At 68.5% G+C, this 48,692-nt stretch carries 39 protein-coding genes (1 of these 39 running past the window's edge); 26 read left to right on the forward strand and 13 right to left on the reverse strand.

The annotated features are described in order from the left end of the window. On the reverse strand, positions 1–648 hold the 5' end (the start) of the coding sequence (locus QHF83_RS08210; RefSeq protein ID WP_282417201.1) for an ATP-binding protein. It extends 1,089 nt beyond the left edge of the window; 648 of the gene's 1,737 nt are visible here — the first part of the coding sequence; its start codon is at positions 646–648; its stop codon lies beyond the left edge, outside the window. A gap of 553 nt (positions 649–1,201) precedes the next feature. On the opposite strand from QHF83_RS08210, the gene QHF83_RS08215 reads away from it, so the two are divergent. The 3 genes from QHF83_RS08215 (at position 1,202) to QHF83_RS08225 (ending at position 5,094) form a co-directional block, all read left to right on the forward strand. Beyond that, positions 1,202–3,556 carry a methyl-accepting chemotaxis protein gene (locus tag QHF83_RS08215; RefSeq protein ID WP_282417202.1) on the forward strand — a complete coding sequence of 785 codons (2,355 nt, stop codon included), beginning with the start codon at positions 1,202–1,204 and terminating at the stop codon, positions 3,554–3,556. Positions 3,557–3,602: 46 nt separating this feature from the next. Next, positions 3,603–4,571 (forward strand): FHA domain-containing protein, encoded by a 969-nt coding sequence (locus QHF83_RS08220; protein ID WP_282417203.1) that lies wholly within the window; start codon positions 3,603–3,605, stop codon positions 4,569–4,571. Between the two features lie 61 nt (positions 4,572–4,632). Then, positions 4,633–5,094: a hypothetical protein gene (locus QHF83_RS08225; protein WP_282417204.1), complete on the forward strand. Its 462-nt coding sequence runs from the start codon at positions 4,633–4,635 to the stop codon at positions 5,092–5,094. On the opposite strand, the gene rnr is transcribed toward QHF83_RS08225, so the two are convergent. Beyond that, a complete protein-coding gene (rnr, locus tag QHF83_RS08230; protein ID WP_282417205.1) occupies positions 5,091–7,436 on the reverse strand; it encodes a ribonuclease R in 2,346 nt (781 codons plus the stop codon). The genes QHF83_RS08225 and rnr overlap by 4 nt on opposite strands. A 129-nt stretch (positions 7,437–7,565) precedes the next feature. Here rnr and QHF83_RS08235 point away from each other — a divergent pair, with 129 nt between their 5' ends. Then, entirely contained in the window at positions 7,566–8,735 is a 1,170-nt protein-coding gene (locus tag QHF83_RS08235) for a vitamin K epoxide reductase family protein (protein ID WP_282417206.1), read from the forward strand. Between the two features lie 59 nt (positions 8,736–8,794). After that, positions 8,795–10,027, forward strand: a complete 1,233-nt coding sequence (add, locus tag QHF83_RS08240; protein WP_282417207.1) for an adenosine deaminase — start codon at positions 8,795–8,797, stop codon at positions 10,025–10,027. Positions 10,028–10,578: 551 nt separating this feature from the next. Here add and QHF83_RS08245 read toward each other — a convergent pair. Further along, positions 10,579–11,454 carry a hypothetical protein gene (locus QHF83_RS08245; RefSeq protein ID WP_282417208.1) on the reverse strand — a complete coding sequence of 292 codons (876 nt, stop codon included), beginning with the start codon at positions 11,452–11,454 and terminating at the stop codon, positions 10,579–10,581. 565 nt (positions 11,455–12,019) lie between these two features. Here QHF83_RS08245 and QHF83_RS08250 point away from each other — a divergent pair. The 3 genes from QHF83_RS08250 (at position 12,020) to QHF83_RS08260 (ending at position 14,684) form a co-directional block, all read left to right on the forward strand. Further along, positions 12,020–13,687, forward strand: coding sequence for an ATP-binding protein (locus QHF83_RS08250; protein ID WP_282417209.1), 1,668 nt, complete (start codon positions 12,020–12,022; stop codon positions 13,685–13,687). A 69-nt stretch (positions 13,688–13,756) separates the two neighbouring features. Further along, positions 13,757–13,912 (forward strand): hypothetical protein, encoded by a 156-nt coding sequence (locus QHF83_RS08255; RefSeq protein ID WP_282417210.1) that lies wholly within the window; start codon positions 13,757–13,759, stop codon positions 13,910–13,912. 130 nt (positions 13,913–14,042) lie between these two features. Beyond that, positions 14,043–14,684: a hypothetical protein gene (locus QHF83_RS08260; protein ID WP_282417211.1), complete on the forward strand. Its 642-nt coding sequence runs from the start codon at positions 14,043–14,045 to the stop codon at positions 14,682–14,684. A 20-nt stretch (positions 14,685–14,704) separates the two neighbouring features. Here QHF83_RS08260 and QHF83_RS08265 read toward each other — a convergent pair whose 3' ends face one another. Then, entirely contained in the window at positions 14,705–16,081 is a 1,377-nt protein-coding gene (locus tag QHF83_RS08265) for a flavin monoamine oxidase family protein (RefSeq protein ID WP_282417212.1), read from the reverse strand. A gap of 44 nt (positions 16,082–16,125) precedes the next feature. Next, positions 16,126–16,551, reverse strand: a complete 426-nt coding sequence (locus tag QHF83_RS08270; RefSeq protein ID WP_282417213.1) for a (deoxy)nucleoside triphosphate pyrophosphohydrolase — start codon at positions 16,549–16,551, stop codon at positions 16,126–16,128. 50 nt (positions 16,552–16,601) lie between these two features. Here QHF83_RS08270 and purM point away from each other — a divergent pair, with 50 nt between their 5' ends. Genes purM through QHF83_RS08285 form a run of 3 tightly spaced genes read left to right on the forward strand, consistent with a single transcriptional unit; the run spans position 16,602 to position 19,545 of the window. Continuing rightward, entirely contained in the window at positions 16,602–17,654 is a 1,053-nt protein-coding gene (purM, locus tag QHF83_RS08275; protein WP_282417214.1) for a phosphoribosylformylglycinamidine cyclo-ligase, read from the forward strand. Between the two features lie 41 nt (positions 17,655–17,695). Further along, positions 17,696–18,595 carry an SPFH domain-containing protein gene (locus QHF83_RS08280; RefSeq protein WP_282417215.1) on the forward strand — a complete coding sequence of 300 codons (900 nt, stop codon included), beginning with the start codon at positions 17,696–17,698 and terminating at the stop codon, positions 18,593–18,595. 5 nt (positions 18,596–18,600) lie between these two features. Further along, positions 18,601–19,545 carry a hypothetical protein gene (locus tag QHF83_RS08285; protein ID WP_282417216.1) on the forward strand — a complete coding sequence of 315 codons (945 nt, stop codon included), beginning with the start codon at positions 18,601–18,603 and terminating at the stop codon, positions 19,543–19,545. Here QHF83_RS08285 and QHF83_RS08290 read toward each other — a convergent pair. The 3 genes from QHF83_RS08290 to QHF83_RS08300 form a co-directional block, all read right to left on the reverse strand. Beyond that, complete coding sequence (locus QHF83_RS08290) at positions 19,542–20,198, reverse strand: CAP domain-containing protein (protein ID WP_282417217.1); 657 nt, start codon at positions 20,196–20,198, stop codon at positions 19,542–19,544. The genes QHF83_RS08285 and QHF83_RS08290 overlap by 4 nt on opposite strands. A 117-nt stretch (positions 20,199–20,315) precedes the next feature. After that, on the reverse strand, positions 20,316–21,548 hold the full coding sequence (locus QHF83_RS08295) for a PAS domain S-box protein (protein ID WP_282417218.1): 1,233 nt from the start codon (positions 21,546–21,548) through the stop codon (positions 20,316–20,318). After that, the gene (locus QHF83_RS08300) at positions 21,545–22,759 is read right to left on the reverse strand and encodes a PAS domain-containing protein (protein ID WP_282417219.1); all 1,215 of its coding nucleotides are present in this window, start codon (positions 22,757–22,759) and stop codon (positions 21,545–21,547) included. The genes QHF83_RS08295 and QHF83_RS08300 overlap by 4 nt, the downstream gene beginning before the upstream one ends. A gap of 293 nt (positions 22,760–23,052) precedes the next feature. Here QHF83_RS08300 and QHF83_RS08305 point away from each other — a divergent pair, with 293 nt between their 5' ends. From QHF83_RS08305 to QHF83_RS08335, 7 genes are all read left to right on the forward strand, one after another. Beyond that, positions 23,053–24,501 (forward strand): CoA-acylating methylmalonate-semialdehyde dehydrogenase, encoded by a 1,449-nt coding sequence (locus QHF83_RS08305; RefSeq protein ID WP_282417220.1) that lies wholly within the window; start codon positions 23,053–23,055, stop codon positions 24,499–24,501. Further along, positions 24,501–25,376 carry a nitrilase-related carbon-nitrogen hydrolase gene (locus QHF83_RS08310; RefSeq protein WP_272418352.1) on the forward strand — a complete coding sequence of 292 codons (876 nt, stop codon included), beginning with the start codon at positions 24,501–24,503 and terminating at the stop codon, positions 25,374–25,376. Before QHF83_RS08305 ends, QHF83_RS08310 begins: the two co-directional genes overlap by 1 nt. Before the next feature lie 24 nt (positions 25,377–25,400). Beyond that, positions 25,401–26,807: a dihydropyrimidinase gene (hydA, locus tag QHF83_RS08315; protein WP_282417221.1), complete on the forward strand. Its 1,407-nt coding sequence runs from the start codon at positions 25,401–25,403 to the stop codon at positions 26,805–26,807. Further along, complete coding sequence (locus QHF83_RS08320) at positions 26,804–28,183, forward strand: FAD-dependent oxidoreductase (RefSeq protein ID WP_282417222.1); 1,380 nt, start codon at positions 26,804–26,806, stop codon at positions 28,181–28,183. Before hydA ends, QHF83_RS08320 begins: the two co-directional genes overlap by 4 nt. Before the next feature lie 3 nt (positions 28,184–28,186). Next, on the forward strand, positions 28,187–29,578 hold the full coding sequence (preA, locus tag QHF83_RS08325; protein ID WP_282417223.1) for an NAD-dependent dihydropyrimidine dehydrogenase subunit PreA: 1,392 nt from the start codon (positions 28,187–28,189) through the stop codon (positions 29,576–29,578). 27 nt (positions 29,579–29,605) lie between these two features. Further along, positions 29,606–31,126, forward strand: coding sequence for an NCS1 family nucleobase:cation symporter-1 (locus QHF83_RS08330; protein WP_348980432.1), 1,521 nt, complete (start codon positions 29,606–29,608; stop codon positions 31,124–31,126). Between the two features lie 91 nt (positions 31,127–31,217). Further along, complete coding sequence (locus tag QHF83_RS08335; protein WP_282417225.1) at positions 31,218–33,020, forward strand: hypothetical protein; 1,803 nt, start codon at positions 31,218–31,220, stop codon at positions 33,018–33,020. On the opposite strand, the gene QHF83_RS08340 is transcribed toward QHF83_RS08335, so the two are convergent. The 4 genes from QHF83_RS08340 to murA form a co-directional block, all read right to left on the reverse strand. Beyond that, positions 33,021–34,451: an Ig-like domain-containing protein gene (locus QHF83_RS08340; RefSeq protein ID WP_282417226.1), complete on the reverse strand. Its 1,431-nt coding sequence runs from the start codon at positions 34,449–34,451 to the stop codon at positions 33,021–33,023. It lies immediately after the preceding gene. 19 nt (positions 34,452–34,470) lie between these two features. After that, positions 34,471–36,753, reverse strand: coding sequence for a VCBS repeat-containing protein (locus QHF83_RS08345; protein WP_282417227.1), 2,283 nt, complete (start codon positions 36,751–36,753; stop codon positions 34,471–34,473). A gap of 61 nt (positions 36,754–36,814) precedes the next feature. Then, a complete protein-coding gene (hisG, locus tag QHF83_RS08350) occupies positions 36,815–37,456 on the reverse strand; it encodes an ATP phosphoribosyltransferase (RefSeq protein ID WP_282417228.1) in 642 nt (213 codons plus the stop codon). Continuing rightward, on the reverse strand, positions 37,453–38,724 hold the full coding sequence (gene murA / locus QHF83_RS08355) for a UDP-N-acetylglucosamine 1-carboxyvinyltransferase (RefSeq protein WP_348980433.1): 1,272 nt from the start codon (positions 38,722–38,724) through the stop codon (positions 37,453–37,455). Before murA ends, hisG begins: the two co-directional genes overlap by 4 nt. A 135-nt stretch (positions 38,725–38,859) precedes the next feature. Between murA and QHF83_RS08360 the strand changes: the two genes are divergently transcribed. From QHF83_RS08360 to QHF83_RS08370, 3 genes are all read left to right on the forward strand, one after another. Continuing rightward, the gene (locus QHF83_RS08360; protein ID WP_282417230.1) at positions 38,860–40,191 is read left to right on the forward strand and encodes a DUF6688 family protein; all 1,332 of its coding nucleotides are present in this window, start codon (positions 38,860–38,862) and stop codon (positions 40,189–40,191) included. An 82-nt stretch (positions 40,192–40,273) separates the two neighbouring features. Beyond that, positions 40,274–41,482, forward strand: coding sequence for a hypothetical protein (locus QHF83_RS08365; protein WP_282417231.1), 1,209 nt, complete (start codon positions 40,274–40,276; stop codon positions 41,480–41,482). A 113-nt stretch (positions 41,483–41,595) separates the two neighbouring features. After that, entirely contained in the window at positions 41,596–41,973 is a 378-nt protein-coding gene (locus QHF83_RS08370; protein WP_282417232.1) for a hypothetical protein, read from the forward strand. A gap of 51 nt (positions 41,974–42,024) precedes the next feature. Here QHF83_RS08370 and QHF83_RS08375 read toward each other — a convergent pair whose 3' ends face one another. Next, positions 42,025–43,893 (reverse strand): radical SAM protein, encoded by a 1,869-nt coding sequence (locus tag QHF83_RS08375; protein WP_282417233.1) that lies wholly within the window; start codon positions 43,891–43,893, stop codon positions 42,025–42,027. A 940-nt stretch (positions 43,894–44,833) separates the two neighbouring features. Here QHF83_RS08375 and QHF83_RS08380 point away from each other — a divergent pair. The 5 genes from QHF83_RS08380 to QHF83_RS08400 form a co-directional block, all read left to right on the forward strand. Then, the gene (locus QHF83_RS08380; protein ID WP_282417234.1) at positions 44,834–45,484 is read left to right on the forward strand and encodes a DUF2589 domain-containing protein; all 651 of its coding nucleotides are present in this window, start codon (positions 44,834–44,836) and stop codon (positions 45,482–45,484) included. A 369-nt stretch (positions 45,485–45,853) separates the two neighbouring features. Further along, on the forward strand, positions 45,854–46,354 hold the full coding sequence (locus tag QHF83_RS08385) for a DUF2589 domain-containing protein (protein ID WP_282417235.1): 501 nt from the start codon (positions 45,854–45,856) through the stop codon (positions 46,352–46,354). Between the two features lie 44 nt (positions 46,355–46,398). Further along, positions 46,399–46,647: a hypothetical protein gene (locus QHF83_RS08390; RefSeq protein ID WP_282417236.1), complete on the forward strand. Its 249-nt coding sequence runs from the start codon at positions 46,399–46,401 to the stop codon at positions 46,645–46,647. A gap of 3 nt (positions 46,648–46,650) precedes the next feature. Continuing rightward, positions 46,651–47,634, forward strand: a complete 984-nt coding sequence (locus QHF83_RS08395; protein WP_282417237.1) for a hypothetical protein — start codon at positions 46,651–46,653, stop codon at positions 47,632–47,634. Positions 47,635–47,720: 86 nt separating this feature from the next. Further along, positions 47,721–48,692, forward strand: a 972-nt coding sequence (locus QHF83_RS08400) for a HEAT repeat domain-containing protein (protein WP_282417238.1), incomplete at its 3' end; no start/stop codon positions are given.

Below are 48,692 nucleotides of genomic sequence, written 5' to 3' on the forward strand. Positions count from 1 at the left end.
GACGGCATCGCCCGCCATCTTCGCGCGATCCGGCCCTTCGACGCGCAGCTCGACGCCGTGCGAGGCGCCGATGCGCTCGAGGATCTTGCCGACGCGGCGCGCGCCGACGAGCCCGACCTCGACGCCGCCGCCCGAGCGCGCGCAGTGCACTTCGAGCGAGGCCTCACCGCCCTTCGGATCGGGCCGGAGCCGCGGCGCGCCGCCCGCCGGCGATCGCAGGAGCTTCGCGAGCTCGGGGGCCTTCGTGCCCGTCAGCGAGACGTCCGAGGCGGCCAGGATCAGGCCCTTGTCCGTGACGAGCACGAGGTCGTCGAGCCCGAGCGCGCGCGCTTGATCCGGAACGAAATGCCGCATCGAGATGCGCGCATCCGACTCGAGCGCGGACGCGTCCCCGCGCGCGCGTTCGAGCAAGAGGTGCGCTTTGTCCACGAACGTATCGTGCGCGCAGAGCGGCCCGAGCAAGCCTTCGAGCGCGCGCGCCTCCCGCGCGAGCTCGCGACGAACGCCCAGCGCGGCGGCCTCGATCCGGTCCTCGAAATCGCTCTCGATGATCTGACGCGAGGCGTCGCGCAGCGACAGACCCACGAGCGCCGCGGCGAAGATGGCGACGAGGCCGAAGGCGAGGAGCAGCCGGGCAGCGAGGGTCACGGGCGACGAGGCGTTGAAAGGGCCCGCATCATAGGCGCACGGGCGCCCTCGCGCCGCAACGTCCCTCGCGGGAGCGCCTTCGCGCGGCCGAAAAATTCTCCACCCACGCCGTAGGGTGCCCCGGCTCGCCGACGTTCACGGAGTTCGAGGTTCCGAACACCAGCGCATGGAGGGCTCTTCCATGAGGAGATTCATCGGCTTGCTGCTTCTTTCCGGGATGCTTGTGGGTTGCGGCACGTTCATCGGCTCGAACGACAGTGCCCCGACACGCAGACCTCCGCATCGTCGCGGATACGACAAGCCCTTCGGGACGTCGCCGGACTACAGCACGCCGGCGAAAAACCGTGAGGGGGAGGGGGATTCTCGGCGGACGGGCGGCGAGGGGGCCGGGGGACGGGGCGGGTCCTAGGCCTCGATCGCGAGGAAATGATCCCTCTCCTTGCACCCGAGGCCCCGGCGCTCTTAACCTCGGCGAGCGTTCGCGTGTCGGCTCGCGCCTGCCCCTCGGCCGGAGCGTCGTCCGACCCGCGCCACCCGCACGCCGCGTCAGACCATGAACTCAAGGCAGCTCGGCCCCCCCGCCGTCGTCCTCGTCGCCGCCGTCCTCTTCGGCATCGGAACCAAGTCCTTCCTCAAGGACTTCACGTCCGAGCTCTTCTACCTGATAGGCCTCTGCGCCGCGGTCGCGATGTTCGTCGCCAGCGCGTCCCAGGGCGCGAACGTCAAGCTCGGCGGGCTCGTCGACGCGCTGAAAGCCGCAGCCCGCGGCAAGAAGCCGGCGCTGCCCGAAGGCGTGACCGGAGAGCTCGCGGACGTCTACGAGGAGATCCAGCGTCTCTCGAAGAAGACCGCGGAGCTCAACGAAGAGGTCGCGAAGCTCGAGCAGAACGCAGGCACGAGCAGCGTGAACGTCGACGAGGTGATCGAAGCCCTCGGTCGCGCCGCGTCCGGCGAGCGCGTGCGCGCTCCGGCCGGCGCGAAGCCCGACATGGCGCGCATCTACGCGGAGCTCTCGGGCGTCGCCGAGGTGGTCCGCGACGCGACGAAGGATGCGGACAAGAAGGTCCAGTTCGCCGAGGAGCGCGCGAACGCCGCGGAGCAACGCGCCGGCAGCGCCGAGCAGCGGCTCCAGTCGCTCGAGGCGCGGATCTCGGGCGCCGAGTCGCGCGCGATCGCCGCGGAGCAAGGGCTCGCCGCCGCCGAGCAGCGCGTGCAGACCGCCGAGCAGCGCGAGGTCCAGCGCCGCAGCGAGCTCACCGAGACGCTGGCGAACGTCGAGGCCGACGTCATCGACGCGGTCCAGCGCGTCGCCGAGGGCGAGCGTGTTCGTCCCCCGCCCGGCGCGAAGCCGGAGGTGGCCCGCATCTTCATGGAGCTCGCGTCGATCGGCGACCGCCTCACCCAGGCCGAGCAGCGCGAGCAGAAGCGCCGCGCCGAGCTCGCCGAGGCGATGCAGATCCTCGAGGGCGAGATCGTCAACGCCGTGCAGCGCGCCGGCGAGGGCGAGCGTGTCCGCGCGCCCGTGGGCGCGAAGCCCGAGGTCGCGCGGATCTACATGGAGCTCGCGTCGATCGGCGAGCGCCTCGCGGGCTCGGAGCAGCGCGAGCAGAAGCGGCGCGCGGAGCTCGGCGAGGCCCTCGGCGTCATCGACGAGTACCTGCCGCGGCTCGGCGACGGCCTCGGCACCGTCCTCTCCTCGGCCGAGCAGGCGACGGCGCACGCGCGCGACATCAACGCCTCGCTGTCGACCTTCTCGCAGTCGATCGAGATGCTCGCGACGAGCGCGGAGGAATCCTCGTCGAGCATCCTCGAGATGACGGCGACGAGCGACGAGGTCGCCGAGAACGTCGGTGAGCTCGCGGCGAGCGTGCGCGAGACGGTCTCCTCGATCGAGGAGATGGCCTACTCGATCCGCGAGGTCGCGAAGAACGTCGACGGCCTGTCGCTGACGGCGGAAGAGACGAGCTCCTCGATGAACCAGATGGACGTGTCCATCGACCAGGTTCAGTCGAACGCGAACGAGACGGCGCGTCTGTCCGAGGAGGTCGCCATGGACGCCGAGAAGGGCGCCGAGGCGATCCTGAAGACGATCAGCGAGATCTACCGCATCAAGGAGTCGAGCCAGGAGGCCGTGAGCGTCATCTCGAACCTCGGCTTCCGCATCGAGGCGATCGGCCAGATCCTCGCCGTCATCGACGACGTCGCCGAGCAGACGAACCTGCTCGCGCTGAACGCCGCCATCCTCTCGGCGCAGGCCGGCGAGCACGGCAAGGGTTTCGCCGTCGTCGCCGACGAGATCAAAGAGCTCGCCGATCGCGCGGGCGGCAGCACCAAGGAGATCGCGGACCTCATCAAGACGATCCAGGCCGAGTCGAAGAACGCGATCGCCGCCGTCGAGCGCGGCGCGCACAACGTCGACCGCGGCGTGGAGGTCTCGAACGAGGCCGAGCGCGCGCTGAAGAAGATCCTCGACAGCTCGCAGAAGAGCACGAACATGGTGCGCGCGATCGCGCGCGCCACGGTCGAGCAGGCCAAGGGCTCGAAGCAGGTCACCGACGCGATCGGCCGCATCGCCGAGACCGTGCAGCAGATCGCCGCGGCCACGGCCGAGCAGGCGCGCGGCTCGGAGCTCATCATGAAGAGCGCCGAGAAGATGCGCACGATCACACAGCACGTGGAGCGCTCGAGCCAGGAGCAGGCCCGCGGCGGTCGTCAGATGACGAGCTCGATCGAGCAGATCTCCGCGATGGTCAACAACCTGAACGCCTCGCAGCGCAACCAGAACCGCGGCTTCGAGCAGCTCCTCGACGCCTCCAAGAAGATCGAGGAGGCGGCGCGCATTCAGGAGCAGACGATGCGCCAGCTCGGCAACGCCGTGGAGCGCGTGCGCCGGAGCATCGGCGCCTAGCGGCACGCGCGGCAGACCCTCCTGCCGCGCGTTCGCCCGAGGTTTCATGGCAGTCACGATCACGGTGCGGACGGGGGAAACGAGCGAGGAACTCTCGCTCACCTTCGACATGCCGCGCGTGTTCATCGGCCGCGGCGAGGGCGCAGACCTCCGCCTCCCCGACCCCAGCGTCAGCCTCCGTCACGCCTCGATCCGGCAACGCGGCCACGAGTACGTCATCGTCGACGAAGGCAGCACGAACGGCACGGCCCTCGGCTCCGTGCTCCTGCCGCCGCAATCGCCCCGCGTCCTCCGATCCGGAGAGCTCTTTCGCCTCGGCCGCGTGTGGCTCGAAGTGAAGATCGATCCGCTCGCGACCGCGCGCGCGACGCCCGCGACGACGAAGGCCTTGGCGCTCGATCTCGTCACGCGTGGGCTCGCCGCGCAGGGCGAGGACGCGGGCCCGAGGCTCGTCGTCGTCTCGGGGCCCGACGAAGGCAAGTCGCTCGCGCTCACGGACGCGGGCAGGCGCTACGTGCTCGGCCGCGCGCGCGAGGTCGACCTCCCGCTCGACGATCCGGAGACCGCGTTCCGGCACGTCGAGGTGGGCCTCAAGGGCGAACACCTGCTCGTGCGGGACCTCGGCTCGAAGGCGGCGCTGCTCGAAGGCTCACCGCTCGGCGCGACGGACGTCGCTTGGCGTAGCGGACAAACCCTCGCGATGGGCCGCAACGTCGTCGTGTTCGTGTATCTCGCGGCCGAGGCGCTCGCGGAGCTGTCGCGGTGCGCGGACGAGCCGATGCGCCCCGAGGACGCGCCGCCGCCGCCCGTCGCGGAGGACGAGACGCCTTCCGCGGCTGCCGCGCCCGAGCCCACGCCTTCCCCGGAGGACGCCTCGCGCCCGCTTCGGCCACAGGGAGCTGCCACGCCGGCGCCCGAGTCTGGCTGGAGCCTCACCGACGGTGTGGTGCTCGTCTTTGCCGCCTTCGTCCTCGTGCTGAGCGTCGTCGGGTTCTTCTGGTTGATCAGGCGTTAGGCGCTTGACGCCGCGTCTCCGTCCGGGCCCGATGAAATCGAGCGGCCGGACGGAGGTTTGGATGCGAGCGGTGTGGATGAGCCCGAGCGAGCGCGTATGCAGCCCCGAGGAGCTGCGGGCCGAGGGGATCCTCGCAGAGGCCTTCGATCCAGGGTCGATGCAGCCGCTCGTCGATCGCATCTGCGCCGAGCGTGGTTTCACCAAGCAGGATGACATCCGGCTCAGCGTGGCGAACCCGCGCGACGAGGCGACCATTGCGCGCGAGATCGACGAGCATCTCCACCTCATCGCCGAGGTGCGGCTCTTCCTCGAAGGCGAAGGCGTCTACGACGTCCGCGCGGCGGACGAGCGCTGGGTGCGGATCTGGGTCGGTCCGGGCGATGCGCTCGTGATCCCGGAGAAGCGTTATCACCGCTTCCTGCCGAGCGCGCAGATGTCGCTCCGCTACCTGCAGCCGTACGCGGAGCGCGGGGGCCTCTCGCCGCTTTATCGCGCGTCGAGCGAGGATACCCGCGCCGGCTAGTGCCGCGTCTTCTTCGTCTTCACGACTTTTTTCGTCTTCGTCTTCGCCTTCTTCGGCCCGTTCGTGCCGCCGCGCGTGAGTCGACCTTTCGCCTCGGCCTTCGTCACCTTGCCACGGGCGCGTTTTTCCGGGCCGTTCGTCGACGCCGTGCGGCGGATCTTGCGGGGCCTCGCCTCGGACACGCCCTCCTCGTCCACCGCGTTCACGCGCCTGCCATAGATCGAGCGGCGCAGCACGGCGACATCCTCGATCTGCACGAGCATCGTATCGCCGAGCTTGATCTGCTCGCCGCTGCGCGTGCCCGTCACGTAGAGACCCGTCTCGTCGACCTCGTAGCCGTCGGGGCCGAGGGCGTCGAGGCGCACGAGCACGTCCACGAACGGGTTGTCGATCGCGACGAACAGGCCCGTGCCCACGACGGCCGTCACCGTGCCTTCGTAGATCTCGCCGATGTGCGAGCGCATGAAGAGCGCGCGGTAGAGGTCGACGACCTCACGCTCGATGTCCATCCCGCGCCGCTCGCAGTCGGACGCGGTCGACGCGGCGAGGCGCAGTTTTTCCTCGGCCTCGGGGCTCGTGTCGATGCGCTCTCTCTGGAGCAGCGCGCGCATCATGCGGTGCACGACGAGGTCCGGGTAGCGGCGGATCGGCGAGGTGAAGTGCAGGTACGCCGTCGACGCGAGGCCGAAGTGCCCGCCGTTGTTCACGTCGTAGACGGCCTGCTTCATCGCGCGGAGCAGGAGCGAATGCAGCACCTGCTTCTGCGGGTGGCTCGCGATGCGCTTCAGGAACGTCGAGAGCTTCTTCGGATCCGAGGCGTCCTCGAGCTCGAAGCCCACGTCGAGCGTCTCGCACATCGTGATGAAGCGCTCGAGGCGCTCGGGGTTCGGCGGCGCGTGCACGCGGAAGATCCCGGGCACGTTTCGCGTCACGAGCTCGCGCGCGACCGTCTCGTTCGCGAGCAGCATCAGCTCCTCGATGAGCTCGTACGCCTTCTTCACGCCCGGATCGTGGGCGCGCTTCTCCACGTCGAGCGGCGCGCCCGTCTCCACATCGAGCACGACCTTCGCCTCGGGCAGATCGAAATCGAGCGCGCCGCGGCGCATGCGTCGCGCGCGGAGCAGCCGCGAGAGCTCCCACAGCACCGCGAGGTCCTCGCGCATCGCCTCCGCGTCGGGGTTCGCCACCGCGTGCTTGGCCAGCCCGAGCGCGCGCGCCACGGACGGGTACGTCAGGGCCGCGCGCGAGCGCATGAAGCCCTCGAAGATACGCGCGTGCGTCACGGTCCCGGTCGGGTCGAGGTCGACCTCCACGCACAAGCACAGGCGCGTGACGTTCGGCAGGAGCGAGCACAGGTTCGAGGACAGCGCGCGCGGCAGCATCGGGATCGCTCGATCCGGCAGATAGATCGAGTTGCCGCGCGTCATCGCGCTCTCGTCGAGCGCGGTCCCGGGCCGCACGTAGTGCGACACGTCGGCGATCGCGATCCACGTCCGGTACGAGCCGTCCTCGTTCCGCACGGCCCAGACCGCGTCGTCGTGATCTCGCGCGTCTTCCGGGTCGATCGTCGGCAGCGGCAGGTGCGTCAGATCCTCGCGGCCGGCGAGCGCCTCGTGCGGCACCTCGTCGCCGTACGCTTCCGCTTCCGCGATCGCCTCCGCGGGGTGCGCCTCCTCGATCGCCTCGCGCACGAGCACCTTGGCGACCTCGACGTTCGGATCGCCGGGCACGCCGAGCACGGCTTCGAGCACGCCCTCGGGGTTCTCGTCGGGCAGCTCCGGGAAACGCGTGATCGTGGCGACGGCGGCGAGCCCGTCTTCGAGCTTCGTGCGCGGCTCGGATTTCAGGACGATCGGGCCACGCAGACGCGAGTCGTCCGGCTCGATCCACACGCTGCGCCCGCGCTTGCGCAAGACGCCCGCGACGCGCGTCGTCTTGCGTTTCACGACGCGCACCACCTCGCCCTCGATGCCCCGGCGTGACGTCGTCACCACGCGGATCGCCACCGTGTCGCCGTGCAGCGCGCCGGCCATCGCCTCGGACGGCACGTACACGTCGTCGGGCAGATCGAGCACCGCGACGAACCCGAAGCCGCGCGGGTTCACGTTCAGCGACCCCTCGTACTCCTTGGTGCGCCGCTCCTCGCGGGCGCGTGCGAGGCGGAAGCGCTGGCCTGGCAAGGCGACCACGCTTCCGTCCCAGCAGAGGTCGTCGAGCACGCGCCGCAGCGGCTCGTAGGCGCCTTCCGTGAGGCCGAGCCGACTGGCGATCTCGTGGATGTGCAGGGGGCGACTGTGCTCGGCGAGCACATCGGCGATGGTTACGCGGCCGATCGACGTCATGGATCGTGGAGCCCGGAGGCCGGACATCCCCTCCTATTCGCGTTTTTGGGCACGCGCTGGGCGGTTTCCTAGCATGTCCCGAACCAAAGCCGGCTGCGAAAGGACGGCGCTTGTGCGAAACATGAGCCGATGCGCACCTTGCCCGTCCTCTTGCTCCGTTTGCCCCTGCTCGTCGCGATCGCTGCGTCGTCCGCGCTCGTCGTCGAGTACACGAACGCGGGCGATCCCGCGTTCTGCGGCGTGACGTCGGGCTGCTTCGCGGTGCGCATGTCCCCCTGGTCGCGCCTGTTCGGCCTCGCCCCGCTGCCGAGCCTCGGACTTGCCGCCTACGCGCTCCTCTTCGGGCTGACGCTCGTCGCTCGTCGCAAATCGCAGCACGTCCTCGTCGCGTCCCTCGCCGTGCCGGGCGGCCTCTTCGCGGCCTTCCTCCTGTGGCTGCAGAAGACCGAGATCGGCGCGTTCTGCGCGTGGTGCGTCGCCGTCGACCTCTCCGCGATCGTCGCGGCTTCGGCCTCGGTGTGGGTCGCTCTCCGCGCGTGGAAGGACGAAGGCCGTGTCCTCCTACCGCAACGAAGGTCCGTCACGACGGCCTGGGTCGCGGCCGCGATGTTCGCGGTGCTCGTGCCCTTCGTCTGGGGCCGTTATCCCGTCGAGCCGCCGCTGCCCGCGGCCATCCAGACCGAGAGCACGCCCGGCAAGGTCACGATCGTCGGCTTCACCGACTTCGAGTGTCCCTTCTGCCGGCGCATGCACCCCGTGCTGCACGGCGTCGCCGAGAAGTACGGCGACCGCGTGAAGCTCGTGCGCAAGATGATGCCGCTCTCGGGCCACCCGGGCGCCGAGCCCGCGGCGCTCGCCTACCTCTGCACGCCCCTGCCGAAGCGCGAGACCGTCGCCGACGAGCTCTACGCGGCCGAGCCGGAAGCACTCACGCGCGAAAATATCCCGAAGCTCCTCGCGCAGAAGACGGGCCTCGACGCGGAGGGCCTCGCGAGCTGCATGAACGCGCCGGAGACGAGGGCCGAGCTGGAACGCGACAAAAAACTCTTCGAGGACCTCGGCGGCCGCGGTTTGCCGTTCACGTTCGTCGGCAAGCGCGTGGTGCTCGGGTTCAACCCGGACCGCGTCGAGATGGCCATGACGCAGGAGCTCGGGGGCCCGCGCTTGTCGCTGCCGCTCTGGGGCATGTTCGTCGTGCTCGGCGTGGCGTTCCTGCTCGCGGTGCTCGTCACGCTGATGACGCCGGTGGGCGACCTGGACGGAGACGCGCCGCGCAAGGACCGCTCGCCCTCCGCGTGACCCTTGCTGGCAGGGCGGATCGGCCTCCCCTCGAAGCGCCGTCCGTGTAACACTTCACCATGGATACAGATACAGCGTCGGGCAGCGTAAGTACGCTGCCGCTCGAGTTCTTCCAGCAGCTTCCGAAGACGGACCTTCACGTCCATCTCGACGGCTCGCTGCGACTCGAGACGATCATCGACCTCGCGAAGAAACACGGCGTCGAGATGCCGTCGTACGACCCGGCCGAGCTCCGGCGCGCGATGCGGCTCGGCCAGAACACGGGTTCGCTCGTCGAGTACCTCAAGGCATTCGACGTCACGCTGCGCGTCCTGCAGACCGAAGACGCGCTCTTCCGTTGCGCTTACGAGCTCGCCGAGGACGCGGCGCGCGAGAACGTCCGCTACATGGAGGTTCGTTACGCGCCGATGCTGCACACGCGGCTCGGGCTCAAGCTCACGAGCGTCGTCGAGGCGGTGCTCGCGGGCCTGCGCGCCGCGCACGACAACCTCGGCATCGAGAGCGCGGTCATCGTGTGCGGCATCCGCAACATCTCGCCGCACTCCTCGCTGGAGATGGCCGAGCTCGCGGTGGCGTACAAGAACCGCGGCGTCGTCGGCTTCGACCTCGCCGGCGCCGAGTACGACAACCCCGCCAAGCACCACAAGGCCGCCTTCCAGCTCGTCCGCGACAACAACATCAACTGCACGATCCACGCGGGCGAGGCGTACGGGCCCGAGTCGATCGCGCAGGCGATCCACGTCTGCGGCGCGCATCGCATCGGCCACGGCTGCCGCCTGCGCGAGAATGGCGACCTCCTGCATTACGTGAACGATCACCGCATCCCGCTCGAAGCCTGCCCGTCGTCGAACGTGCAGACCGGCGCGGTGCGAGACCTCGCGTCGCATCCGCTGAAGCTCTATTACAACCTGGGCCTCCGCGTGACGGTCAACACGGACAACCGGCTCGTCACGGACACGACGGTGTCGAACGAGCTCTGGCTCTGCCACACGAAGATGGGCATGTCGCTGAAGGACATCAAGACGATCCTCGTCTCGGGGTTCAAGAGCGCGTTCATGCCGTTCCACATCAAGCAGTCGTATCTCCGGCGCGTGACCGAGGAGCTCGAGCGGTTCCAGCCGGATGGGCGCATCCTGCCGGCGCGCAAGCCCGAGTCCTCCCGGAGCGAGCAGGAGACGTGGCTGCCGCGCGGCGTGTTGCCGCCGGTGAGCTTCGACGTGCCGAACCCCGCGAGCGACGTTTCTCCGGTGCACGCCGCGGTCGAGCGCGCCATCGAGGACGGCGCGAACTGACGCCCCCCACGCCGCGCGGACCGTGCACACGGCCCGCGCGGCGTCTTTCGTCTGCTCTCCCCTCCAAACCATCCCCGCGTAGGGCGCTGTCGGAATCACGAACGCCCGAACATTCGCCGTTCGCGGCGGACGGGCGTTGTTCGGCCATGGGACGAGCGGGTGAGCGATGGCGCGGGGAGGGTCTGCCGCCGGGACGACCGTGGGCCGCTGCACGCGGGCCCTCTGGGGAAGGAACAACGGTGGGTCGCTGACGCGGCCCCGGGTTGTTTCCGGGAAACAGGGCGCGGACGTCGCCTCGCCGAGGGTTGTTTCGGGCGGAGACGGTCGGTGGGCAGGGAGCACGGGACCGGTCGGGCGGCCGAACAGGGGGCGGCGTCCCGTGACGGCATTGGCTTCGGGCGGCGACCGAGGACGAGCGGGCGGCTTGGAAAGCGGACACGCGGGACCGGTGAGGGTCGACGTGGACCCCGAGGTCGTTTGGGTGGCCGTACGGGGGCTGGCTTTTTCCGCGGCGCTCGTTTGGGCGATTCGAGCCGCAGGCAATCGGCGCGCTACGTCTTGGCCCTTGCCTTGAGCGCGGCGGCCTTTTCGAGCAGGGCTTTGGCCTGGGCTTCGAGCTCCTCGGCCGCCTGCACCTGGGCCAAGCGCTCCTCGGCGGCGCGGGCTTCGGTCGCGGCTTCCTCTTCGAGCTTCTGGAGGAGGGCCTTTCGTGCGGCGAGCTCGGCGGTGAGCTCCTCGATCGAGGTCTTCACCTCGTCGATGGTCTCCTCCTCTTCGCGCGGGGCTTCGGTGGAGAAAAAGCCGTCGCCGAAGTTCTGGGGGAGGGTGGGGTTCTGGTACGGCAGCTTCGCGAGCCCGCCGTAGGCCTCTTTGCGGGCGGCATTGACCTTGTCGATGAATTGCTTGCGCGTGCCGATGTCGCGGAAATCGCGATTGCGCGACAGCGCTTTTTTGCGCAGCTCCTCGGCGCCCTTGCCGGCGGCGACGAGGTCCTCTGCTTCGGGCGCCATGGCGACGAGCGCGGGCACGCCGCATTTCGCGAGCGTATCGCGCCAATCGCTCATGGACGCGAGTTGACCGCCGAGGACGGGCCGCCGGAATTTCGCGAGCGCTTTGTTTTTGAAGAGGGCGGCGCGGAGCTGCTTGCGGGTATGGCCGTCCGTCTCGTTGTCGACGGCGCGCGAGACGCGGCCGGCAAAAGAATCGAGCCCGTCGTCGGCCTTGTCGACGCCGGCCTGCGTCCTCGATAACGCGTCGAGGATATCGATTTCCTCGAGGAGCACGGACTTCCATTCCTCGCGGAGCGCCTGGAACGTCGGCACATAAGCCGCGGCGAGCGGCTCCTCGACCATACGGGAGAGGGAATAGGCGAGCTCTCCACGGAGCGTGAAGATTCCAATGCGGTACGGGAGGGCGCGGGCGGCCATGGCGGGGACGGTAGCGCGGGTTACGGGGATGATGTCAAGAGAATTTGTACGGGGGGACCCGGTGGACGCGGGTCTGCAACGTCATGCCGTAGGCTCATGGCTCGGATGGCCGCCCGCCGATGGGGGTGAGGGCTGGTCCATTCCGAGAGAAAGGAGCGGTCCATGCGACGATCGACTCGATGGGCTCGCCTTTGGCATTCCCTCGTCACGGCGCTCGCGGTCTCGCGTTCGTCGATCCGAATCGCCTCCCCGATCATGTTGCGTCGTTGAGGGGTGAGATTCGGACCTCCGGCGGGCGCGTGCTGTCCGACCGAGGGCTCGACGCCTGCCTCTCCTGCCCGAGCCGAACACGGTCCTCCTGGCCTCGTAAACGAAAAGGCGCTGTGTTCGGCTTCGGGCGGTTTCTTCACGAAATGACCCGCAGGAGAGGGCGATGGGGGCGCGCGCATCTGGGCACGCACCGCTCGCCTCCATCGCCCTCTCCTGCGGCTCGGATCGGTGACTTCCCGGAGGGAAACGGTAGGACCTGTCGACGGATCCCCAGACACGCTCTACCATCGCGCTCGTGTCCGGCCCCCCGCACCCTCCTCGCCCCGCCCCCCTCATCAAGAGACGGAAGATCGAGCGCCGCGTCGTCCTCGCGGTGCTCGTGACCGCCGTCATCCCGCTCGTCGCCGCGCTGCTCATGGCGCGGGCCATGGTCGCGCGCGTCAGCGCGACCGCGTTTCAGCCGGAGTTCGGCGCGCACCTCGACCGCGCGCTCGGCGTGTATGCCGACCTCGCCAAGACGATCAAGCAAGGCATGCGGTACGAGGCCGACGCCATTGCGATGCGGCCCGAGCTCTCGCGCGTGGTGAAGGACGGGGAGGGGGATCGGGTCTCGGCCGAGCTCGCGCGGGAATTCTCCGCGCATCCCTCGCTCGTCTCGCTGAAAATCGAGGACGCGTCGGGCGCGGTCCTCGGCAAACACGAGCGCGAGCGCCCCGTGGATCCCGCCGTGGAGCGCACGCTGCTCGTGCGCAGGCCGCTCGGCGAGGCCTCCGAGGACGACGGCCCCTTCCTCGTCGCCACGTTCGCCGCGCCAAACGCGCGGTTCGCCGAGATGGAGTCCGCGCAGGAGTTCGTCCAGGCATACCATCAGATCGAACGACATCATCGCGAGGAATACGTCGACCGGACGTACACGCGTGCGTTCGGCCTCCTGTTCGGGCTTTTGATCTTGCTCGCGGCCCTCGCGGGGATCGTGGTCGCGCGGCCGGTGACGCGGCGGATCGCCGAGCTCGCGGCGGCGACGCGTCCCGTGGCGGCGGGTGATTTGACGGTGCGGGTCGCGGTGACCGGGGACGACGAGGTCGGCGACCTCGGCAGGGCGTTCAATCGAATGCTCGAGGAGCTCGACGAGAGCCGCGCCCGCGTCGAGTTCCTCCGCCGCATGAGCGAATGGCAGAAGATGGCCCGGCACCTCGCGCACGAAATCAAGAATCCGCTCACGCCGATCCAGCTCGCCGTGCAGGAGTGCCATCGCCGGTATGCCGGCGACGATCCCGACTATCGGCGCATCGTGCAAACCACGCTGGAGGTCGTCGAGGAGGAGGTGGGCACGCTCCGCCGCCTCGTCGGCGAGTTCTCGAGCTTCGCGCGGCTGCCGCGGGCGGAGCTCGAATCGGTCGACCTCGGCGCCTTCTTGCGCGAGCAGCGGGACCATTTCTCGGCCCGGACGGAGGGCCGCACGAGCTCGGACGAAGAGGCGCTCCTCTCGCGGATCGATCTGCGCTTCGACGTGCCCGAGGGCGCGATGCCCGCGGTCCTCGATCGCGAAATGCTTCATCGCGTCCTCACGAACGTCGTGCAGAATGCGGCCCAGGCGCTCCGGGACGCCCGCAAGCGCGCCGGCAAGAGCGAGGGGACCTGGGGGCGGGTCATGGTCTCGGCGCGGACCGTGGGCGGCTCCTACGTCGTCGACGTCGACGACGATGGCCCGGGCATCGCGGCCGAGGTGCGCGACGTGCTCTTCGATCCTTACGTGACGACGAAGCGCGACGGCACGGGGCTCGGGCTCACCATCGTGAAGAAAATCGTCGTCGATCACGGCGGCACCATCGAGGCCACGGCCTCGTCGCTCGGGGGCGCGCGGTTCAGGATCCGGCTGCCCCGCGCGGACAGCGCCGAGGCGCGCGCCGCCGTCGAGCGGTCCCTCGCGGCGGACGACGAGGAGGCGGCGCGCTCTTCCTGAGCCGGTGCGTAGCGTCGTGCACGACGGCGACACCCTGCGTGGCACGACCGCTGCAATGGTCACCCGTTCATGGCGCCCTGGCTCCGTATCGTTCTCTGGGTGGTGGCGATCGTGGCCCCGGGTGGATTCGCGCTCCTGCCCTTCCTTGCAGGTGAACACGTCAAGCGGAGGCGCGACGAGCGGTCGCGCGCCCTCGCCACCTCCTCGGTGAAGGCTGGACAGTAGTGCGAAGTCCGCCTGGGACGGCCCCCGGGCGAGCTCGACTTTTTGCGTCATTTCTGCGGTCGGGTTTGGCGGGCCGAGCATCGAAGGAATGGGCGTCGGGCCATTGCTCCTAGCTTGACGAAGAGGACCGATGAACAACGAGGCAGGAACGAAGATGCGTTCGCCGCTCCGCACGTTACGCCTGGGCACGGTGGCGGCGGGATCCGTCGAGACGGCGCAACCCGTGTCCGAACGGTACGGGCCTCGATCCGTGATGCGCCCGATGGCGCCGGATTATTTCGCGATTCCGCCGGAGCCCTCGGGCGTGGTCCAGGCGCTCTCCGCGGAGCCGCGCTCGGGCCCCGGGAGCCGGAAGCTCCGGACACCCCTCGACGAGGTGAGCGAGCTCATCCGAAAAATGGAGATTCGGGAGCTCGGGGATGTTCTTCTCTATGCGCAACGATTGCTCGCTGCGCGCGGCAAGGCGCCCGACCCGGACGTGATTTCCGCGCTCCTCGCGGCCATGGGCCGCCTGTACGCGGCCTATCGCAATGCACCCGGCGTGCCCTTACCGATTCTGCGCGGAGCGCTCCCGGACGTCCCGCGCAAGACGCTCGACGACGCGCTGCTCGAAGCGGAGGCGCGACGCATGCTCCGGCTCGTCGTGGTTTCGCCGCTCACGCCGTTCGTCGAGCGGGCGGCGGGCCTTCACGATCCGCGGCGCGGGCTCCTCTATTTCGTGTCGGCGCCGGATGGCACGCCGCGCGAGCCCGAGCCCATGCGGAAGCGCTGAATCGGCCCTTGTCCCGAGCCTCAGCCGAGGGCGGCGAGCACCTCGTCCGAGGCGCGCTCGCCGGCTTCGACGGCGCCTTCCATGTAACCGGTCCACACGCGCGCCGTCTCCGTCCCGGCCCAGTGCACGCGGCCCACGGGCGCGCGCAAGGCCGAAGCGTGCGCGGTGAGCACGCCCGGGCCGAGGACCATCGAATAACAACCGCGTGACCAGCGCTCGGCGGGCCAGTCCTGATCGACGTAATCGATCGGCGCGGCCGCGCTCGGGCCGAAGAAACGCGTCAAAGAATCGACGGCGGCCTTTTTCCGCTCCTCGGGGCTTTTTCCGCTCATGGCGCGCGCGTCCTTGCCCATGAAGAATCCGACGAGCGCGCCGTGCGAGCCGTCCTCGGGAGAATCGTCGAACACGAGTTTCACCGACCCCACGTCGGAGAGCGCCTCTCCCGAATATCCGGCTTGCCGCCAGAATGGCGACGCGTATGTCGCGACGCACTTGATCACGCTGCCCATCGGCGACCGCTGCGTGAGCTGGTCCCGCGACGCGGGCAGGCCCGGCTCGTAATCGATCCGCCCCGCGAGCGCGGGCGGCACGGCCACGATCACCCGCTTGCACCGCCACGTCCCCGCGTCCGAGGTCACGGTCACGCCGGCCGCGTCCTGCGCGATGCGCCGCACCGGCGCGCCGAGGACCACCCGCTCCTCGCCGAGCCCGCGCGCGATTCGCTTCGAGACCTCCTGAAAGCCCTCCGCGAGGCGCGTCTCCTGCGCGCCATTCTCGATCTCCGTCAGCCGTATGAGCCCGCCGCCCTGACGCAGATAATACAAGAAAAATAGGAGGGACAGCTCGGACGGCTCCGCCGCGAAGACGGCCCGCACCGCCGTGTCGAGCATCGCTTTGGCGCCGCGGGTCTTCACGTTTTTCCGTTTCCACGCCTCGACCGTGGTCCCGTCCCATTCCGAGGCCTTCGCGGCCGAGAGCGGATCCTCGATCGGGACCTCCTTCACGAGCGCCTCGATGCGCTGGATCGTGATTCCGAGGTCGACGGCGCCGATCAAGGACAGGCTCGGGATCGACGTCTTGTACGTCGTCAGCGTCCCGCCGAGCGACAGCACCTTCTTGCCGTCGCGCCATTGCTTGAACGTCGACAAACCGAGCTCGGCGACGAGCTTCGTCATCCGGTCCTGCGTGGGGCCGATCCATTGCGCGCCGAGGTCCACGCGGTCGCCTCGGGCCGTCGTGTGGCTGAGCGTCCGGCCGCCGACCCGATCCCGCGCCTCCAGCACCACGACCGAGACGCCCGCGGCCGCGAGCCGCCGGGCCGCCACGAGGCCGCTGAGCCCCGCGCCGACGACCACCACGGATGCTTCGCGCGGCGCTCCTTGCCCAATTTCTTCCATCGCAGGGGCAGGATACCGCCGTTCGGGCCGGTCGTGTGCTCCGATTACGTGCGGGGCGCGAGCAGGGCCCGCACCTTCGAAAGGATCGCGACGTCCGCCGGCGGGAAAAGCTCGTCCCTCAGGTCTTCGGTCGCGGCCCACTTCACGTCCGCGACGTCGAGCGGGCGCGGATCGGGCGATCCTGCCGCGCGCGTCACCGCAAAAAACAGGAGCAGCACGGCTTTCTCCGGGTACCTGTGGAACGTCACCTCGACGGGATCGCCGACCGAGACCTCCATGCCGATCTCCTCGCGCAGCTCGCGCACGAGGGCCGCGCGCGGGTCCTCGCCGGGCTCGACCTTGCCGCCGGGGAACTCCCAGGCGCCGGCGAGGTGCGTGCCGCGCTTGCGCTGGGTGAGCAGGACGCGCCCCTCCTCGACGAGGACGGCGGCGGAGACGAGGACGGGCGGACGGGGCGATGCTTCGGGCATGACGGCGACGAACCCTAGCACCTCGCCCCAAGCTGTGACATTCCGCCGGCATGCCCATCACCTACAGCCAGGCCGGCGTCGACATCGACCGGGGGGACGCCCTCGTCGAGCGCATCAAGAAGCTCGCGCGCCCGACGCGCATCCCCGAGGTCGTCGCCGATGTCGGCGGCTTCGCGGGCCTCTGCGCCCTGCCGAGCGGGCTCGTCGACCCGATCCTCGTGAGCGGCACGGACGGCGTCGGCACGAAGCTCAAGGTCGCCTTCGCCGCGAACGTGCACGACACCGTGGGCCAGGACCTCGTGGCGATGTGCGTGAACGACGTGATCACCGTCGGCGCGCGCCCCCTGTTTTTCCTGGACTATTTCGCGACCGGCACGCTCGAGCTCGACGTGGGCGAGGCCGTCGTGCGGGGCATCGCCGAGGGCTGCAAGCTCGCCGGCTGCGCGCTGCTCGGCGGCGAGACGGCGGAGCTGCCGGGCATGTACGCGCCGGGCGAGTACGACCTCGCAGGCTTCGCGGTGGGCGTGGTCGAGCGGGCGAAGATGCTCGACGGCACGAAGGCGCGGGCAGGCGACGTCGTGCTCGGCGTCGCGTCGAGTGGTTTGCACTCGAACGGTTATTCGCTGGCGCGCAAGGTGCTCTTCGAGCGCATGGGGCTCGGCATCCACGATGAGGTCCCCGGGCTCGGGCGCACGGCGGCCGAGGCGCTTCTCGTGCCGACGCGCATTTACGCCCGCGCGGTGCGCGAGCTCCTCGCGGCGTTGCCCGAGGCCGTGCGCGGACTCTCGCACATCACGGGCGGGGGCTTGCCGGGCAACCTCCCGCGTGTCCTGCCGGAGGGGCTCGGCGCGCGGCTCGATCTGTCCGTGTACGAAAGGCCGGCGATCTTCCGGGTGATCGCCGAGCAAGGGCCGGTCGAGGAGGCCGAGATGCGCCGCACGTTCAATCTCGGCGTCGGGCTCGTCGTGGTGGTCGCGCCCGAGGCCGAGGCCGCCGCGCTCGGCGCGCTGCGTGGCGCCGGCGAGCAGGCCTTCCGGCTCGGCGAGGTCATCGAGGTCGGGGCCGACGTGCCGTTCGAGGATCGGGTGCGATTCGACCGATAGCCCGTGGTGGACGGGTTTGCGCCGGTTACATTGGCGCGACCATGGATCCGCTCCTCCTCGTGCTCGGGTTTCTCCTCCTGGCCTACCTCCTCGCGGGCCTCCGGCAGATCAACCAGTGGGAGGTCGCGCTGCGCTTCACGCTCGGCAAGCTCTCGGGCCGGGTCGAGCCCGGCGTGACGCTGTTCCTGCCGGGCTTCCAGACGCTCCGCAAGATCGACACGCGCACGAAAAACCGCGACCTTTTGCGGCAAATGGTGATCACGCGCGACAACGTGACGACCATGGTCGACACCGTGCTCTATTACCGCGTCGTCGACCCGGAGAAGGCCACGCTGGCCGTGGAGAACTACGAGGCGGCGGTGAAAGATCGGGCGAAGGTCGTGCTTCGCGACGTCGTCGGCGAGACGCGCCTCGACGAGCTGCTCGCGCACCGCGAGGAGGTCGCCGCCAAGGTGCGCGCGCAGGTCGAGTCCACGGTGTCGCAGTGGGGCCTGCACGTGGAGCTCATCGGCCTCCAGGACGTGCAGCTCCCGCCGCAGATGCAGGAGGTGCTGGCGAAGGTCGCGATCGCCGAGCGGGACCGGAAGTACGTGGTCATCAAGAGCGAGGCCGACGTGGAGAGCGCGAAGAACTTCGCCGAGGCGGCCTCGATCCTCTCGAAGTCGCCCGGCGCCATGGAGCTCCGGCGTTTCGAGGCCCTCGCGAACCTGAGCCAGGGCAACACGAAGGTCATCTTCGACCTCGCCAAGCCCTACGACGACGTCCGGCACACGGCGGCGGCGATGGCCGAGGCGGCCACGACCGAGCCGCAACGCGTGCGCGTCGACAACCCCGGCGCGGGCGCGCTCCGCACGGCCGCGCAGCACGAGGCCGAGGCCATCGCCGAGGCCGAGGCCGAGCTCCAGGCCCGCAAGTTCATGGCGTCGGGCCGGAAGATCTAGCCGCGATGGTCCCCGAAGGCAGCGCGCTCGCCGCGGGCGCGAAGAGCCTGCTCGACGCGTGGGGCGAGACCGATCTCTCGGCGCTCGTCGAGCGCAGCGCGGTCGAGCTCGTGGGCGAGGCCGATCGCTGGTCGATGGGCTCGCGCGAGGTGCGCGCCTATCGCGTCGTCCTCACGGTCTCCGCGCCGGATCACGTCCTCGTCACCGCGCAGCCGAACCGGCTCTCCACCCTGCGCGACGCGTTCGCCGCGGCCGCGCGGACGCCCGAGACCGAGCTCGAGAGCCTCTCGCTCGTGCTCGCGCTCCCGCCCACGGGCGCGGGGTTTCATCGCCATGCCTACCGCGACGCGCCCATGGCGCGCGCCGAGCCGCCGCCCCCGCCCGCGGCCGTGCTCGGCGGCGCGGCCGAGCTCTGCAAGGCCCGGAAGAACCGCGACGCGGAGGGCATCCTGCGGCGGGCGTCGATGGAGCAATCGTACGTGCAGGCCGCGGCCCGCTCGATGCGCCGCTTCCTCCTGCGCCTCGATCCGGCCGACTTTGCGCGGATCGAGCGGGACCCACCGCTCGCCGAGAGTCTCATGTCGGCCGTGCGGGACGCGGCCACGACCGCAGACGACCCTGCGTCGGCCGTTCACTTCGGCCTGCGCCTCGACGGGCCTTTGCCGGAGCTTTTGGACCCCGAGGTCCGGCTCGCGCTCTCGCTCGCGGAGAAGGGCGTCGCGTGCGTGCCCGTGGCGCGGCCCGAGGGAAAGAGCGTGCTCGCGGCGATTGGCTCGTCGGGCGTCGTGCTCGTGGAGGTCGCGTCGGGCGGGCAGGGGGCCGTGTCACGCGGCGGCGAGGTGAAGGTCTCGCGCCTGCGCGTGCCGGAGGGCGCGCTCGCGACGGCGGAGGGAGCCGATGGCGTGAGCGCCCAGATCGTGGCCGCGCTCGGGGCTGCAAAAATCCGTTAAGGCGTCCCGAAATCCTGCGTCCAGTAGTGCTTGTACCCCGTCGTCCCCTGGTAATACCCCACGCCGAGTTGCTTGAGTGAGGCATTCATGATGTTCTTGCAATGCCCCGTGCTCGTCATCCATCCGTTCACGACGGCTGTCGGCGAGTTGTACCCGGCGGCGATGTTCTCGGCCGCGCTCTTGTACGTGTAGGCAGCGTTCTTGATGCGCTGCCACGGCGTCGAGCCATTCGATCCGGTGTGGCTGAAGAAATTGTTCACCCCCATGTCTTTCGAATGCTTGCGCGCGGCACACCGCAGCCGCTCGTCGAGCACGAGCGCGGGCGCGGGCGGATACGCCACGCCTCCACAGCTCGCGCCGGCCGCGCGTTTCTGGTTCACCAGCGTCAGCACCTGCGCCTCGTAATCGGACCAGGTCTGATTCCAGCTCACGATGTCGTCGCACCAGGCCACGAGATCCGCCGAATCCTCCGCCTCGAGGGCAAAGGCCTTCGCCTCCTCGTCGTCGCCGATCTCCAGCGCCTCCCCCAGCGCTTCGCCCATTTCCTCGGCCGCTTCGTCCGCGTATTCGTCCTCTGCCTCCATGGGACCACCGCAGCCGATCAGCGCCAGCGAGCCCATCACGAAGAGCAGGGAGGATGAAATGGTCTTCATGAACGAGGACATTATCATCGTGTCCTCGATTCACGAATCCCTCAATGGCGCCGCATTCGTGCTTCCATCGTAATCGTAATGGTTCGCCGTGGGCGGCAGTCCTTTGAGGTAGAACAATCAGCGAACAGGGCCGTGTCCCCGCGCTACACGAAGCGCATACGCAACGCCGTCTCGTAGCGTGCCCTTCGTCACGATCGTTCCGAGCTCTGCCCCATTTTCCACGAATGTCCGCGCGAGCTCCGGTCCCGTCCCCGTCGTGACCACCTCCGCTCCGAGCAGCCGCGCCGCCTGCGCCGCGCGCACGAGCGCCTCGGCCGCCACCGCGTTCGCGTCTTTCACGCCCGTCAGGTCGAGGATCACGACCTTTGCGTTCTGCTGCCCGATCCCTTCGAGCAGCACGCCGAGCATCCGCTCCGCGCGGGCCGGCTCGAGCACCCCGACGAGCGGCATCACGAGCACGCCCTCCGCGATCGGCACGAGCGGCGTCCCGAGCTCCTCGAGCGCCGCTTTCTGCGCCGCGATCACCTCGGCCGCGAGCTTGCGCCGCTCCGTCTCCGCGCGACGCGCCTCCGTCAGATCCCGGATGATCGCGCACCGCGCGATGCCTCGGCCTTGCTCGTCGCGCACGAGGAACGCCGTCACGCGCGCGTCGAACGTCTTCCCATCGGCGCGCAGGTACGTGAGCTCCCCGCTCCACGAGCCTCGCTCGAGCACCGCCTTCGCCACCTGCTCCCGTTGCATCACCTCCGCGTGCTGCGCCACGAGCTCGTAGATCGAGTGGCCCAGGAGATCATGCCGCCCGAGCAGCCGCTCGAGCGCCGGGTTCACGTAGAGCAGCGTCCCGTCCGGCGCCGCCACGCCCATCCCGTCCGGCGCGTGGTGGATCAGCGCCTCGAAGATCTGCGCCTTGCGGTGCAAGAATTCCACCCGCGCGCGGAGCTCCTCGTCGATGAGGTACAGCGCCTCGCTCGACGACCGGATGAACGCGCGGATCTTCGACGTCGCCTCCGGCACGCCCGCGGCGCGGAGCTCGAGCCCCACGTCGATGAACACCTGCCGCATCGCGCCGAGCACGCCCTGCAGCGTCGTCGCCGACCAGCCGCGCTGCACCGAGCTGTCGATCCAGCGCTTCCAGCTCTGCGTCGCGAACGACATGGTGCCGTCCCGGAGCGCCTCGATCGCGATGTCGACCTCCACGGCGCGATCGGCGCGGAAGGCCTCCATCGGCGCACCGAGCGTACCGCCGAGGGCCGTTCGCGCCTCCTCGGTCAGCCGCTCGACGAGGTTGTCCCGGCGCGAAGCGAACGCCTCCGCGAACGACGCGACCACCGCTCCCTCGGGCCCGCTCATCGCACAGGCCCCGCCCCTCGGCGCGTCTGCCGCTTCTGCCGCTTCTGCCGCTCGTGGGCGATCGCGTGCGCCACGCCCGCGCGCAGCGTGCTCCACGTATCCATGCCGCCGAGATCCACGTCGAGATCGACCAGCGTCTTCGCCACCGCGCCTCGCACGCCCGTCAGGACCACCTCCGCGCCGACGAGCAGGGCGGCCCTCGCCGCGCGCATGATCGACTCGGCCACCTCCGCGTCCACCACCGGCACGCCCGTGATGTCCACGATCACGTGCCCCGCGCCCGTCCGCGTGATCCCTTCGAGCATCACCTCGATGATCCGCGGCGTCCGCGCGGCGTCGAGCGAGCCGACGAGCGGCATCGCCAGGACCCCTTCGGCGAGCGGCAAAAGCGGCGCGGCGAGCTCCCGCAGCGCCTCGGCTTGCGCCGTCTGCATCTCCTCCTCGAGCGCGCGCCGCTGCTCCTCGGCCCGCTCTTCCGGCGTCGCGTCGCGCACGAGCACGCACCGCGCGATCAGCTCGCCGTCCGTCGACTTCACGCGGAACGCCTTGAGCCGGGCGTTGAACGACGTCCCGTCCGCGCGCTTGTACCGGAGGTTTCCGTCCCAGTGCCCCACGCGCTCGGCGACCTCGGCGATGTGCGCGAGCTTCGGGCCCTCGTCCGGGTGCACGAAATCCGAGAAGTGCCCGCGGCTCGCGTCTTCCGAGCCCATCATCGCGCAGAACGCCGGGTTCGCGTAGAGCACCGTCCCATCGGGTTTGGCGATCCCGATCCCGTCGGGGGCGTTCTCCGTGACCGAGCGGAGCACCGCCGCGCGCTTCGCGGATTCCTCCGCCTTCACGCGGAACGCTCGATTGAACGCGGCCGCGGCCGTGTTCATCGCGCCGACGATCCGCCGCGCGCCCACGTCCGCGCCAGGCACGCCCTCGTCCACCGCGTCGAGCGCTGCTTCGAGCATCGCTTGGCCGATACGCTCGAGCCAGATGAGCACCTTGCGCCCGTCCCAGCCTCGCACCTGCGCGGTCTCGCCCAGGCGCGAGGCCCACGCTTCCGCCGGGACCGGCTCTGGTTTTTCGATGCCGTCGAGCCACGCGTCGTAGCTCGCGTCGAGCTCCGCGCGAAACGACGGCGGCACCTCACCGAGCTCGGACGACGCGGGATCCGCGCCCGTTTCCACGAGACGCGCAAGGACGTCGGGGCGCCTTTGCTGCATCGCCCGTCGGAACGCGGAAACCTCTCCCGACATGTACGGCCCAGCGTAAGAGCATCCTGGGCGCGCTCGCAAGCGCTCCCGCCGCACAGCGCGCGCCCGAACCGTGCCTCTCGCGACGACGCGGGGCGGCATACGTTGTCGTGGTGCTCAGGTTCGCCCTTGGGCCTTGTCGCGGGGAGAAAATCACGGTTGATTGTGCTCGGCGCGTCTCGCTCTGCCTCCGTCGAGGCCGAGGTGGCGCGTGCGACGGGGGGACGGGCGAAGGCCCACGTCAGGAGGAGGATCGTCGTTTTATGCGCGTGCTCGAGAACTTCATCAACGGCGCCTGGGTTGCTTCTGCGGGCACCACGTTGCTCGACGTGAAGAATCCCGCGACCGGGGAGCTGCTCGCCAAGGTCCCGCTCTCGACCTCGGCTGACGTCGACGCCGCGGTGCAGGCGGCCAAGGCTGCGTTCCCTGCGTGGCGCGCCGTCCCGCCGGTGCAGCGCGCGCGGTACCTCTTCAAGCTGAAGGGCCTCTTCGACCAGCATCGCGAGGAGATCGCGAACATCTGCACGAGCGAGCACGGCAAGACGTTCTCCGAGTCGTTCAACGATTTCGGCCGCGGCATCGAGAACGTCGAGCACGCGTGTGGCATCCCGACCTTGCTCATGGGGCAGAACCTCGAGGACGTCGCCTCGGGCATCGACACGAGGGTCCTGCGTCAGCCGCTCGGCGTCTTCGCGGCGATCACGCCGTTCAACTTTCCGCCGATGGTGCCGCTCTGGTTCCTCCCGTACGCGATCGCCACGGGCAACACGTTCGTGCTCAAACCGAGCGAGCAGGTGCCGCTCTCGCAGCGCCGCATCTTCGAGCTGATCCAGCAGATCGGCCTGCCGAACGGCGTCGTGAACCTGGTGAACGGCGGCCGCGAGGTCGTCGAGGCGATCTGCGAGCACCCGGACGTGAAGGGCGTCTCCTTCGTCGGCTCCTCGAACGTCGCGAAGATCGTTTACCGGAAGTGCGGCGAGACCGGCAAGCGCGTCCAGGCGCTCGGCGGCGCGAAGAACTTCATCGTGATCATGCCCGACGCGGACATGGAGCGCGCGGTGCAGAACGCGGTCGAGTCCTGCTACGGCTGCGCGGGCCAGCGCTGCCTCGCGGGCAGCGTGATCGTCCCCGTCGGCGACGCGTACGAGCGCGTGCGTGACGCCTTCGTCGCGTACGCGAAGAAGATCGTGCTCGGCGACGGCAAGGACCCGGCCACCACGCTCGGCCCCGTCATCTCGCGGGCGCACAAGGACCGCGTGCTCTCGTACATCGAGAAGGGCCTGCAGGAGGGCGCGAAGCTCGTGCTCGACGGCCGCAACGCGACCGTCCCGGGGCTCCCGGACGGCAACTGGATCGGGCCGACGATCTTCGAGGACGTGCGCCCCGACATGGTGATCGGCCGCGAGGAGATCTTCGGGCCCGTCGCTGCGTTCATGCGGGCGAAGGACCTCGACGAGGCGATCCGGCTCGCGAACGCGAGCGAATTCGGCAACGCGGCGAGCATCTACACGACGAACGGCAAGGCCGCGCGCGAGTTCGGTGCCCGCGTCGAGGCGGGCATGGTCGGCGTGAACATCGGCGTCGCTGCGCCCATGTCGTTCTTCCCGTTCGGCGGCCAGAAGGCGAGCCTCTTCGGCGACACGAAGGCCCACGGTTCGGCCGGCATCGATTTCTACACCGAGCGCAAGATCGTCATCGAGAGGTGGTTCTAATGGCCAGGAAAGTCATCGGCGGGCTCATCCAGTGCTCGAACGCGCTCAATGATCCGGGCGCCTCGGTGCTGCAGATCCGCGACGCGATGTTCGAGAAGCACCTCCCGTACATCGAGGAGGCGGGCAAGAAGGGCGTGCAGATCCTCTGCTTGCAGGAGGTCTTCAACACCCCGTATTTCTGCCCCTCGCAGGACGCGAAATGGTGCGACACGGCCGAGGCGGTCCCGAACGGCCCCACGGTCCAGCGGCTCACCGAGTACGCGAAGAAGTACCAGATGGCGATGATCATCCCCGTCTACGAGCGGGAGCAGGCCGGCGTGTATTACAACACGGCCGCCGTCATCGACGCGGACGGGACGTACCTCGGCAAGTACCGGAAAAACCACATCCCGCAGACGAACGGCTTCTGGGAGAAGTATTTCTTCAAGCCGGGCAACCTCGGCTATCCCACGTTCCAGACGCGGTACGCGAAGATCGGGGTCTACATCTGCTACGACCGCCATTTCCCCGAGGGCGCGCGCCTGCTCGGCCTGAACGGCGCCGAGATCGTCTTCAACCCCTCGGCGACCGTGGCCGGCTTGTCCCAGTACCTCTGGAAGCTCGAGCAGCCCGCGCACGCCGTGGCGAACGGGTATTACATCGCGGCGTCGAACCGCGTCGGCACCGAGGCGCCGTGGAACATCGGCAAGTTCTACGGGACCAGCTATTTCTGCGATCCGCGGGGCAATTTCCTCGCCGTCGGCAGCGAGGACCGTGACGAGCTCGTCGTCGCGGAGATGGACCTCGACGTGATCGAGGAGGTGCGGCGCACCTGGCAGTTCTATCGCGACCGCAGGCCCGAGACGTACGAGGACATGGTCAAGCTCTTGCCCTGATCGAGGGGCGTTCGGGAGGACGAGATGGGCATCCTGATCAAGAACGGCGAGATCGTCACCGCATCCGATAGGTTTGTCGGTGACGTATACTGCGATGGCGACAAGATCGTGGCGGTCGGGTCCGGGCTCGTGAAGCAGGGCGCGGACGACGTCGTCATCGACGCCTCGGGCCAGCTCGTCTTCCCGGGCGGCATCGACGCGCACGTGCACATGGAGCTGCCGTTCATGGGGACGGAGAGCTCCGATGACTTCGAGACGGGCACCGCGGCGGGCGTCGCCGGCGGCACCACCTCGATCATCGATTTCGTCATCCCGGCGCGCGGCCAGCATCTGCTCGACGGACTTTCCATGTGGAAGGAGAAGGCGAAGAAGGCCGTCGCCGATTATGCCTTCCACATGGCGGTCACCTGGTGGGGCGACCGCACGAAGTCCGAGATGGAGCAATGCGTCCGCGAGGAGGGCATTCCCTCCTTCAAGACGTTCATGGCCTATCGCGGCGCGATCGGCGTCGACGACGTCGAGCTCATCCAGGTCATGCAGACCGCGAAGGACCTCGGCGCGCTCGTCACGGTGCACGCCGAGCACGGCGACGTCGTCGTCGCGCTGCAGAAGAAGCTCGTGGCCGAGGGCAAGCTCGAGCCGAAATACCACGCCCTCTCGCGCCCCGCGCCCGTCGAGGGCGAGGCGACGAACCGCGCGATCATGATGGCGCGCATGATCGGCGAGCCCATTTACATCGTCCACCTCACGTGTCGCGAGGCGCTCGACGCCGTCACCGACGCGCGAAGGCGCGGTCAGCTCGTCCTGGCCGAGACGTGCCCGCAATACCTCATCCTCGACGACTCGGTCTACGACAAACCCGATTTCGAGGGCGCGGCGTACGTCATGAGCCCGCCGATCCGGCCGAAGGGTCACCAGGAGGCGCTCTGGGCGGGCATCGCCTCGGGGCTCATTCAGGTCGTCGCGACGGACCATTGCCCCTTCAATCAGGTCGGCCAGAAGGACATGGGCCGGGACAATTTCACCAAGATCCCGAACGGCGCGGCGGGCATCGAGAATCGCCTCGGCCTCCTCTGGACCTACGGCGTGCTCGGCGGCCACATCGACGTGAATCGCTTCGTCGATCTTTTCTCCACGCAGCCCGCGAAGATCTTCGGCCTCTATCCGCGCAAGGGCGCGATCGTGCCGGGCGCCGACGCCGATCTCGTGGTCTTCGATCCGAAGGGGTCGAGCGTCATCTCGGCGAAGACGCACCACCACCGCTGCGATCGCAACATCTTCGAGGGATTCGAGGTCAAGGGCAAGGTGAGCCACACCATCGTCCACGGCCGCGTCCAATACAAGGACGGCAAGCTCGACGTCGTGCGCGGCGCGGGGCGTTATCTCCCGCGCAAGCTCGAGGCGCCGGCTGCCGCAAGGGAGGTCCGATGACCCATCATTCGCCGCACATCCCGGACGTCGAGGGGGACCGGCTCGAAGTCCTTTACGAGGACAAGAAGCCGCCGTACGAGGACGCCGAGGCCGTCGCCGAGGCGAATCGGTGCCTGTATTGCGTCGACGCGCCCTGCATCAAGGCGTGCCCGACCGCGATCGACATCCCCACGTTCATCCGGAAGATCGGCACGGGCAACGTCAAGGGCGCGGCGCGCACCATTCTCACGCAGAACCTGCTCGGCAAGTCCTGCGGCCAGGTTTGTCCGGTGGAGGTCCTCTGCGCCGGCGCCTGCGTCTACAACGATTGGAACCGCGATCCGATCAAGATCGGGCGGCTCCAGCGGTATGCGGTGGAGAAGGCGCTCGCCGAGGATCCGCAGCTCTTCAAGCCGAAGGCGCCGACGGGCAAGCGCGTCGCGCTCGTCGGCGCGGGCCCGGCGTCCATCGCGGCGGCCGGCTGGCTCGCGCTCGAAGGGCACGAGGTGGCCATTTACGAGAGGAAGCTCTTGCCGGGCGGGCTCAATACGCTGGGCATCGCCCCGTACAAGATGAAGGTCGAGGAGGCGCTCACGGAGATCACGTGGGTGCTCTCGCTCGGCAACGTCGAGCTCTATCAGGGCGTGGAAATCGTCCCCGTCTCGGGCTCGCCCGAGGAGGTCTCGGTCGCGACGCTGCTCCAGCAATACGACGCAGTCTTCCTCGGCCTCGGCCTCGGCCCGGATTCGCGGCTCAAGATCCCCGGCGAGGACGGCGGCGGCGTGGTTGGCGCGACGCACCTCATCGAGCGGCTCAAGGCCGACCCGACGCTCCGCTTCAAGGGCGTCGACCGGGCGATCGTCATCGGCGGCGGCAACACGGCCGTCGACGTCGCGCACGAGCTCGCATTGCTCGGCATCGACGCGACCATGGTCTACCGCGGCGGCGACCACGAGCTCTCGGCCTACGAGCACGAGCTCGCGAGCGGCCGCGTCGACGGCATGAAGGTCCTCTGCGAGCGCTCGCCGGTCGCGGTTTTACGGGACAACATGGGCAAGGTCACGGGCGTCCGCGTGATCCGGACCGAGGACAAGAAGCCCGTCCCCGGCACCGAGGAGGACCTCATGGCGGATCTCGTGGTCGTCGCGGTCGGACAGAGCCGCGCGACCGAGGTCGCGCGCTCGTTCCCGGGCGTCGAGCTCGACACGCGCGGCCGGGTCCTCGTCGATCCGAAGACCCATCGCACCGGAAACCCCAAGGTCTGGTGCGCCGGCGATTGCGTCAACGGCGGCAAGGAGGTCGTGAACGCGGTCGCCGAGGCGAAGATCGCGGTCACGAGCATGCACGCGTTCCTCATGGGCACCGAGATGGGCGTGGAAAAGGGCGTGGGAGCCTGAGACATGGCAGATCTATCGATTGATTTCGCGGGTATCAAGAGCCCGAACCCGTTCTGGCTCGCCTCGGCGCCGCCCACGAACACGGGCGACCAGGTCATGCGCGCGTTCGACGCCGGCTGGGGCGGCGCCGTGTGGAAGACGCTCGGCAATCCGATCGTCAACGTGTCGAGCCGGTTCGGCGGCATCGATTACGGCAATACGCGCATGATGGGGCTCAACAACATCGAGCTCATCACGGACCGGCCGCTCGAGGTGAACCTGCGCGAGATTCGCGAGGTCAAGCGCCGGTATCCGAACCACGCCGTCATCACTTCGCTCATGGTCGAGACGAAGGAGGAGTGGAAGGAGATCATCCAGCGCGCCGAGGAGGCGGGCTCGGACGGCCACGAGCTCAATTTCGGCTGTCCGCACGGCATGTGCGAGCGCGGCATGGGCTCGGCCGTGAGCTCGGAGCCGAAGGTGCTCCGGGAGATCGCGCGCTGGGCCGTCGAATTCGCGACGAAGCCGGTCATCGTCAAGCTGAGCCCGAACGTGACGGACATCGTCGAGCCGGGCGAGGCGGTGCTCGAATCGGGGGCGCACGGGATCAGCTTGATCAACACGATCAAGTCGATCATGGGCATCGACCTCGACCGGATGGTGCCGCTGCCGCGCGTCGGCGAAGCCTCGACGAACGGCGGTTATTGCGGCCCGGCGGTCAAGCCCGTCGCGCTGCACATGGTCGGCGAGTTGACGCGGCATCCGTACGTCGCGAAGCTGCCGATTTCGGGCATCGGCGGCATCTCGAACTGGCGCGACGCGGCCGAGTTCATCGCGCTCGGGTGCACGAGCGTGCAGGTGTGCACGGCGGTCATGCATTATGGCTACCGCATCGTCGAGGACATGATCGAGGGCCTGAACGATTTCCTCGACTCGAAGGGCATGAAATCGATCCTCGAGCTCCGGGGCCGGGCCGCCCAGCAATACAAGAACTGGGGCGACCTCGACCTCGGGTATCGCGTCGTCGCGGACATCTCGGTCGATAAATGCATCGGCTGCCAGCTCTGCTACACGGCCTGCATGGACGGCGCGCACCAGTGCATCCACCTGCCTGGCCGCACGGAGGAGCAGGCGCGCAAGGCCGGGCATACGCACATTCCCAAGCTCATCCCGGACCGCGCGGTCACGGCGAAGGGCGCAATGCCCGGCGCGCGCGTGCCGTTCGTCGACGAGGAGGAGTGCATCGGCTGCAATCTTTGTCAGCTCGTTTGCCCCGTCTCGGGCTGCATCACGATGAAGGAAGTTTCGTCGGACAAACCGCACGAGACCTGGAACGACCGCGTCCAGCGGGGCGCCGATTTCGTACCCGGCGGGCTCCACGCCACGGAGATCGAGCGCGCCAAGCGTAACGGCTGATTCTACCCATTCGGGGGGCCCTTCATGATGAGCGACGCTCGCCTCGCCGTCCGCGTCTCGGGTGACATTCACGAGGTCGAGGGCGAGATCGTCTCGCCCTACATCAATCACGACCTCGAGCCGACCCGGATCAAGCAACGCAAGTGGGCGATGAAGGACATCGCCGCGCTCTGGATCTCCATGTCGGCCTGCGTGCCCACGTACATGCTCGCCTCCTCGCTCATCGCCGAGGGGATGAGCTGGTGGCAGGCCGTGGTGACGATCTTCCTCGGCAACACGATCGTCCTCTTGCCGATGATCCTGAATGCGCACGCGGGCACGAAATACGGCATTCCCTTCCCGGTGTATTGTCGCCCGTCGTTCGGCATTCTCGGCGCGAACATCCCGGCGATCCTGCGCGCGCTCGTCGCGTGCGGCTGGTTCGGGATCCAGGCGTGGATCGGTGGGTGGGCGATTTTCAAGATCATCGCCGTGTTCGTCCCCTCGTGGGAGAGCGCGCCCACGAACATCCTCGGCATCAGCCTCCCCCAGCTCCTTTGCTTCCTGTTTTTCTGGGGGATCAACATGTGGGTCATCCACAAGGGGATCGACTCGATCCGGGTCCTCCTGAACATCAAGGCGCCCCTGCTCATCGCGCTCGGGCTCGCGCTGCTCGCGTGGGCGTATGGCAAGGCGGGCGGGTTCGGCCCGATGCTCGACACGCCCTCGGCGTTCTCCGCGGGAGGGAAAAAGGAGGGCCAGTTCTGGTCGTTTTTCTTTCCCGCGCTCACGGGCATGATCGGCTTCTGGGCGACGCTCTCGCTGAACATCCCCGATTTTACGCGTTATGCGTACTCGCAGCGGGATCAGGTCGTGGGGCAGGCGCTCGGCCTGCCCACCACGATGGGGCTTTATTCGTTCATCGGCGTGGCGGTCACCTCTGCGACGGCGGTGATTTACGGCGAGACGATCTGGGATCCGGTCGTGCTCATCACGAAGTTCAAGCACCCGGTCCTGCTCGTGGTCGCGCTCTTCTCGCTTTGCATTGCCACGCTCGCGACGAACATCGCGGCGAACGTGGTGAGCCCCGCGAATGATTTCGCGAACCTCTGGCCGAAGGGCATCTCGTTCCGGACGGGCGGCTTCATCACGGGCGTGATCGGCATCCTGATCCAGCCCTGGCGGTTCGTTTCGGACCCGTCGGGGTACATCTTCACGTGGCTCGTCGGGTATTCGGCGCTGCTCGGAGCGATCGGCGGCATCCTCATCGCGGACTATTTCATCGTCCGCAAGACGAAGCTCGACCTCGTGCAGCTCTACGTGCGCGAGGGCTCGTACTGGTATCGGGGCGGCTTCAATCCCGCGGCCATCCTCGCGCTCCTCGCGGGCATCCTGCCGAACCTGCCGGGGTTCCTCGGGACGATCAAGGTCATGACCGTCGCCCCGATCTGGATGAAGCTCTACAACTATGCCTGGTTCGTGGGTTTCTTCATCTCGGGCGCGCTCTACGTCGTCCTCGCGCCGATCCTCGGCCGGAGCGAGGCGACGCCGGTGAAGGTCGAGACCTGACGAAACCTCCGTTTTAGCGGCCGACGCCTACTTTCCTGCCACGCCGCGCATCGACAAAACAATTGAATTCTCGGGGCATCTCGGGATAATCGTGACCGAGGTCGCGGTTTTCCCGTCGGAGGCGTCGATGCGGTTCGGTGTTTTGTCTGCCCTCATGGCCCTTGCCCTCGCGGGCCTGGGCGTCGCGAGCTGTACCCAGGATTTCGACCAGTTCGAACCGACGGGGGGCAGCGGCGGCAATGGCGGCTCGTCCGCGTGCCCGACCGGTCAGGTGAGCTGCAATGACACGTGCGTCTCCGCCGACGATCCGGCGTTCGGCTGCGGCGCCGGGTGCACGCCGTGTAACGTCCCCAATGCGACGGCCGCCTGCGTCAACGGCGCCTGCGCCGTGGACACGTGCAACGCGGGGTTCTCCGATTGCGACGGCCTCGCGACGAGCGGGTGCGAATCGAATTCGGCCACGGATCCGAACAACTGCGGCGGATGCAACACGGTCTGCACGGCGACGAACGCCATGCCCACGTGCACGGCGAGCATGTGTGGTCTCGGCCCGTGCACGCCGGGGTTCGCCGATTGCGACATGATGACGGAGACCGGCTGCGAGACGAACACCGAGGCGGATCCGCTGCATTGCGGCGGCTGTGATTCGGCCTGCACCGTCTTCGAGACCTGCATGGACGGCAAGTGCGAGCCGAGCCCCTGCGAACCGGGCACGGCCGATTGCAACATGGACAACGCCGACGGCTGCGAGACGACGCTCGGCACGCTGCTCGATTGTAATTTCTGCGGCGACGTGTGCGACCTCGCGAACGCGTCCGAGACGTGCGACATGGGCGCGTGCGCGCTCGGCGCGTGCGACGGCGGGTTCGGCGATTGCGACATGATGGACGCGACGGGCTGCGAGGTGAACCTCCAGAACGATCCGATGAACTGCGGCGCTTGCAACAACGTTTGCCCCGGCGGTGCCCTCGCGGCCTGCACGAACGGCATGTGCGGCATCCAGTGCGCGGCGGGGACGGCCGATTGTAACAACGACTCGTCGGACGGCTGCGAGGTGAACACGCAGACGGACGCCATGCATTGCGGCGCGTGCGCCCATGCCTGCTCGAACGCGAACGCGTCGGCCACCGTGTGCATGGCCGGCGCGTGCGCGCCCACGTGCAATGCCGGGTTCGGCGATTGCACGAAGCCCATGGCGCCCGCAGCGGACGACGGCTGCGAGACGAACACGGCGACGAGCGTCGACCACTGCGGCGCCTGCGGCCGCGCGTGCTCCGGGACGAATGTCGCCTCGAAGAGCTGCGCGGCGGGCGTGTGCGATTCGTCGTGTGACCTCGGTTTTGCGAACTGCACCATGCCCGCGATGGGCAACGACAACGGCTGCGAACTCGACGTCGAGGACAACGACACGAACTGCGGCGGCTGCGGCAACGATTGCAGCGGCGGACTCGATTGCGACCGTGGCCCCCTCGCGCAGAAGTTCTGCGGCTGCAACACGAACAACGAGTGCGGCGGGGGCGGCACCTGCAACGGCGGCACGGGGCTCTGTACCTGCCTCTTGACGACCTGCGCGGCGGGCGAGGTCTGCGGGGCCCTCGGGTGCTCGTGCAATGGCGGCGCCGCGTGCGGTGCGAACATGCTCTGCTGCCAGAGCCCGGCGGGCTGTGTCAACCCGTACACCGACGCCGCGAACTGCGGCGCTTGCGGTCGCGAATGCCCCACGGGCTTCGTTTGCGGCGGCATGGCCCCGCAGGCGCCGTCGTGCCGGTGCGACGCGGACGCCGATTGCAATGCAGGCTCGGCGGGCACGTGTGGTGGCAACGGGCAGTGCACCTGCGGCGGCACGCAATGCGGCCTGGGCGAGCGATGCTTGCCGAACGGGATGTGCGGCTGATCAGGAGCGGCGGCCGCGCCGCCGCGCGACGAGCGCCACGCACGCGCCTGCGAGCGCGAGGAGCGACCCGGCGCTCGCCTCGCGGCGCGCCGGCGCGGCCGTGCAACCGCTTCCCTCCGCGACGGGATCGACGTTCGTCGGCGGAGGCGGCTCCTCCTCTTCCGGAGGCACATCCTCCGGCCGCATCGAATACGCCTCGTCGAGCTTCGGGCAAGGCGAGGCGGGCGGCGGGCCCACCTCAACCGCGCAATCGCCGCCCGGGGATTCGGGCGTGCAGGTCGTGAACGAAAAGACGAGATCCTCGGTCGGGGAGACGCCGGCGAGCGTCTTGATCGATTTGTGCAGGGACGCGGTGTATTTCGTGGCCGCTTTCCAGGGCTCTTGCGCCGTGACGAGGAGGACGTTCGCCCACTGGTCCCCGCGATACCCGCTGACCTTCGTCGGGACCACGTTCCCCGCGGCGTCGCGCACGGTCACGACCGCGTCGTCGGTCGTGGCTCGGTCCATTCCCTCGCCGAAGAACAGCACGATTCTTCCATCGGGCCGCGTATTGTCGAGTGTGGCGAACGGATAGGCCTCGTCCGGGTAGGCGCCGATGACCACGTCATCGGCCGAGGGATTGCCGTCGAGCCGGCGGAGGATCTCGCGGTAATACCCCATCGTGACACGGGCGCCGAACGGATATCCGCCAGGCGTCCGCGGATCCCGCAGGCTCTGCCGGGCCCAGGGGAATTTCTTCCCGTAATCGTCGGCGCCGAGGTAGAGGAAGTTCGCGACGACCGAGAGGCCGGACCAGGCCGTCGACATGGCCTTCTGGATGGCGTCGGGCGTGACGGGGTGGACGATCTTCTGCTCGAAGAGCTCGCTTTGCGTCTTCGTGTCGATCGCTATCTCGGGCAGGTAATACCGCGGATGGTCGTGGACGAGGAAGATGTCCATCGCCATGTCGAAGGTATCCATGTCCCCGGGATCGACCTGATCCGCGCGCTCGTAGAGGAGCGAATCGAATGTCGAATCCGTGATTCCGTGGGCGGCGAGGCCCATCAAGAACGCCACGTGCGCCGCGGCTTCCGGGTTTTCGAGGGGTTTGTCGCCGTACCGGGCGCGGATGAGCTCGATGTAGCCCTGGACGTATTGCTCCCAGTGCGGAATTTCGCCTTGATCGTGATCTTCGGCGGTGTAGCCGGAGTCGGGGAAGAAGGCGCCGTTCGAGAGGTCGTTCAGGTGGGCGTCGAAGACGGCGCGCAGGCGCGTATCCGTGACCTGCTCGGCGGCGCACTGGGCCATGTAGATATGGCCCTGCATGCCCGTGGCCGAGGCGGTCCCCGCGGTGCCGAGGGTCGAGAGGAGAAAGGCGAGGGCTGCGAGGGGTCTCTTTTTCGAGAAAATACGGGGGGCGTGCATCATCACCTCCAGGGAGGGATGATACATGGAAAGCGAGGGGAGGGCGTCAGTTCGGCACGGCGCCGCACTCGACGCCGGTATAAAGCGCGTCGTTGTTCTTCTCGTGGCACTCGAGCGTCTGCGTCTGCGGGTCGACGCGGACGTAGATGTCGAGCTTTTTGCCCCCGAGATCGGCCTGGCAACTCACGATCGTGCACTCCGAGACGCCGAGCGCGACCGGGATCGCGGCCGTGCAGAGCGTGGGCCCCTCGGCCGAGCCGTCATAAAAGGTGACCTCGGTGCCGCTGACCATCGGGAGCGTGCCGCGGTTGCATACCCGGGCCTCGATCGTCGCGAGGGTCCCGACGCATTTCACCGCGCCGACGTCGCCGCCGGCCGTGAGATCGGGCTGCCCGAGCGCTTCGAGGTCGCCCTGCACGTTCTGGCGGAAATTGTTGAGCGTCGCGTCCTTCCAGTTGATCGCTACGCTCGAGGTCTTGGGGATCTCGCCGTGATTGCCGACGTGCGTGACGGCATAGGCGTGCTGATTCCACACGGGCCGCGAGGCCGCCCAGCGCTCCTGCTCGTCACGCAGGATCAGGATGCCATGGTTGTTCTGGGACGTCGCGGCCGGGAAGATCGGATCCGTGGCAGGACAATTGAGGTTGGCGTAGTCGTTCACGGCCGTCACGATCTCGGTGTGATAGTCGCCGTCCACGTCGACGATCACCGGATTCTCGTAGGTCGTCCCCGACGTGCGTGCGACGCTGTAGATGACGGTGCCCGTGGAGCCGTCGTAGACCCGCAGAAAACATTCATCGGCGTAGACGGCCTCGGCCTTGCCATCGTAATCGAAATCGAAGACGCTCGACCCGGTCACGTTCGAGCTCGCGTCCTTCGAGGGCTGGCTCCAGAGGATGCCCGTCCCCGGGGATTGTCCTCCGCATTTCGCGGCGTCGCCGCCCGCGAGGCAGTCGAAATCGAAGACGACGTACTGCGTGCCGCCCGCGCTCGCGAACTCGCGCCGACCATCCCCGTCGAAATCGGCAATCGTGGGGGGACCGCCGGTGCCGCCGCCTGGAATCGTGATTGGCCCGAAGACCACGGTGCCTGCGAGCGTCTGCACCCGGATCGTCCCGGCCGACACGACGACGACCTCGGCGCGATCCTGCCCGCCGAACGCGTCGAGCGGGAAGCTGCCGAGCTCGGCGACCGCCACCTGGCCCGCGGCGAGGTTGCCCGGCGTGAAATAAGCCTCCGCGACCCAGTCGCCGGCGACGGCATCCCATTGATGAATGCCATTGCCGAGCACGAGCTCCATCTTCCCATCCTCGTCGACGTCGGCGACGACGGGCACGACGCCCTTGCTGTACGCCGGGAAGCCGAGGCTATTCGAGGCCATGCAACCGTCGGCGCGATAGACCGTGGCGCCGTAGATGATCTCGGGTTTGCCGTCGTCGTCGAGGTCGTGGATCGACGGGCCGCTCCATTTGTCGGTGCCGCCCGCCGTATCGAGCGTGGTCGGCGGGCCGGAGCCTCCGGGGCAGGTGCCGGAGCGCCAGAGCTGGGAGAACTTGTTCGACGCGGGATCGAACTTGAAGGCGATGACGCCGCCGCCATGGCGCGCCGCGACGATCTCCGCGCGCCCGTCGCCGTCGAGGTCCCCGGCGGCCACCGACGCGGGCGCCATGGTCGCGTCCGCCGCGTCGTCGAAGCTGAATTGCTGCGAGCAATCTTTCCCGCTGATGACGCGCAGCACGCCCGGATTCGAGTAGCTCCCCGCCGTGGGGAACGAGCTGAAGACGACGGAGGGCGAGAGCGTATTCGGATCGCTGTCGAAATCGAAATCGACGACGACGGGCGTGGCCATCACGTGGAAGCTGTTCGGATGCGCGTCCCCGTCGGGCGGCCCCGTCCAGCGGCATTGCTCGGACGGCACGATGGCGCCGATCTCCACGGGGCTCGTGCAGCTCGGGTCGTTGTTCTGCGCGCCCGGAATGCCGTAAGGAATGCACTGCCCCGCGTCGCAGTAGCTATCGAACAAGCAATCGTCGTTCGTCACGCAGGCCGGCTGCTCGCGGGCGCACGTGGTCCCGAGCGCGCACGTCTCGCCCGTGGGGCAGCACGTGTCACCGCAGATCAGCGCCGGCGGGCATCCGGCGTCCGTGAATACGTCGCCGCCCGACCCCGCGTCCCCGCCGGTCCCGCCGGTATTTCCGCCGCCCGTACCCCCGGAGCCGCCCGCGTTCGTGCCCGTCGGGGCCGTGCCGCCGCCGCCCCCGCAGGCGAACACCATTCCGCCCGCGAGCAGGCCGAGCGCCGCGAAGCGCATCGTTCCGCGCATCTTCATGATGGATTCCTCGCTTTCGCCCCGATCCTAGGCCGGCAAGCGGAGCGAGGTCAACGCCGGATCAGGGAGCCGAAGCCTCCGCCACGACCTTGCCGATGGCCTCACAAAGCGGCCGGATCTCCGCCGCGCGGAGCTTGTACGCCGCGCGGTTCGCGATGAGCATCGTGCTCACCTCGGCCACCGTCTCGATCACGTCGAGGTCATTCTCTTCGAGGGTTTTTCCGGTCTCGACCACGTCGACGATGAGGTCCGACAAACCCACGAGCGGCGCGAGCTCCACCGAGCCGGAGACGGGGATCACCTCGGCCTGAATCCCCTTTTTCGCGAAAAACTCGGCCGCGACGCGCGGGTATTTCGTGGCCACGCGGGGCACGTCCGGCGCGCGTTTGCCCCGCGGCCCTGCCACCGCGAGGCGGCAGCGGCCGATGCCGAGGTCGAGCGGCGTGTAGAGGTCCGCCTTCTTTTCGAGCAGCGTGTCCCGACCGGCGATGCCGAGGTCGACCGCGCCGTACTCCACGTACGTCGGCACGTCGTCGGGCTTCAGGAACACGTAGCGCAGGCGGCCCGCCGCGTCGTCGCGCACGAGCCGCCGGTCGTCGGCGACGAGCGGGCCCACGTCGAGGCCCGCGCGGGAAAACAGGGGCGCGAGCGCCTTGAGGATGCGGCCTTTCGGGACGGCGATCGAGAGCGGACCCTCGTTCACCCCGGCTGCCCTTTGATCCGCACCGTATCGGCCCCGACCTGCGCGAGCTTGCGTTCCATGTACTCGTAACCTCGATCGAGGTGATAGACGCGCAAGACCTCCGTCTCGCCCTCCGTCGCGAGCAGGCCCGCGATCACGAGCGACGCGCTCGCGCGGAGGTCCGTGGCCATCACCTTCGCGCCCGAGAGCGGGCGGCCGCCGTGCACGTGCGCCGTGTGCCCGTCGGTGTCGATCTCCGCGCCCATGCGGCGCAGCTCCGGCACGTGCATGAACCGGTTCTCGAAGATCGTCTCGACGATCCGCGACGTCCCGCGCGCCAGGCACATGAGCACCATGAACTGCGCTTGCATGTCCGTGGGGAAGCCCGGGTGCGGCGCGGTCATCACGTCCACGGGGCGCAGCGGCCGATCGGGGTCGCGGCGGATGCGCACGCAGTCGCCCTCGCGCCCGACCTCCACGCCCGTCGCGCGGAGCTTCGCCACCACGGCTTCGAGGTCCTCGAGCGGCGCGTTCTCGAGCAGCACGTCGCCGCCCGCCGCGGCCGCCGCGACCATGTACGTCCCGGTCTCGATGCGGTCCGAGATGATCGCGTGATCGAACGGGTCGAGCTCGTCGCGGCCCTCGATGTGGATGACGTCGGTGCCTGCGCCGTCGACGCGCGCGCCCATCTTGTTGAGCACGCGGCCGAGCTCCTCGACCTCCGGCTCGCGGGCGCAGTTGACCAGCGTGGTGCGGCCCTTCGCGAGCGCGGCGGCCATCATGATGTTCTCGGTGCCCGTCACGGTGGGCATGTCGAAGACGACCTCGGCGCCCTTCAGCCGCTTGCACTCGGCGTGGATGTAGCCGTTCGAGAGGCGGATCGTCGCGCCGAGCGCTTCGAGGCCCTTCAGGTGCTGATCGACGGGGCGCGAGCCGATCTGGCATCCGCCGGGGAGGCTCACCTTGGCGCGGCCGTACCGCGCGACGAGGGGCCCGAGCACGAGCACGCTGGCGCGCATCTGCTTGACGAGCTCGTAGGGGGCCTCGGGGTTCGCCTCAGGGCCGCCGGCGACGCGCACGAGGGGCGGGTCGACCATCACGTTTCGGCCGAGCACGCGCAAAAGCTCGCCCGTGGTCTCGATGTCCTTGAGGGCCGGCACGTTGCGCAGGATGCTCTCGCCGTCCGAGAGGAGCGTCGCGCACAGGATCGGCAGCGCCGCGTTCTTCGCGCCGCTCACGCGGATCTTGCCCTGAAGCTGCTTTCCACCGCGAATCCGGATGACGTCCATGGCTTCGACTCTTCGCATGATTCGCTCGGGAAGGCGAACGTTTGGCGAGCGTTCCCCGAGGCCGCGTATGTAGGCGTGGGTGGGATCCGCGTGTCAGCTCGCAGGACGCAAGGTACGATGGGCATCGGAGAGCGCATGAATTCCGGGGAACAAGAACACGACAAGGAGCTCGAGGCGCCGGCCGAAGACAGGGCCCCGCCGAATCCCGCGATGGTCCCCTTCGCGCCGCCCGAGGCTCCGCTCGCGGCGCCCGAACCGACGCCCTCTACGCACAGCCGACTCGCGGACGCCGCGCTCGTGATGTTGCTCGTCGTCGGGTACGTCTCGCCGACCGTCGCGGCTCTCGTCGCGCTCGCCACGGGAGCACGCGGCCTCGCGTTCATCTGCTTCGGGATCGCGGCCGTCGGCATCGGGATCTGGGCCATCATCCGACTCTACCGTCGCACCCGAACACACGGGCGCGGCGCGGCTCTGGCGTGGGCGGACATCCTCGTCCTCGGCATCCTCCCCGCGTGGGGGCTTTTCTACAACCACATCGTCAACGCGACGTGCCAGGTGATGGAGTGCGAGGCGAGCGGCGAGGTCTTCCGCCCGCTCGCCGAGCCCGAGGTCTTTGGCCTGCTCGCGTTTCACCTCGTGACGGCGCTCGCTTACGTGGTCTCGCGGCGCAGGCGCGCGGCGTTGCACCCGCCGATGGCCGAGCTTCTCGTGCACGCGGGCATGCTCGCGGGAATGGCCATCCACGTACTGCTCGCGGTGCATTTCGGCAAATGGGTGCTCATTGGCGTGGTGTTCCCGCCGGCCTTCTTGCCCTGTTTGTCCCCGGTTCTGACCGTGATCCTCTACGGCGCGGAGCTCCGCCACCGCCTGCGCCTGCGGGGCGCGGACGCGCGGGCGATCGGAAAGCCGCTCGCCGTGTATCGCGAAGGCCCGGAGCAATCCTTCCTTCCCGAGAAGATCCACCGCCCGACGCTGCTCCGCGCCCTCGCCTTGTCCCCGGTCGTGCTCGGCGTGCACGCCGTGATCCAGGCAGTTTGGCTGGGCCATGCGGCGGGCGCGCTCCAGGTCTTCACGCGGACGTGCGACTACACGCTCTCGCGGCTCCCGGTGGAGGTGCTCCCCGGCGATTGCCATTACCTCTGCACCGTGGCCGCGCGCGGCCATTCCTGGCTCGTGCGCCCGCTCCGCATGGGCCGGCGCGGCGGCGTCCCGATCATCGTGAACCGGCAGCTCGCGGTGGCGAACGCGTTCGAGGACCTGCTCCACGAGCGCTGGCCCCGCTTCGGTCGTTTGGCGCGACGAACGTACGACCTCCTCGCCCGGCCCGTGTGCAACTACCTGCGCCCGGCGTGGGTCTCGGACGTGGTGTACCTCTTGATGAAGCCGGCGGAGTGGGTCTTCTACCTCGTGCTCGTGCTCCTCGATCCGAGGTCGCCGGAGACGCGGATCGATCGGATGTATCGCTGATCCGTTTGGGGCGAAGAACCCCGGGGACCAACATCGCCCCCTTTTCCCCGAGGTTTCACCTGGGCTAACCTACGCCCGCGTCATGCCTTTCTTCTCTTCGCGACTTGCCATCGGCCTCGCGCTCGCCGCGTCCCTCGTGGCGCGCTCGGCCGCGGCCATCGAGCCTGATCCCGTGCCCTCGCTCGATCTGCGGGGGTACCGTCCTTCCACCGATCCCGCGGCGGGCCTCTTCCTCGAACCCGTCTCCACGCCGGCGCACGGCGACTGGAACATCGCCGTCCACGGCTCGTACGCCTACAGACCCATCACGCTCCGCGATCCCGCGACGAACGAGCACGCGTTCGACGTCCTGAGCCATCAGCTCACCGGCGACCTCGTCGCCAACATCGGCGCCCTCGGCCGCCTCTCCTTCGGCGTCAACCTGCCCTTCGCCCTGTACCAGAAGGGCGACACCCCCGACTTCGACTCGATCGCCGCGCTCGGACCGACGAACATCCCCGAGCAGGCCCTCGGCGACCTCGCGTTCACCGGCAAGCTCGTCATCGTAAAACCCACCGGCGGCGACCTCGGAGGGTTTGCCCTCGGCCTCCACGAGCGGTTCACCGTCCCCACCGGCGATCGGGGCTCCTTCCTCGGCGAAGGCGCCATCACCAGCACCACGCGTCTGCTCGCCGAGTACCGCCTCCTCGTCCTCGGCTTCCACCTCGCCGCGGGCGTCAAGCTCCGCGCCGAGACCGAGAACTTCGCCTGCGCCCACATCCCCGCGACCGACCTCCCCCACGGCTGCCGCCAGCGCATCGGGCACGAGCTCCCGTTCTCCTTCGGCCTCTCCTTCCGGCCCCAGGCCCTCGGCATCGACGAAGCCGGGCGTTTCACCGTGTTCGTCGAGACGAACGGGCACGTGCCGATCTACCCCATGGAGCCTTCCCAGAACCGCACCCTCACCGCGTTCGAGGCTGCGCTCGGGGCGCGGGCGCAGCTCGGGGATTTTTCGATCCTCGCCGGCGCGTCGCGCGGGTTCTTCGGCGGCATCGGCACGGGACCCTTGCGCGTGATGCTGGGCATCGGCTGGGCGCCGCGCGTGCGCGACGTCGACCAGGACGGCGTGCCGGACGAGGCCGACCAGTGCCGCGAGCTCGCCGAGGACAAGGACGGCTTCGAGGACCAAGACGGCTGCCCCGACGGCGACAACGACGACGACGGCGTGCCCGACAACGAAGACAAGTGCCCCAAGACCAAGGAAGACGAGGACGGCAAGGACGACGACGACGGCTGCCCCGAGCCAGAGTGATGTAAGTGGTCCTTGGACGGAATAATCCTGGAACTGAGGAATCCGTTGGGGTCGATGAAGTAAGGTCGTTGACGGGCGAGGGGTTCCCGTAGGATGGTGGGTGGTCTGCCTCGATGGCACAACACCGCTTCCACCTCACGACGACGCCGCCGGATCGGATCACGATCGAGATCGGCGGTGCGCTCGGGGATCTGATCGCGGAGGAGCTCACGGCGAAGACCGTGGAAGCGCTCGCCAACCAGGCGACCACGAAGCTCGTGCTCCTGGACATCCGCGGGCTCACCGATTTCACGGTGATGGCGCGCGTGGGCCTCGGCACGTGCCAGAAGCTCCTCCGGCGGCGGCAAATCCGGACGGCGTGGCTCGTCTCGACGCCGCGGCAACACGGGCTCGCCACGCTCGTCGCGCACAACGCCGCCGACGACGGCGCCGGCGTGTTTCAGACGCTCGCGCAGGCGGAGGCGTGGTTCGCTTCGAAGAAGCTCACGTGAGCGAGGACGAACCGGAGCGCCGAAGGGTTCGGCGCTCTCGGGTTCGGCGCTTCAGGACGGCACGATCGGCAAGCGGACGGCCTTCTTCCGTTCCTGCTTGGCGAGCTCGTGCTCCTTCACGGTGAGGGGATTCTCGAATTCGGGCAGGGGCAGGTCCTTGTTCTTCGCGTAGATCGGGTGCCTGCCGTATTTGCGGTACCACTCGGCGACCGTGGCGTTCGCCTTGATCTTTTCGAGCACGTTGCGCCAGCCGACGCCCGTGTTGTAGGCGCAGAAGCTGATCTCGCCCATCTGCGTGCCGTAGGGGATGATGCACATCTCCGTCCGGCGGAAATCGTAATTGAAGAGGTCCTGGAACCACATGCCGGCGACGAAGAGCACGCGCCACTCGTACTCCTTCGCGTCGTTCTCGCCCGCGTGCGCGGCGCCCGTCTGGCTCATGAATTGCTTCACGAGCGTCTTCACGTCGAACCCGGGCGGCGCCTTCTCCGGCTTGTAATGGCGGAGGATGCTCGTGAGCACCTGCGCCTTCGTCCATTTCGAGCCCCGGCCCGCGTCGAAGATCGTTCGGAAATCCCGCAGGATACCTTCCATGTCGAGGAACTCGAGCAACGGGACCATCTGCTTCGTCTTCTTGTTGACGAAGAGCACGGTGCCGATGCCGCAGTTCGGATGACAGCCGCAATTGAGCTGACCGAAATCCTTGTCCGGGCCGTCGAGCAGATCGACGACGTCGCCGAACGGCGAGAGCGCCGAGAGCGGGAACCAATCCCGCAATGGCTCGGTGACGCCGGTCTGCGCCTTCACGTCGCGCGCGAGGTGGCTCAGCGTGTACCGTTGCTTCTCGCGCAGCTCGTCGGAGATGTCCTCGTCGCGGCCGGTGAAGCTCACGGGCTGAAAGCTCACGACCGTGACCTTGTCGGCATTTTCGATCGCGAACTGGATGATCGGGCCGACCATGTCGTTGTTCACGCCATTGACGACGGTCACGACGAGGATGACGTCGATGCCCACCGCCGCGAGCTCCTCGATCGCCCGGAGCTTGACGTCGTAGAGGTTCGCGATCTTGCGGTGGCTGTTCGCCTCGTTCGTGACCCCGTCGAACTGGAGATAGGCCATCCGGAGGCCCGCCTCTTTGCATTCCTTGGCGAAGCCGGGCTCCTGGGCGAAGCGGAGGCCGTTCGTCGCGCATTGCACGGCGAAATACCCCTTCTTGCGGGCATAACGAATCGCGTCGAGGAAATGGGGCGAGAGCGTGGGCTCGCCGCCGGAGAACTGGATCGACATCTGCCGCCGCGGCCGCACCTCGGCCGCGTCGTCGAGGATCTGTGTGATTTCCTCCCAGGAGAGCTCGTGCACGTAGCCGACCTGATTCGCGTCCATGAAGCACGGGTCGCACATCATGTTGCAGCGATTCGTGAGGTCGACCGTGAGCACCGAGCCGCGGCCGTACTTGATCGAGCTCGATCCGTGCTGGTGGATACGATCGGGCGTCATCACCACGTCGCGGCCCTGGAAGAGGCTCTCGATCCGCGCGAGGAATTTCGGGTCGATCGAGATGACGTCGCTCACGAGCCCGTGCTTCGGGCACTCCTTCTCCATCCGGATCTGGCCGTCGCGCTCGACGATGTGCGCCTTGATCTCCCCGGGCTTGTCCGTGACGAGCTTCGTCCAGTCCGCGTCGCCGCGCAGGATCTCCGTGCGCGCTTCCTTGACGCACGTCGGGCACAAGCTGTCCGTCACCCGAGGCCAGCCGAGCGGCGGCTTCGTCCGCTCCTTGCCGCGCGGGATGGGGCGATCGCTCCATCGAGGCTTGAACGGCAGGGGCTCCGGGCCGAGCGTGTTCAGCGTTTGCATCACCGGCCAGACTCGGTTCGCGGAGGCCGTGACGAATTTCTCCAGATGGCGCACGGACAACATCGGTGCTGCGTCTCCTCGGGCCCCCCCGATCGGGTGACGTAACGTAGTTGCCAGCCGCCAGCCCGACCAGCAATTTCGTTCCGTTCTGACGATACGGAATACTGCTGCGCCGCGGCGAGGTGGGCCGGCGAGCGCGCCGACACGGCCAAGATGGGGCTTGACAGGGAGGAGGGACCCGGTGCGGCGGCCCTGGGCCCCGCGGCGCCCCGGCGTCGGTCTCGTGGAACGGTTGGGCGCGACGCGCGCGGCGTGCGGGAGCGCAGGCTCTCGCGGACGCGGGCGAGGGTGCGTCGCCGCGCGGAGGACGACCATCGATCGTGGCCGAAACCGCGCCGTCGCGTGACCGGGGACGGGCGCGATTCGCGTTTGGCGACGGGACGGTGGATCGGAGATGATCCAGGGAGGGGCGTCGCGGAGGGTGCGTCCGAGCGCGATTGAGGATCGAATCCACGGCGAAACGTGGCGTCGCGCGACGCGCCGATATCGTTGGTCGAGCCGCACATGCCGATCACCCCCGTTTGACTCGAACGATGGAGGGACCATTTTCGCGGAGAAATACGGCCCATCTCGTTGTCAAACGGTTCGGCCCGGCGGGCCCGGAACGTACGAATTCGTCGGGATTGCGTGAACGGGTGAAAATTTGTTGCGCGCGGGCGCCGGCCGACCGTATCTCTAGTCCACCGGCGGGCGGCCGATATGGCCGCAGCCGGGGCTCGCGACTCTTGGCTCGAGGGTCTGCGTCTCGCTGCTTTGCCGTGATTCGCGGGCGTGGCCCAGGTGCGAAGCGACGGCGACGTGTGTCGTCGCTTCGCGCGGGTGCGCCGTGAATCGCTTTTTCACGGCCAAGGGGCGGATCTCGACCGGCTTGCCGTGTGTTCGTGGTGCTCCGGCGGTAATTGCCGTTTTCGGCGCCCGGCGGCAACCAAAAAGGAGTCTTACCATGGCTGATGGTGGTGATAAGGGCGGCGGCGGCGACGAGGCCTCTGGCGGCGATCAACAAGCCGCGACGCAGCTCCTGAGTCAGATCCCCTTCGGGGCGATCATCGGCGGTCCGCTCGTCGCGGGCGTCGAGGCGCAGACGTTGGCGGCGAACGCGACGCTGAAGTACGTGCTGGGTGTCCTCTTCGGCCTCGATGACAAGGGCAACCCCAAGTCGTCGACGGACCAGACGAAGCCGTCGGCCGTCATGTCGGTCACGTTCACGTTCTCGAGGGGCGGCGACACGGCGCAGCTCACGGTGCCGCTCTTGACCCTCGTGCCGATCCCGTACCTGCTCGTCGAGACGATGGATATCAACTTCAAGGCGGCCATCAATGCGACGTCGAGCTTCGATACGAAGCAGAGCACGTCGAGCGATAGCAGCGCCTCGATGGACGGATCCGTGGGCTTCCTCTTCGACAAGGTCAATTTCAAGGGCAGCTACTCGAGCAAGTCGGACTCGAGCTCGACGCGCGATTCGAAGTACTCCGTCGAGTACACGATCAACGTCAACGTGCACGCCACGGGTCACGACATGCCGGCGGGCACCTCGAAGGTGCTCAACATGCTGAACGACGCCATCAAGTCGGTGCCGGGGAAGCAGACGACGTGAGCTGAACGAGGGCGCCCGCGCGGAAAGAAGAAGGTGCGCGGGTCGCCGGGAACTCCACCTGTTGTGGTCCGGGGTGAGCGTCGATGCAGGGTCGAGTCGAGCGCATGGTCACCGCCGTGCTGCATGAAATCGAGCGAGGGCTGTTGCTCGCTCGTCTGCCTCCCCGCGAGCTTTCCGGAGCGCAGCAGGTGGAGCCTTTCCGTTCGAGCCTGCGCACGATCCATGTCGCGTGCACGCTCGAAATACCCCTCGAGGCGCCTGAACGAGCGGTTCTGAGGGTGAATGTATCGTTCGAGATCGACGCGTCGGGCGTCCCGCGGCTCGTGGCGTCGCGGTCGTCCGTAGCGGGTGAGCGTTGAGGAGTCTGTCATGGCCGATAGTACCGTTTCCCAGATTCCGTTGAGTCAGCTCGTGGGGAGCCTCGTTCGCGACATCGTCGACGCGGATGGGATGGCTGCCAAGGCCACGTCGGACTTCATCCAGAACGTGGGTTTCGACAAGGGCGAGCTGCGCATGGTGCAGTTCAGCTACCAGCAGGTCGTGCCGGGCGCGGGGGTCAAGCGATACACCGTCTCCGTGCCGCTCTTGACGCTCGTCCCCATCCCCATTCTCGGCATCGAGAAGGCGGAGATCTCGTTCACGACGACGATCGTGGAGATGAGCCAGGACGATTCGCAGGTGCCGAGGCTGCACGCGAAGCTCGCCGCGGACCTGGCGTCGACGAAGAGCGACGGCGGCATGTCCGAGACGACCGACGTCAAATTCACGCTGACGATGGCGCGCAGCGACGTGCCGGCGGGGCTGACGGGCATCTTCGGGCTGCTCGGCAACAACATCCAGGTCACCGGGGCGCCGGCCAAGCAAGAATAACGCAATCGCTCGGACCAGGGACATCGAGCAAGGAGAGGTTCGTCATGCTTCAAGGTTTGAAGGCACAGTCCGACAATCATGGTTTCCCGTGCCCGTGCTGCAGTTTCAAGATCAAGGCCACGATCGAGCAGATCCTGACGGGCAGCTCCATCTTCTGCGGCGGCTGCGGCCTCAAGCTCGACATCGATCGGCAGGGCTCCGCGCAGGCCATCGACGCGCTCCGGACGCTGAACGAGGCCGTCGCGCAGGCCGAGTCCCAGGTGGCGAAGGCGAAGAATCCCGGGGCGAGGTGAGCCATGCCCACGCTCGTGGACCTCATCAAGGGTGAAAGTAGCAGGAGCGACAAGGACAAGATCTTCAGCCCGAGCTTCCAGACGCCGGCCGACTGGTCCAGGTACTTGAAGGATCAATTCGGGCAAGGAAGTGAACCCGTGAGCGCGCTCCTCCGGTCGCCGGTGGGCCTCGACGGCTTCCAGGCCCTGTACATCGTGTGCTGGATCCATCAGCCCGTCGAGAAGGGCTCGTTCATGATCGAGCTCGAGAGTCCGGGGCAGGTGAAACAAGGGTACGACTCGCTGCCGGACCGGTGGTCGAGCCATCTCGGCGAGCGCGGCAAGAGCGCGGGAGCCGGCTGGCAATTTCTCAATGGATACAAAGAGCTCCTCGTCCAGCTCGAAAGTGTCGGATCGGCCTCGTCGGCTCTGTTCCTGAAGTCCGAAGGACATGCCGCCATCTCGGTGAAGCACATGCTGAGCTTCTTCACGAAGAAGATCACCGGAGCGGGCAATACCGTGAACAAAGCCTTGCAGGCGCAGGCGAAGGAGCCCGGAAGCGTGGTCACGCCGCGCGCGGCCGAGAATTACAGCAAGTCGTACGAGAAGGTCCTCGCGGCGGTGGGCTTGAAGCCGAAGGATACGATGAACACGGTCCCGAACGTCGCGTCCGCGATGTGGAAGTACCTCGCCGCGCGCGGGAGCAATACCCTCACCGCGTATTCGAATGGCGGCGGCCCGAGGGACGCTTCCCGTGTGGCTGCGCTCCGGGGCGTGAAGCTTTCGGAATGCCTGGACAAGCTCCGCGGCGCTGCGACGAGCGACCTCGCGCCAAGGGACAAGCTGCGCGTGGCCGTGCTCAAGGCCAACAAGGATTTCGATACGATCATCAAGAACCTGAAGACCGATCCCGCGGGGACCCAGCGCGTCTTCGCCGAGGTCAAGGTGACGCCGAGGCAGCTCGACGAAAGCCTCCGCGATTTCCTGGCCGAGCTCAATCGAGGCTAGCAGCCCGTGGACTTCGGGCGCTCGCGCCAGAACCCCCGAGGATGGAGCGTGACAACCCGGCATCCCTCGTCGATAGTTGCGCCTCGATGTCGCGCTGCTCCCGGGCCCTCACCGCGCTCTCCTTCGCGCTCTCCTTCGCTGCGTCCTCCCTCGCGCCCGCCCCGGCGAGCGCGCAAGGGATCGCCGTGGGCGTCGGGCGCAGGGCCGAAGGCGACGACGAGTACGGCGAGGTTTCCGCCCCGAACCGAGGGACGCTGCGGGGTCTGTTCGGCGTGCCCGTGGCCGAGCGGCTGCTCGCGTCGGGGTCGGTCGAGGAGCGGCTGCGCGGCGTGCGCAGGCTCGGCGCGATCGGGACGCCCGAGGCGATCGACGCCCTGACGAACGCGTTCGAGCAGTCGTCGCTCCTGACGCGCGACGGGCGCACGCGGCTCGAAGGCGTGCGGATCCTCGCGGCGCACGCCGATCGCGAGGCGGTGCGGCCGCTGCTCATCCGCGAGCTCTCGGAAGGCGGACCCGACGCGCGCGCGGTGTCGCACGGAGGGCTCGCGCGCGGGGCCGCGGCGCTCGCGCTCGCGAGGAGCCGCGACAAGAAGGCCACGTCGGCGCTCGTGAGCGCGGTGCTTCAAGGCGGTCCGGGCGGAGAGGCGGCGTCGGCGGCGCTCGTGGTGTACCCGCCCGTGTCGATCGCGCCGCTGCTCGAAGGGCGTCGCCGGATCGAGCCGGCCCTCGCCGCGCTGCTCGGCGACCTCGGCGACCTGCGGGCGATCCCGCGGCTCCGGCAGGCGCTCGAGGACGCGGATCCGGCCTACCGCGCGGCCGCGGCGCTCGCGCTCGCGCGGCTCGGCGATTCGAGCGCCGAGGTCGCGGCGCGCTCGTGGGTGAAGAGCGACGACGTGAAGCAGAAGCGCGCAGGCGCCGAGGTGCTCGCGCGGCTCGGCGCGGCCGGCGCGGCCGAGGCCATCGCGGCGCTGCTCGCGGCAGGCCCGACGCGCGTCGACGGCGTGCGCCTCGCGCTCACGGCGCCCTCGCCGGCCCTCGTCAAACCGCTCGTCGCGGCG

The organism is Polyangium sp. 15x6 (assembly GCF_029960785.1).
GTDB lineage: Bacteria > Myxococcota_A > Polyangia > Polyangiales > Polyangiaceae > Polyangium.

Coding starts and splice junctions, on each gene's coding strand:
- QHF83_RS08330 (WP_348980432.1), top strand. CDS start 29,606: ATGAGCGACGCTCGCCTCGCCGTCCGCGTCTCGGGTGACATTCACGAG.
- purM (WP_282417214.1), top strand. CDS start 16,602: ATGCCCATCACCTACAGCCAGGCCGGCGTCGACATCGACCGGGGGGAC.
- murA (WP_348980433.1), bottom strand. CDS start 38,724: ATGGACGTCATCCGGATTCGCGGTGGAAAGCAGCTTCAGGGCAAGATC.
- QHF83_RS08365 (WP_282417231.1), top strand. CDS start 40,274: ATGCCTTTCTTCTCTTCGCGACTTGCCATCGGCCTCGCGCTCGCCGCG.
- QHF83_RS08345 (WP_282417227.1), bottom strand. CDS start 36,753: ATGAAGATGCGCGGAACGATGCGCTTCGCGGCGCTCGGCCTGCTCGCG.
- QHF83_RS08285 (WP_282417216.1), top strand. CDS start 18,601: ATGGTCCCCGAAGGCAGCGCGCTCGCCGCGGGCGCGAAGAGCCTGCTC.
- QHF83_RS08375 (WP_282417233.1), bottom strand. CDS start 43,893: ATGTTGTCCGTGCGCCATCTGGAGAAATTCGTCACGGCCTCCGCGAAC.
- QHF83_RS08370 (WP_282417232.1), top strand. CDS start 41,596: ATGGCACAACACCGCTTCCACCTCACGACGACGCCGCCGGATCGGATC.
- QHF83_RS08360 (WP_282417230.1), top strand. CDS start 38,860: ATGAATTCCGGGGAACAAGAACACGACAAGGAGCTCGAGGCGCCGGCC.
- QHF83_RS08235 (WP_282417206.1), top strand. CDS start 7,566: ATGCGCACCTTGCCCGTCCTCTTGCTCCGTTTGCCCCTGCTCGTCGCG.
- QHF83_RS08305 (WP_282417220.1), top strand. CDS start 23,053: ATGCGCGTGCTCGAGAACTTCATCAACGGCGCCTGGGTTGCTTCTGCG.
- QHF83_RS08255 (WP_282417210.1), top strand. CDS start 13,757: ATGGCGCCCTGGCTCCGTATCGTTCTCTGGGTGGTGGCGATCGTGGCC.
- QHF83_RS08310 (WP_272418352.1), top strand. CDS start 24,501: ATGGCCAGGAAAGTCATCGGCGGGCTCATCCAGTGCTCGAACGCGCTC.
- QHF83_RS08340 (WP_282417226.1), bottom strand. CDS start 34,451: ATGTATCATCCCTCCCTGGAGGTGATGATGCACGCCCCCCGTATTTTC.
- QHF83_RS08220 (WP_282417203.1), top strand. CDS start 3,603: ATGGCAGTCACGATCACGGTGCGGACGGGGGAAACGAGCGAGGAACTC.
- QHF83_RS08385 (WP_282417235.1), top strand. CDS start 45,854: ATGGCCGATAGTACCGTTTCCCAGATTCCGTTGAGTCAGCTCGTGGGG.
- QHF83_RS08215 (WP_282417202.1), top strand. CDS start 1,202: ATGAACTCAAGGCAGCTCGGCCCCCCCGCCGTCGTCCTCGTCGCCGCC.
- hydA (WP_282417221.1), top strand. CDS start 25,401: ATGGGCATCCTGATCAAGAACGGCGAGATCGTCACCGCATCCGATAGG.
- add (WP_282417207.1), top strand. CDS start 8,795: ATGGATACAGATACAGCGTCGGGCAGCGTAAGTACGCTGCCGCTCGAG.
- QHF83_RS08280 (WP_282417215.1), top strand. CDS start 17,696: ATGGATCCGCTCCTCCTCGTGCTCGGGTTTCTCCTCCTGGCCTACCTC.
- QHF83_RS08380 (WP_282417234.1), top strand. CDS start 44,834: ATGGCTGATGGTGGTGATAAGGGCGGCGGCGGCGACGAGGCCTCTGGC.
- QHF83_RS08300 (WP_282417219.1), bottom strand. CDS start 22,759: ATGCAGCAAAGGCGCCCCGACGTCCTTGCGCGTCTCGTGGAAACGGGC.
- QHF83_RS08320 (WP_282417222.1), top strand. CDS start 26,804: ATGACCCATCATTCGCCGCACATCCCGGACGTCGAGGGGGACCGGCTC.
- QHF83_RS08245 (WP_282417208.1), bottom strand. CDS start 11,454: ATGGCCGCCCGCGCCCTCCCGTACCGCATTGGAATCTTCACGCTCCGT.
- QHF83_RS08260 (WP_282417211.1), top strand. CDS start 14,043: ATGAACAACGAGGCAGGAACGAAGATGCGTTCGCCGCTCCGCACGTTA.
- preA (WP_282417223.1), top strand. CDS start 28,187: ATGGCAGATCTATCGATTGATTTCGCGGGTATCAAGAGCCCGAACCCG.
- QHF83_RS08290 (WP_282417217.1), bottom strand. CDS start 20,198: ATGAAGACCATTTCATCCTCCCTGCTCTTCGTGATGGGCTCGCTGGCG.
- QHF83_RS08295 (WP_282417218.1), bottom strand. CDS start 21,548: ATGAGCGGGCCCGAGGGAGCGGTGGTCGCGTCGTTCGCGGAGGCGTTC.
- QHF83_RS08390 (WP_282417236.1), top strand. CDS start 46,399: ATGCTTCAAGGTTTGAAGGCACAGTCCGACAATCATGGTTTCCCGTGC.
- QHF83_RS08225 (WP_282417204.1), top strand. CDS start 4,633: ATGCGAGCGGTGTGGATGAGCCCGAGCGAGCGCGTATGCAGCCCCGAG.
- QHF83_RS08270 (WP_282417213.1), bottom strand. CDS start 16,551: ATGCCCGAAGCATCGCCCCGTCCGCCCGTCCTCGTCTCCGCCGCCGTC.
- rnr (WP_282417205.1), bottom strand. CDS start 7,436: ATGACGTCGATCGGCCGCGTAACCATCGCCGATGTGCTCGCCGAGCAC.
- QHF83_RS08395 (WP_282417237.1), top strand. CDS start 46,651: ATGCCCACGCTCGTGGACCTCATCAAGGGTGAAAGTAGCAGGAGCGAC.
- QHF83_RS08265 (WP_282417212.1), bottom strand. CDS start 16,081: ATGGAAGAAATTGGGCAAGGAGCGCCGCGCGAAGCATCCGTGGTGGTC.